Below are 55,705 nucleotides of genomic sequence, written 5' to 3' on the forward strand. Positions count from 1 at the left end.
ATCAGGTTGATAGGTCTGAGGTGGAAGCGTGGTGACACGTGGAGCTGACAGATACTAATAGATCGAGGACTTAACCTATATTCTAATGTGAAGCTTGAACATTGTTATCTAGTTTTGAGAGAACATTCTCTCCATCAGGTTTGGTGGCGATAGCGAAGAGGTCACACCCGTTCCCATACCGAACACGGAAGTTAAGCTCTTCAGCGCCGATGGTAGTTGGGGGTTTCCCCCTGTGAGAGTAGGACGCCGCCAAGCTTTTCTAAGGATCAGTTCCATACGGAACTGGTCTTTTTTGTGTTTTTGAGAGGTTTGACACCATATAAATGTGGAAATAATATTCTTAGTTGAGCGATTATCTTGAAAAATCGATCGAAAAAATTTATAGTAAGGTTAAAGTCAAATATAGTCAAAGTCAATGGAGGAGGAGGCGGAGTGGCACAAAATATTTCTGATATCATCGAGCAGTATTTGAAGGAAGTCTTGGATCAGAATGGTCGAGAAATATTAGAAATTAAGCGCAATGAAATTGCAGATAAGTTTCAATGCGTACCTTCACAAATTAACTATGTTATCAATACACGCTTTACGAGCGAGAGAGGCTATATCGTTGAAAGTAAGCGTGGCGGCGGTGGCTATATCCGCATCATTAAAGTCAAAATGAATGATGAAGTCGACTTATTGAACAACATTATTTCCCAAATATATCATCGTTTATCACAGGCTGCCTCTGATCATATCATCATGCGTCTTGTAGAAAATAACATTTTATCTGAAAGAGAAGCTAAGATGATGATCAGTGTCATGGACCGTTCTGTTTTGCACATTGATTTACCTGAACGAGATGAATTGCGGGCTCGGATGATGAAAGCGATGTTAAATGCTTTGAAATTAAAGTAAAGCGGGTGAAAAGATTGATTTGTCAAGAATGCAATGAGAGACCAGCCACTTTTCACTTTACGAAAGTTATAAATGGAGAAAAACAAGAAATGCACATATGTGAACAATGTGCAAAAGAAAACAGTGATTCATATGCTATGAGTGGAAACCAGGGTTTCTCGATTCACAACTTATTATCAGGCTTATTGAATATTGATCCTAGCTTCACCACAAGTGCTAATAAGGGATCATCCATTTTTCAAGAAGCGAGAGAAGTGGATCAATGTCCTAAGTGTGGCTTAACCTTTCAACAATTCAGAAAAACAGGCCGTTTTGGCTGTGCAGAATGCTATCGTTCATTTGATCAGTATCTGAACCCTGTTTTACGGAAAGTCCATAGTGGAAATACAGTCCATAATGGAAAAGTGCCTAAACGGATTGCCGGCAGTCTTCATGTCCGCCGGAAACTTGAGATGATGCAGCAAGAGCTGAAACAGTTAATTGAACAAGAAGAGTTCGAAAAGGCAGCGGAAGTTCGAGATCAAATTCGTGCATTAGAGCATGAACAATCTCAGCAGAGGGAGGGAGATTAACAACATGTCGCTCCAGCATTTTATTCAAGACGCTTTAAGTCAATGGATGAAACAAAAAGGACCAGAAAGTGACATTGTTCTAAGCAGTCGAATCCGGCTAGCACGCAACCTAGAGCATGTTCGTTTCCCAACTCAGTTTTCTCAAGAAGAGGCTGAAGCTGTCCTCCAGCAATTCGAGCAAAAGTTTGCTAGCCAGGAAGTGAAGGACATCGGAAACTTTGTTCTGATTCGTATGAATGAAACGCAGCCTTTAGCCAAGAGAGTACTTGTTGAAAAGCATTTGATCAGCCCAAACTTAGCAGAATCAAGATTTGGCGGTTGTTTGCTTTCTGAAAATGAGGAAATCAGTGTGATGCTGAATGAAGAAGACCATATTCGAATCCAATGCTTATTCCCAGGTTTCCAACTAGCCAATGCATTAAAAGCGGCTAATCAGATAGATGACTGGATTGAAGAGCAAGTGGATTATGCGTTTTCGGAAAAGCGGGGATACTTAACAAGCTGTCCAACGAATGTAGGTACAGGTATTAGGGCATCGGTTATGATGCATTTACCAGCTTTAGCCCTCACAAGACAAATGAATCGGATTATTCCGGCCATTAATCAATTAGGTCTTGTAGTCAGAGGAATTTATGGTGAAGGTAGCGAAGCAATAGGGAACATCTTTCAAATTTCAAATCAAATGACACTTGGTCAATCAGAAGAAGATATTGTAGACGACTTAAATAGTGTGACCGCTCAGCTCATTGAACAAGAGCGATCTGCACGAAAGGCGTTATATCAAACATCTCAAATTGAACTTGAGGACAGAGTGTACCGTTCCTTAGGGATATTGTCCAATTGTCGTATGATTGAATCAAAGGAAACAGCAAAGTGTTTGTCAGATGTGCGGCTTGGAATTGATTTAGGTATCATTAAGGGGCTTTCAAGTAATATACTGAATGAACTCATGATTTTGACTCAGCCAGGCTTTCTTCAACAGTACTCAGGAGGAGCTTTGGAGCCAAATGAACGAGATATAAAACGAGCAGCGATTATTAGAGAAAGGCTGCGTTTAGAAATGCATAGGAATGGACAGGAGGATGAAACGATATGATGTTTGGAAGATTCACTGAAAGAGCTCAAAAGGTATTAGCACTTGCACAAGAAGAAGCCATTCGCCTAGGCCATAAGAACATTGGTACTGAGCACATTTTACTTGGTCTAGTACGTGAGGGTGAGGGCATCGCCGCAAAAGCGTTAGAAGCACTGGGCCTTGTTTCAGATAAAATCCAAAAAGAAGTCGAAAGCTTGATTGGAAGAGGGCAAGAGGTGTCTCAAGCTATTCCTCATTATACGCCTAGAGCGAAGAAGGTCACTGAGCTTTCAATGGATGAAGCAAGAAAGCTAGGTCATTCCTATGTAGGGACAGAACATATTCTATTAGGTCTTATTCGCGAGGGAGAGGGTGTAGCTGCCCGCGTTTTAAATAACCTCGGAGTGAGCTTAAATAAAGCACGTCAGCAAGTTCTGCAGCTGCTTGGCAGCAATGAAACAGGTGCATCTGCCGCTGGCTCTAACAGCAATGCAAATACACCAACATTAGATAGCTTGGCAAGGGATTTAACAGCTATTGCGAAAGAAGACAGTTTGGACCCTGTCATTGGACGAAGCAAAGAAATTCAGCGTGTCATTGAGGTCCTAAGCAGAAGAACAAAAAATAACCCTGTGCTGATTGGTGAGCCTGGTGTTGGTAAAACAGCCATCGCTGAAGGTCTTGCGCAGCAAATTATTCATAATGAAGTGCCTGAAATCCTGCGCGATAAACGAGTGATGACACTTGATATGGGAACCGTTGTAGCGGGAACGAAATATCGTGGTGAATTTGAGGATCGTTTGAAAAAAGTCATGGACGAAATTCGTCAGGCAGGAAATATCATTCTCTTCATTGATGAGCTTCATACACTCATTGGTGCTGGTGGAGCAGAGGGTGCGATTGACGCATCTAATATTCTCAAACCATCCTTAGCACGTGGAGAGCTTCAATGTATCGGGGCGACAACGTTAGATGAGTACCGTAAATATATTGAAAAGGATGCTGCGCTTGAACGACGTTTCCAGCCAATTCAAGTGGATCAGCCATCTGTTGATGAAAGTATTCAAATCTTAAGAGGACTTAGAGATCGTTATGAGGCACATCACCGTGTGTCCATTACGGATGAAGCGATTGAGGCGGCGGTGAAGCTGTCTGACCGTTATATTTCTGATCGTTTCCTTCCAGATAAGGCGATTGATTTAATTGATGAGGCAGGTTCGAAAGTCCGCTTACGTTCTTTCACAACACCGCCTAACCTAAAAGAACTAGAGCAAAAGCTCGATGAAGTACGCAAGGAAAAGGATGCTGCTGTTCAAAGTCAGGAATTTGAAAAAGCAGCTTCTCTTCGCGATACGGAACAGCGTTTGCGTGAAAAAGTAGAAGTCACAAAGAAATCTTGGAAAGAAAAGCAAGGACAGGAGAATTCAGAGGTATCAGTGGATGATATCGCAATGGTTGTCTCTAGCTGGACGGGAGTGCCTGTTTCAAAAATTGCACAAACAGAAACAGATAAGCTTCTCAATATGGAACAATTGCTCCACTCTCGTGTGATCGGGCAGGATGAAGCGGTTGTCGCTGTAGCAAAAGCTGTGAGACGTGCGCGTGCTGGCCTAAAAGATCCAAAACGTCCAATCGGCTCCTTTATCTTCTTAGGCCCAACAGGGGTTGGTAAAACGGAGCTTGCAAGAGCACTCGCAGAGTCTATTTTCGGTGATGAAGAAGCGATGATCCGTATTGATATGTCTGAATACATGGAAAAACACTCTACATCTAGACTTGTTGGGTCACCTCCAGGCTATGTTGGCTATGAAGAAGGCGGTCAACTGACTGAAAAAGTGAGAAGAAAACCTTATTCTGTTGTGCTTTTAGACGAGATTGAAAAGGCACATCCAGATGTATTCAACATTTTGCTACAAGTGTTAGAAGATGGCCGTCTGACTGATTCTAAAGGGCGTACCGTTGACTTTAGAAATACGATTTTGATCATGACATCCAACGTTGGAGCTAGTGAATTGAAGCGAAATAAATATGTTGGCTTTAATGTGCAGGATGAAGGACAAAATTACAAGGATATGAAAGGCAAAGTGATGGGCGAGTTGAAGCGTGCATTTAGACCAGAATTCATCAACCGTATTGATGAAATCATTGTCTTCCATTCACTTGAAAAGAAACATCTAAAAGAGATCGTGTCTCTCATGTCTGATCAATTGACGAAACGATTAAAAGAACAAGACCTTTCAATCGAATTGACGGAAGCAGCAAAAGCGAAGATTGCCGACGAAGGTGTAGATCTTGAGTACGGTGCGCGCCCGTTAAGAAGAGCGATTCAAAAGCATGTGGAGGATCGACTTTCTGAGGAGCTTCTGAAGGGTAATATTGAAAAAGGTCAACATATCGTATTAGATGTGGAAGATGGAGAAATTGTCGTAAAAACGACGGCTGCTACGAACTAATATAGTAAGAAAAAAGTGTGAGGCATACCAGTAAAGTGTATGCCTCCCTTTACTTATTTTCTGATCAGTATAAGGAGTTGTATTCTTCAATCTATGGCTAAGACAAAATCAAAATTTATATGCCAATCGTGCGGTTATGAGTCAGCCAAATGGATGGGGAAATGTCCAGGCTGCGGCACGTGGAACAGTATGACAGAAGAGGTCGTTCGCAAAGAGCCGGCAAACCGTCGAAGCGCTTTTAATCATTCTGTTCAAACCATTCAAAAACCTTCACCTATATCTGCAATTGAAACATCAGATGAACCCCGAATCAAAACGAATTTAGAAGAATTTAACCGAGTATTAGGAAGTGGAATTGTCAAAGGCTCTCTTGTTCTCATTGGCGGAGATCCTGGGATTGGGAAGTCCACATTATTATTACAAGTATCAGCACAGCTCTCAGACAAAAATCAGAATGTATTATACATATCTGGTGAGGAGTCCATTAAACAAACGAAGCTAAGAGCGGACCGCCTCGGCATAAAAAGCACCTCTTTACATGTTTTGGCTGAAACCGATATGGAGTATATAACGTCTGCTATACAAGAGATGAAACCCGCTTTTGTCGTGGTGGATTCGATTCAAACCGTTTATCAAAGCGATATTACGTCAGCTCCTGGGTCTGTATCTCAAGTGAGAGAATGTACAGCACAGCTGATGAAAATTGCCAAGACAAATGGTATTCCAATATTTATCGTTGGTCACGTGACCAAAGAAGGCTCGATCGCAGGTCCACGCCTTTTAGAGCATATGGTGGACACGGTTCTTTATTTTGAAGGCGAGCGTCATCATACGTTTCGTATCTTACGTGCGGTGAAAAACCGATTTGGCTCGACGAATGAACTAGGGATTTTTGAAATGAGAGAGGAAGGACTCACGGAAGTATTAAACCCATCCGAAATTTTCTTAGAAGAACGTTCGGCAGGTGTATCTGGATCGTGTGTTGTTGCCTCAATGGAAGGAACAAGACCTGTTCTTGTCGAGATACAAGCATTAATTTCACCGACAAGCTTTGGAAATCCACGGAGAATGGCTACAGGCCTTGATCATAATCGTGTGTCATTGCTCATGGCGGTTTTAGAAAAACGTGTCGGACTGCTGCTGCAAAACCAAGATGCGTATTTAAAGGTCGCAGGCGGTGTGAAGCTTGACGAACCAGCGATTGACTTGGCCATTGCCGTCAGTATTGCTTCAAGCTTTAAAGACGCAGCGCCGCATCAAGCGGATTGCTTTATAGGAGAGGTCGGTCTGACGGGAGAAGTCAGAAGAGTATCAAGAATTGAACAGCGTGTGCAGGAAGCTGCGAAACTAGGATTTAAGCGAATGTTTATTCCTCAGGCGAATATAGATGGATGGAAAAAGCCGAGAGGGATTGAGTTAGTCGGTGTAGAAAATGTAGCGGAGGCACTTCGAATTTCACTAGGGGGATCATAGAAATGGAAAAAGAGAAAAAAGGAGCGAGAGAACTCGATCTCTTAGATATCGTACAGTTTGTGGCACCAGGGACACCTCTTCGGGCTGGGATCGAAAATGTCCTGAGGGCCAATACTGGCGGGCTCATTGTTGTTGGTTATAACGACAAAGTCAAGAGTGTTGTAGATGGAGGGTTTCATATTAACTCTGCCTTCTCCCCAGCACACTTATATGAATTGGCTAAGATGGATGGAGCCATTATTTTAAGCGATTCTGGTCAAAAGATCTTGTATGCGAATACACAGCTGATGCCAGATGCAACCATCCATTCATCGGAAACGGGCATGAGGCACCGTACTGCTGAACGTGTAGCGAAGCAGACAGGCTGCTTAATCATTGCGATTTCTGAACGGAGGAACGTCATTACCTTATACCAAGGGAATCGTCGTTATACGCTGAAAGATATTGGCTTTATTTTAACGAAGGCCAACCAAGCCATACAAACACTTGAGAAATATAAAACCATTTTAGATCACGCCATTTCTGCGCTAAGCGCCCTAGAATTTGAAGAGCTTGTGACCTTTGGTGATGTATTATCCGTGCTGCATCGTTACGAGATGGTGCTTAGAATCAAAAATGAAATCAATATGTATATCAAAGAGCTCGGAACAGAAGGACATTTGATCCGTCTGCAAGTCAATGAACTGATTACAGATATGGAGCAGGAAGCGGCTTTATTTATTAAAGATTACGTGAAAGAAAAGATTAAAGATCCATATGTTCTGCTTAAACAGCTCCAAGATATGTCTAGCTTTGAGCTTTTAGATGACTCCATTCTGTACAAGTTACTTGGCTATCCAGCTTCTACAAATATTGACGAATATGTGTACACAAGAGGCTACAGATTGCTTCACAAAATCCCTAGACTGCCTATGCCAATCGTCGAAAACGTGGTTGAAGCGTTCGGTGTGTTAGATCGAATTATGGAAGCGGATGTACAAGATTTGGATGAAGTAGAAGGAATTGGAGAAGTAAGAGCGAAAAAGATAAAAAAAGGATTAAAAAGACTGCAAGAAAAACATTATATCGACCGCCAGCTATAAGGAGAGAAATTTTTCTTAAACACGGTTAAAAATGGATGAATATGGGTATATTAATGATGCTTTTGTTTTCTGTTGATTATGATAGGAAACTTAAACATATATCAATGTCAGGTGAGGGTGGATTGACAGATGAAAAATAAAGGAGGTGAAGGTATGTTAAAAAGAATCGTTCAGGCGTTTTTTATCATTTTTGGTGCAGTTGTAGGGATTTTTATCATTCCAGAGTTATTTCTGCTGTTAAATGTAAAGGACATACCTTTCATAACAAATGCTTACTCTTCAGCACTAATAGGAGCCGCTGTGTTCTTTATCATCGGCAAATGGTGCACAGGCTATGTGGTTAATTGGGTGAAATGGATCGAGGATTCTCTATTAAAGGCGCCTCTTCCTGATCTTATATCTGGAAGTTTCGGATTAGTATTTGGACTTATTCTAGCATATCTTATTGTAAACGTGATCCCGCTAAACAATATCCCATATCATATTTTTGGTACCATTATTCCGATTTTCCTGGCTTTCTTTTTAGGATACCTTGGATTTCAGGTAGGGTTTAAGAAGAAGGATGAAATGATGGGGCTGTTCTCCCGATCTGCAAAGGTCACCAAGAAAAAAGGAGCAGCTGATGATGAACCTGAAATAGAAGATAAAAAGCTGAAAATTTTAGACACAAGTGTTATCATTGATGGAAGAATCGCAGATATTTGTCAAACTGGATTCTTAGAAGGTGTCATGGTCATTCCTCAATTTGTGCTCGAGGAATTACAGCATATTGCAGACTCTTCTGATGTATTAAAGAGAAATAGAGGCCGAAGAGGTCTTGATATTTTAAATCGTATTCAAAAAGAATTAGATATCAAAGTTGAAATTTACGAAGGTGACTTTGAAGACATTCAAGAGGTTGATAGCAAGCTTGTGAAGCTCGCTAAATTAACTTCAGGTGTTGTTGTGACAAATGATTTTAATTTAAATAAAGTATGCGAACTTCAAAAAGTAGCAGTGTTAAACATCAATGATCTAGCCAATGCGGTGAAACCGGTTGTGCTACCTGGGGAAGAAATGAAGGTACAGGTCATTAAAGATGGGAAAGAGCATAACCAAGGTGTTGCTTACTTAGATGACGGTACGATGATTGTGGTCGAAGAAGGACGCAATTACATTGGAAAAGACATCGATGTGCTCGTCACAAGTGTGCTGCAGACTGCTGCTGGAAGAATGATTTTTGCGAAGCCAAAACTTCTGGAGAAGGCGCTCTAAAGGGAGAACGAACATGTATTATGAAGTAGTTATTCCGGCTGCGGGGCAGGGGAAACGAATGAAGGCCGGCCGCAATAAGCTTTTTATTGAGCTGAAAAGAATGCCGGTCATTATTCATACACTAAAGGTGTTTGACGCTCATTCGCAATGCAAACGCATGATCCTAGCGATCAATGAAGAGGAGCGTCAAGACTTTGAAAGGCTACTCAAGGTACACGCTTTTCAAACGCCTGTTTCACTTGTCACTGGCGGTGAAGAACGTCAGCAAAGTGTATACGAAGGATTAAAGGCTGTGAAAGATGCAGACATCGTGCTTGTTCATGATGGGGCAAGGCCTTTTATTAAGCATACACAGATTGACTTGCTCGTTAAAGCGGCGATTGAAAAAGGCTCCGCAGTTGTAGCGGTACCAGTGAAAGACACAATCAAGCGCGTTCAAGAAGGCAAAGTGGAACAAACCATTGAACGTCAGAGCTTGTGGGCAGTCCAGACCCCACAAGCTTTTCGTCATTCTATTTTAAAAGAGGCGCATGAATATGCGGAGCGGACCGGCTTTCTTGGAACAGACGACGCCAGTCTTGTGGAACAATTACATGGTGAAAACGTGTATATTGTCCAAGGAGATTACACCAATATTAAGCTGACGACACCGGATGATTTATTGGTTGCCAAGGCAATTATGGATGCGGAAAGAGGGTACTAGATCATGTTGAGAATAGGACAAGGCTTTGATGTACATCAATTAACAGAGGGAAGACCTTTGATTATCGGCGGGGTCACCATCCCATATGAAAAGGGGCTGCTTGGGCATTCAGACGCTGATGTACTGCTTCACACAGTGGCAGATGCCTGCCTAGGTGCGATTGCTGAAGGAGATATCGGCAGACATTTCCCAGACACAGATCCTGAGTTTAAGGATGCGGATTCTTTTAAATTACTGCAGCATGTGTGGGCACTAGTAAAGGAAAAAGGCTACACACTTGTGAATATTGATTGCACCATCATGGCGCAAAAGCCCAAAATGGCACCTTACATTCAACCAATGTGTGAGAAGATTGCAGAAGCGCTTGAGGCAGATGTCACACAGGTGAATGTGAAAGCAACAACGACAGAGAAACTTGGATTTACAGGAAGAGGCGAAGGAATTGCCTCTCAGGCAACAGTGCTTCTTCAGAAAAAGTGAAATCCATTTTGATGAGAATGGGATTTGATGATAAAATACGTTTATAAAAAATTGGTGTCAGACAACATGATGCAGATGAAAGGAAGTTAAACTCATGGGAAATGAAGTGCGTGTTCGTTATGCACCGAGTCCAACTGGTCATTTACATATTGGGAATGCTAGAACGGCTCTTTTCAACTATTTGTTCGCACGCAGCCAAGGCGGCAAATTTATTATTCGAATCGAAGATACGGATCAAAAGCGTAATGTAGAAGGCGGAGAAGAAAGCCAGCTTCGCCACCTGCAATGGCTCGGTATTGATTGGGATGAGAGCATTGATAAAGATGGCGGCTATGGTCCTTACAGACAATCAGAGCGTAATGAGATTTACAAAAAATATTATGATGAGCTGCTAGAGAAAGACTTGGCGTATAAGTGCTATTGTACGGCTGAAGAGCTAGAGGAAGAGCGTGAAGCACAAATCGCCCGCAGTGAAATGCCTCGATATTCTGGTAAATGCAGCCATTTATCAAAAGAAGAAGAGGACAAGCTGATCGCTGAAGGAAGAGAGCCAAGTATCCGCTTCCGAGTGCCAAAAGGAGAAATCATCAAATTTGACGACATGGTCAAAGGCGATATTTCATTTGAGACAGACGGCATCGGTGATTTTGTCATTGTGAAGAAAGACGGCACGCCAACTTATAACTTCGCTGTAGCAGTGGATGATCATTTGATGAAAATGACTCACATTCTCCGCGGAGAGGATCACATTTCGAATACGCCTAAACAAATCATGATCTTCAACGCATTTGGCTGGGATGTTCCGCTATTCGGACATATGACGCTGATTGTGAACGAGAACCGCAAAAAATTAAGTAAGCGTGATGAATCCATTATTCAATTCATCGAGCAATATAAAAACTTGGGCTATTTACCAGAAGCCCTGTTCAACTTCATTGCACTACTTGGATGGTCTCCGGTGGGCGAAGAAGAACTGTTTACAAAAGAGCAATTCATCGACATTTTCGATGTAAACCGACTTTCTAAGTCACCAGCTCTATTCGATATGCATAAACTAAAATGGGTAAATAACCAATACGTGAAGGCACTTGATCTTGATCAGGTTGTTGCGTTAACACTTCCGCATCTTCAAAAGGCAGGCAAGGTAAGCGAGCAGCTGACAGAAGAAGAAAACACGTGGGTGCGCAAGCTTATTTCTCTGTATCACGAACAATTAAGCTATGGAGCAGAAATTGTTGAGTTAACAGAGTTGTTCTTTAAGGAGCAAATTGAGTATAATCAAGAGGCAAAGGAAGTTTTAGCAGAGGAGCAAGTACCAGAAGTCATGGCATCTTTTGCTGGTCAGCTTGAACGGCTTGAGTCTTTCACACCTGATGAAATCAAGGCTGCTATTAAAGCGGTACAAAAAGAAACAGGGCATAAAGGCAAGAAACTATTCATGCCAATTCGTGTGGCTGTCACAGGACAAACGCATGGCCCAGAACTTCCGCAAAGTATTGAACTACTAGGTAAAGAAACGGTATTAAACCGCATTAAACAAATATAAGGAAATCGTTGCGAGGGAGAAGTACAATGTTTTCGTCCATCACAGAAAGAGTCTTCACCGGCTGAAAGAGACTTATGGGCAGACGTTGGAAATGCACCCTCAAGACCCTTGAGGAACACGAGTACGTTAGTATGCAAGGGCGGTACCCTCCGTTATGGGATTAAGTTGAGAAGGCTGCAAAATGAGGGCTTTCTAAACAGAGTGGAACCGCGTTTTCAAAACGTCTCTGTCATTTGGCAGAGGCGTTTTTTATTTGTCCAAAAAAGAGAGCAAGTCCTAAGAGAGATTGATGGGGAAGAACGGGGGGAGCATGTGTTTTTCAAAATGCTGAAAGAAGATATTGATACTGTGTTTGATCAAGATCCTGCTGCTAGAAGCTATATTGAAGTAGTGCTAACCTATTCAGGGCTTCATGCGATTTGGGCTCATCGTATCGCGCACGCATTTTATAAGCGTAAGCTGTACTTTCTTGCGCGGATCATTTCTCAGGTCAGCCGGTTTTTCACAGGGGTGGAAATTCACCCTGCGGCAACCATTGGCAGGCGCTTCTTCATTGACCACGGCATGGGAGTGGTGATTGGGGAAACATGTGAAATTGGAGACAACGTCACTGTTTTCCAAGGCGTGACACTAGGGGGAACAGGGAAAGAAAAGGGAAAGCGGCACCCGACCATTTTAGACGATGCCCTCATTGCGACAGGTGCAAAGGTGCTTGGTTCCATTACAGTCGGAAAAGGGGCCAAGATTGGTGCGGGGTCAGTCGTGTTAAAGGACGTACCAGACCATTCCACCGTTGTCGGTATACCTGGGCGAGTCGTCGTTCAAAATGGAAAGAAAATCAATCGTGATCTCAATCATCAAGATTTGCCAGATCCAATTTCCGATCGTTTCAAAGAATTGGAACGAGAAATGGAAAAGCTAAAAGGTGAGCTGGCTTCATTGAGCAGAAAGGAAGAACAATCATGACAATCAATATTTATAATACATTGACACGTAAGAAAGAAGAATTTGTCCCGCTTGAACCAGGAAAGGTCAAGATGTATGTGTGCGGACCAACCGTTTATAACTACATTCATATCGGGAATGCCAGACCTGCTATTGTTTATGACACTGTACGTAAGTATTTAGAATACAGCGGCTATGATGTGAACTTTGTATCAAACTTTACAGATGTGGATGATAAACTCATCAAAGCAGCCAATGAACTCGGAGAAGATGTTCCGACGATTGCTGACCGCTTTATCCAAGCCTACTTTGAAGACGTCAGTGCACTAGGCTGCAAAAAAGCTGACCTTCACCCGCGAGTGACGGAAAATATGGATGATATCATTGCATTTATTGCGACATTGATTGAAAAAGGCTACGCCTATGAAGCGGATGGCGACGTGTATTACAGCACACGCTCATTTGAAGGCTACGGAAAGCTTTCTCACCAGTCGATTGATGAACTGAAGACAGGTGCTCGTATTCGTGTAGGTGAGAAGAAACGAGATGCACTGGACTTTGCTTTATGGAAGGCTGCAAAGGATCAAGAAATCTCATGGGATAGCCCGTGGGGCGAAGGACGCCCAGGCTGGCACATCGAATGCTCGGCCATGGTTAAAAAATATTTAGGTGATACGATCGACATTCATGCTGGCGGACAGGATTTAACCTTCCCTCACCATGAAAATGAAATCGCTCAATCCGAGGCTTTGACAGGGAAACCTTTTGCGAAGTATTGGATGCATAACGGATATATTAATATTGAGAATGAAAAAATGTCAAAATCACTTGGCAACTTTGTGCTCGTGCATGACATTGTGAAAGAACAAGATCCTGATGTGCTACGCTTCTTTATGTTGTCGGTTCACTACCGTCATCCAATTAACTACTCAATGGATTTACTAGAGAGTACAAAGAGTGCGTTTAACCGACTCAAAACGTCGTATGCTAATTTACATCATCGCCTTGAGAGCAGCACGAATATCACAGAAGACAATGCTGAATGGCTGGCGAAGATTGAAGAGCAGCGTGCGACATTTATTTCTGAAATGAATGATGACTTTAATACGGCAAATGCAATTTCTGTTTTATTCGAACTTGCGAAACAGGCGAATTATTATATGGAAAATGATCATACTTCGGAGGAAGTGATCAAGGCATTTATCGGCTTATTCCAAGAAATCACGTCTGTTCTTGGCTTCTCATTAGAAGAAAAGCACACGCTTGACGAAGAAGTAGAAGCGTTAATTGAAAAACGCAATGAGGCTAGAAGAAATCGTGACTTTGCGCTATCTGATCAAATTCGTGACCAGTTAAAGAGCATGAATATTGTATTGGAGGACACTCCTCAAGGTACTCGCTGGAAAAGAGGAGAATAGGTCATGTTGAATTTTGAAAAGCTGAAAGACGGTAAACAGTTGAACGGACTTGCGCTTGCTTATATGGGTGATGCCATTTTTGAAGTCTATGTGAGGCATCACCTCCTCCAAACGGGGGCGACAAAACCAAATGAGCTGCACAAACGAGCAAGCAAGATTGTTTCAGCTAAATCTCAGGCAGCTATTTTATTTACGCTTCAGCAGCAAGGCTTTTTCACTGAAGCAGAAGAAGCAGTGCTGAAAAGAGGAAGAAATGCAAAATCAGGCACAGTGCCTAAAAACACAGACGTTCAAACGTATCGTTATAGTACGGCGCTTGAAGCGCTCATGGGTTATTTATTTATTGAAAAGCAGGACGAACGCTTAGAAGAGCTGATTAGTCAGGCGATTGAAATCGGAACGTCAGGGAGGAAGACAAATGAGTCAGCAACATGATTATGTGATTGGGAAAAATGCAGTGATTGAAACACTGAAGTCAGATCGGGAGTTATACAAGCTCTGGATGGCAGAAAACACTGTAAAAGGACAAGCCCAGCAGGTCATTGAACTCGCTAAAAAACAAAATATCACCATTCAGTATGTTCCGAGGAAAAAGCTTGATCAAATGGTAACAGGTCAGCACCAGGGAATCGTTGCACAAGTAGCAGCATATGAATATGCGGAATTGGACGACCTGTATCAAATCGCCGAAAAGCGGAATGAACAGCCGTTTTTTCTTATTTTAGATGAAATTGAAGATCCTCATAATTTAGGATCCATTATGCGTACAGCAGATGCTGTAGGTGCACACGGGATTGTCATTCCGAAAAGGAGAGCGGTCGGCTTAACGACAACCGTTGCCAAAGCATCTACTGGGGCAATTGAACATATTCCTGTTGCCAAGGTCACCAATCTTTCAAGAGCTCTTGATGAGATGAAAGAAAGAGGAATCTGGGTCGCGGGAACAGATGCGTCTGCCAAACAGGATTATAGACAATTTGATGGCACGATGCCGCTTGCTCTTGTGATTGGCAGTGAAGGAAAAGGGATTGGCCGATTGATCAAGGAAAAGTGTGATTTTCTGATTAAGCTGCCTATGGCCGGGAAGGTCACTTCGTTAAACGCATCAGTTGCCGCTAGTCTATTGATGTATGAAGTGTATCGAAAACGTTATCCGTTAGGAGAATAGAGATGGAGATCCTCTTAGTCGATGGATACAACATGATAGGTGCATGGCCTCGGCTGCAGCACTTAAAGGAAAACAGCTTTGAAGAAGCCAGAGACGTGCTGATTCAAAATTTAGCAGAATATCAAGCATACACAGGGTATCGAGTCATTGTCGTATTCGATGCCCATATGGTCAAAGGGATCGAAAAAAAGCGGATCAACCACCGAGTAGAGGTCATCTTTACGAGAGAGAATGAAACAGCTGATGAGCGGATTGAAAAGCTGGCCCAGGATTTGAATAATGTTCGGACGCAAATTCATGTGGCGACCTCAGACTTCACAGAACAATGGGCAATTTTTGGACAAGGAGCTCTTCGGAAGTCGGCTCGAGAGCTTTTGAGAGAGATTGAAGTGATCGAACGAAAGATAGAGACGAGAGTCAAAAAGATTACTTCTGATAAACCAGTATCCAAGATTGAATTGTCAGAAGATGTATTGAAAACGTTTGAAAAATGGCGGCGTGGGAATCTGGAATAGCTTGACGATATTTCAACCATTAATGTATAATATTTCTATCTAGGTGCGGTCGGGGGGATCGAAGTGAATCTAAACAACAGCAAGGATAAATCCATCAGAGAGCAATTTTGCCAGTTGGAAGATGAACAAGTCATTGAAAGGGTTCATGTCGGAGATAGTGATGCGCTAGATTACTTAATAACGAAATACCGCAATTTTGTACGTGCAAAAGCAAGATCTTATTTCTTGATTGGAGCGGATCGAGAGGACATTGTCCAAGAGGGGATGATCGGACTTTATAAGTCTATCCGCGATTTCAGAGAGGACAAGCTTACTTCATTTAAGGCTTTTGCAGAATTATGTATTACCCGCCAAATTATCACCGCAATTAAAACAGCTACTCGCCAAAAACATATCCCGTTAAATTCCTATGTATCATTAGACAAGCCAATATATGATGAAGAATCAGACAGAACATTGTTGGACGTCATTTCCGGTGCTAAAGCGCTTAACCCAGAAGATTTAATCATTAGCAAAGAAGAATTTGATGATATTGAAATGAAAATGGGGGAACTACTAAGTGAGCTGGAAAGAAAGGTACTTGTGCTTTACCTTGATGGCAGATCCTATCAAGAGATTTCTGAAGATTTAAACCGTCATGTGAAATCAATTGATAACGCACTCCAAAGAGTAAAGAGAAAATTAGAGAAATATTTAGAGCTTCGCGAGATTAGTCTCTAATCAAACCTATATTGACAGCTTTTTCGACACTGTGATAAGGTACTAAGGAAATGATGTCGAGAAAATAGGTGTAAATATGAGGAAAAAGATTACTCTAGCCTGTAAAGACTGCGGAAGCCGCAATTATACGACAATGAAAAGTGATGCTTCAGCAGCTGAAAGATTAGAAGTTAAGAAATATTGCAAGACTTGTAATTCACATAAAACACATTTAGAAACGAAGTAAGATTTGCGTTCTTTAATCTGTGGAGGTCTTTTACATGCGTATTATCAGTTTCTTAAAAAGTGTCGGGAAAGAAATGAAAAAGGTCAGCTGGCCAAAGAAAAACGAAATGATTCGCTACACAATCACGGTTATTTTAACAGTCGTATTCTTTGCAATCTTTTTCTCTTTTCTTGATATAGGAATCTCACAATTAATCGAATTAATTCATTAATACTTGAATAATGGTCTGCTGAACGTGCTATAATAGATCATAATATGACTTGCCAAAAAACCCGTTTTACGGGTTTTTTCAATTGCTTGAAAATATTTACCGGTACTCGAGATTCGTCAAATAGACATTACGAAATGTGGGGAGGGAAGGACTGAATAGTCCTGAACGAAATGGAAAAGAATTGGTATGTTGTGCATACGTACTCTGGCTATGAAAACAAAGTAAAAGCGAATTTGGAAAAGCGTGTTGAATCAATGGGCATGCAGGATAAAATCTTCCGCGTTGTCGTACCAGAAGAAGAAGAAACAGATATTAAAAATGGTAAGAAAAAAGTCGTCAAAAAGAAAGTATTCCCTGGCTATGTCCTAGTGGAAATCGTGATGACTGACGACTCTTGGTATGTTGTTCGTAATACACCAGGTGTCACAGGATTCGTTGGATCAGCTGGATCAGGCTCAAAGCCGACAGCGCTGCTGCCAGGCGAAGCCGAAACCATTCTGAAGAGAATGGGTCTTGAAGAACGCAAAACAGAAATCGACTTTGAATTAAAAGAAACAGTCAAGGTAATCGACGGACCATTTGCTAACTTCACAGGCTCTATCGAAGAGATTGATTACGATAAAAGCAAAGTCAAAGTATTCGTTAATATGTTTGGTAGAGAAACACCCGTGGAACTTGAGTTCACGCAGATCGATAAATTGTAATTCAAAAGAGCTTGAAATGAGTGTATAGAAGTGGTAATATAGCAAAGGTACGTCTTGAGTTCGCTCAAGATCGCTAGCTAGTTATTTCGTCATTCATATAAAGAATGAAGTTGTTGAGTGGGAGGGGGATTCCCCTATTACCACATCACGGACTTTAAGGAGGTGTGTCTCGTGGCTAAAAAAGTAGTTAAAGTTGTTAAATTGCAAATTCCTGCTGGAAAAGCTAACCCAGCTCCACCAGTTGGACCTGCACTAGGTCAAGCCGGTGTTAATATCATGGGATTCTGTAAGGAGTTTAATGCTCGTACAGCTGACCAAGCTGGTCTTATCATTCCTGTTGAAATTTCGGTTTTTGAAGACCGTTCATTTACATTTATTACTAAAACTCCACCTGCTGCAGTTTTACTTAAAAAAGCAGCTGGTATTGAGTCTGGTTCTGGTGAACCTAACCGTAATAAAGTGGCAACTGTTAAGCGTGATAAAGTACGCGAAATCGCGGAAACAAAAATGCCTGACTTAAACGCTGCTAGCGTTGAATCAGCTATGCGCATGGTTGAAGGTACTGCACGCAGTATGGGTATTGTCATCGAAGATTAATTTATTGTCTTGTTGGGTTGCGAGTTTGGTTTTGACAAGTTCGCAACCCTTATTCGTGGGAGGTTATTCCGCTAAAACCACATAAGGAGGATTTTTATAATGGCTAAAAAAGGTAAAAAGTATGTAGAAGCTGCTAAGCTGATCGAACGTACTAAAGCGTATGATGTAGCTGAAGCTGTTTCTCTTACAAAAAAAGCAAATACAGCGAAATTTGATGCGACTGTAGAAGTTGCTTTTCGTTTGGGCGTAGACCCTCGTAAAAACGATCAACAAATCCGCGGTGCAGTTGTACTTCCTAACGGAACTGGTAAAACTCAACGCGTTCTTGTGTTCGCTAAAGGCGAAAAAGCAAAAGAAGCAGAAGCTGCTGGAGCAGACTACGTTGGAGATTCTGATTACATCACTAAAATCCAACAAGGCTGGTTCGAATTCGATGTAATCGTTGCAACACCTGACATGATGGGTGAAGTTGGTAAGATCGGTCGTGTACTTGGACCAAAAGGTCTTATGCCAAACCCTAAAACAGGAACTGTTACATTCGAAGTAGAAAAAGCAATCAATGAAATCAAAGCTGGTAAAGTAGAATACCGCGTTGATAAAGCTGGTAACATCCACGCGCCAATCGGAAAGGTTTCTTTCGAGGACGAAAAGCTTGTTGAGAACTTTGCAACAATCTATGATACAATCCTTAAAGCAAAACCTGCAGCGGCTAAAGGTGTATACGTGAAAAACGTTTCTGTTACAACTACTATGGGCCCTGGCGTGAAAGTGGATCCATCTTCTTTCTCTGCAAAATAAATCTTGACTTATCACAATCGTTTTGATAATATCAAAATGTTGTAAAATAGAATATGTCCATTTATACCGTAGACAGCAGGGGCCTTATGGCTTAATTAACCCGCCGAGGTGTATATGTCACAGTCTTACGTTAACGTATGCTTGTATATACAGCCTCCATGTCTTAATGGAGGCTTTTTATATGGAGAACCGTTCGTTAGGAACGTGATGGCCTGATCGGTATAAGTGTTACACAAAGAATGTACAGGAGGTGTAACCATGAGCAATGCAATCGATACTAAAAAAGTTGTCGTTGATGAAATTACTTCTAAATTTAAAGACAGTATGTCTACTGTAATTGTAGATTACCGTGGTCTTTCAGTTTCTGAAGTGACTGAACTTCGTAAACAGCTTCGTGATGCTGGCGTAGAATTCAAAGTTTACAAAAATACTTTGACTCGCCGTGCAGTTGAACAAGTTGAACTAACGGGTTTAAACGATTTCTTAACAGGTCCAAACGCTATCGCATTCAGTAACGAAGATGTTATCGCACCTGCGAAAATCATCAACGAATTTGCGAAAAGCCACGAAGCTTTAGAAATCAAAGCTGGTGTCATCGAAGGAAACGTAGCGACTGTAGAAGAAGTGAAGGCTCTTGCGGAACTTCCGTCTCGCGAAGGCTTACTTTCTATGTTGCTTAGCGTTCTTCAAGCTCCAGTTCGTAACCTTGCTCTTGCTACTAAAGCAGTTGCAGAACAAAAAGAAGAACAAGGCGCTTAATGCGTACTTAACGTAAAAAACTTAAAATGGAGGAATTACAAATGGCTTTAAATATCGAAGAAATCATTGCTTCAGTTAAAGAAGCAACTGTACTTGAGTTAAACGACTTAGTAAAAGCAATCGAAGAAGAATTTGGCGTAACTGCTGCTGCTCCTGTAGCTGTAGCTGCAGCTGGTGGTGCCGCTGCTGAAGAGAAAACTGATTTTGATCTAGTACTTGCTGGTGCTGGAGACCAAAAAATCAAAGTTATCAAAGTGGTTCGTGAAATCACTGGTCTTGGCTTGAAAGAAGCTAAAGAACTTGTTGACAACACTCCAAAACCACTTAAAGAAGGTATTGCTAAAGAAGAAGCTGAAGAACTTAAAGCTAAGCTTGAAGAAGTTGGCGCTTCTGTAGAAGTTAAGTAATCTTCGCCTAATCTTTTGGGAAAGCTCGCTTTTACTGGCGGGCTTTTTCTTTTCTATTCTCCTGAAACGATTGAATCCAGAGGAGGTCCATTCATCATGAGTGACCACTATTATACGGAAAAGCCATCAGTGAAAAGCAATAAACAGACATGGGACTTCACCTTGAGAAACCGTACCTTTACTTTTACAAGTGACAGTGGAGTGTTTTCTAAGAAAGAAGTCGACTTTGGTTCAAGGCTTTTAATTGAAGCTTTTGAAGAACCTGACGTGGATGGCGATGTCTTAGATGTCGGTTGCGGTTATGGACCGATTGGCTTATCGTTAGCAAACGAAATGACGAGCCGCACCATTCATATGATTGATGTGAACGAAAGAGCAGTCGAACTTTCAAAGGAAAACGCTAAACATAATCGCATTGATAATGTCCGCATCTATCAAAGCGATTTGTTCTCGAATGTTCATTCATCAGCTGCTTTTGCCTCTATACTGACCAATCCCCCAATACGGGCAGGGAAGAAAGTTGTACATGCGATCTTTGAAAAAAGTGCTGATCATTTATTGCCGGAAGGTGAGTTGTGGGTGGTTATTCAGAAAAAGCAGGGCGGACCATCTGCGATTGAAAAATTAGAACAGCTCTTTGGAGAAGTCGAGGTTGTATTGAAAAAAAAGGGCTACTATATTATCAAAGCTAAAAAAGTTTGACGCAGTTTCCTAGCTGTGTTAACATTATAAAATGCCAATGTGTATATTTTGCTTGATAGGCTTAAAAAACAACTATTTTGTATAAATTATGCATACTTGGGAAAACTAATAAAATCGGTATTTGTTTTTGGATGTGGTTTTCTTATTTTAGAAACCCTTTTTTCTTTTGTCTTGTAAAAGTATTTCTTTACTGACATTTGAAAGGCTGAAATACTTTTTACACATATAATACGCATGATTTGAGGGGTGAATCAGTTGACAGGTCAACTAGTTCAGTATGGACGACACCGCCAGCGCAGAAGCTACGCACGCATAAGCGAAGTGTTAGAATTACCAAATCTCATTGAAATTCAAACCTCTTCTTATCAGTGGTTTCTTGATGAGGGTCTTAGAGAGATGTTTCAAGATATATCCCCAATTGAGGATTTTACTGGTAACCTTTCTCTTGAATTCATTGATTACAGCCTAGGGGATCCTAAGTATCCTGTAGCAGAATCAAAAGAACGTGATGTAACTTACTCTGCTCCACTAAGAGTAAAAGTTCGTTTAATTAACAAAGAAACTGGAGAAGTAAAAGACCAAGATGTGTTCATGGGTGATTTCCCAATCATGACAGACACAGGTACTTTTATCATTAACGGTGCGGAACGTGTAATCGTTTCTCAGTTAGTGCGTTCTCCAAGTGTATATTTCAGTGGTAAAGTAGACAAAAACGGTAAAAAAGGTTTTACTGCGACTGTCATTCCAAACCGTGGCGCATGGTTAGAATACGAAACTGATGCGAAGGATGTAGTCTATGTACGCATCGATCGCACACGTAAGTTGCCGGTTACGGTTCTTTTGCGTGCTCTCGGCTTCAGCTCTGATCAAGAGATTCTTGACCTCATTGGCGAGAATGAATACTTACGCAACACGCTGGAAAAAGACAATACAGAGAATGCGGATAAAGCACTTCTCGAAATCTACGAGCGCCTCCGTCCTGGAGAGCCGCCAACTGTTGAAAATGCGAAAAGCCTGCTAGACTCTCGCTTCTTCGATCCGAAGAGATATGACCTAGCTAATGTTGGACGCTACAAGATTAATAAAAAGCTTCATATTAAAAATAGACTGTTCAATCAAAAATTGGCTGAAACGTTAGTTGACCCTGAAACAGGTGAAATTCTAGCAGAAAAAGGTCAAATTTTAGACAGAAGAGTTCTTGATAAAGTTCTTCCATACTTAGAAAACGGCATCGGATTTAGAAAGCTTTATCCAAATGGTGGCGTAGTAGAAGATGAAGTAGAACTTCAATCTATTAAGATTTATGCACCGTCTGATCAAGAAGGCGAGCAAGTGATCAACGTGATCGGGAATGCATACGTAGAGGAAGCTGTGAAAAACATCACGCCTTCTGACATCATTGCATCGATCAGTTACTTCTTCAACCTTCTTCATGGTGTAGGTGACACAGATGATATCGATCACCTTGGTAACCGTCGCCTGCGTTCTGTAGGTGAGCTTCTGCAAAACCAATTCCGTATTGGTTTAAGCAGAATGGAGCGTGTTGTTCGTGAAAGAATGTCGATCCAAGACACAAACACGATCACACCTCAGCAACTGATCAACATCCGTCCTGTGATCGCTTCTATCAAAGAGTTCTTTGGTAGCTCTCAGCTTTCTCAGTTCATGGATCAAACAAACCCGCTTGCTGAATTGACGCACAAACGTCGTCTGTCGGCGCTTGGACCGGGTGGTTTGACACGTGAGCGTGCAGGAATGGAAGTTCGTGACGTTCACTACTCTCACTATGGCCGTATGTGTCCGATTGAAACACCAGAGGGTCCAAACATCGGTTTGATCAACTCTCTATCTTCATTTGCAAAAGTGAATCGCTTCGGCTTTATTGAAACACCTTACCGCCGGGTTGACCCTGAAACAGGTAAAGTGACACCGAGAATCGATTACTTAACTGCTGATGAAGAGGATAACTACGTTGTAGCACAAGCGAATGCTATATTAGGTGAAGATGGTTCGTTTATCGATGATAATATCATTGCTCGTTTCAGAGGGGAAAACACAGTTGTTCCTCGAAACCGCGTTGACTACATGGACGTTTCGCCAAAGCAGGTTGTTTCTGCAGCGACAGCATGTATCCCATTCTTAGAAAACGATGACTCTAACCGTGCTCTAATGGGAGCGAACATGCAACGTCAGGCTGTGCCTTTGATGCAGCCGGAATCACCGATTGTTGGTACAGGTATGGAGTATGTATCAGGGAAAGACTCTGGTGCTGCTGTTATCTGCCGCTACCCTGGTGTTGTAGAACGTGTTGAAGCGAAAAATATTTGGGTTCGTCGCTATGAAGACGTTGATGGACAACAAGTCAAAGGGAATCTAGACAAATACAGCTTGCTGAAATTTGTCCGCTCTAACCAAGGGACTTGCTACAACCAGCGTCCAATCGTAAGTGTTGGAGATGAAGTCGTAAAAGGAGAAATCCTTGCAGACGGTCCTTCAATGGAAAAAGGTGAATTGGCTCTAGGACGTAACGTCATGGTCGGCTTCATGACTTGGGACGGTTATAACTACGAGGATGCGATCATCATGAGTGAGCGCCTTGTAAAAGATGACGTCTACACGTCTATTCATATTGAAGAATATGAATCAGAAGCTCGTGATACAAAGCTTGGACCGGAAGAAATCACTCGTGATATTCCAAACGTTGGGGAAGATGCTTTACGCAACCTTGACGAGCGCGGAATCATCCGTATTGGTGCAGAAGTAAAAGACGGAGACCTTCTTGTAGGGAAAGTAACGCCTAAAGGTGTAACAGAACTAACAGCTGAAGAACGTCTATTACATGCAATCTTCGGTGAAAAGGCTCGTGAAGTGCGTGATACGTCTCTACGTGTTCCACACGGCGGCGGCGGAATTATCCACGACGTCAAAGTCTTTAACCGTGAAGATGGAGATGAATTACCTCCAGGTGTAAACCAGTTAGTCCGCGTATACATCGTTCAGAAGCGTAAAATTTCTGAAGGTGACAAAATGGCCGGACGACATGGTAACAAAGGGGTTATCTCTAAAATCCTTCCAGAAGAAGATATGCCGTATCTTCCAGATGGAACACCGATTGATATCATGTTAAACCCTCTAGGGGTACCATCTCGTATGAACATCGGTCAGGTACTTGAGCTTCATATGGGTATGGCTGCACGTTACCTTGGCATCCACATTGCGTCACCAGTATTTGATGGTGCGCGCGAGGAAGATGTTTGGGAAACGCTTGAAGAAGCAGGTATGTCCCGTGATGCGAAAACAGTCCTTTATGACGGTCGAACTGGTGAACCATTCGATAACCGTGTATCAGTCGGAATCATGTACATGATCAAACTGGCTCACATGGTTGACGATAAACTTCACGCTCGTTCAACTGGACCATACTCACTTGTTACGCAGCAGCCACTTGGCGGTAAAGCACAGTTTGGTGGTCAGCGTTTCGGAGAGATGGAAGTATGGGCGCTTGAAGCTTACGGTGCAGCATACACACTTCAAGAGATCTTAACAGTTAAATCGGATGACGTTGTAGGTCGTGTGAAAACATACGAGGCCATCGTCAAAGGGGATAACGTCCCTGAACCAGGTGTCCCTGAATCATTCAAAGTGTTAATTAAAGAACTTCAAAGTTTAGGTATGGATGTCAAAATCCTATCTGGCGATGAAGAAGAGATAGAAATGAGAGATTTAGAAGACGATGAGGAAACGAAGAAAGCAGACGGATTAGCGTTATCTAATGACGAAGATGCTGCAGACCTCGCACCTGTCGATCTTGAACGTGACGCAGTCACAAAAGAATAGCAGAAACGATTAGAGCAAGTGACTAGGGTATAACCCGAAGATTAAAAGGGAGGTAGGCCCCTTGCTAGATGTGAACAATTTTGAGTATATGAACATCGGTCTCGCATCACCTGATAAAATCCGTTCTTGGTCTTTTGGTGAAGTGAAAAAGCCTGAAACGATTAACTATCGTACACTGAAACCTGAAAAAGATGGTCTCTTTTGTGAACGTATCTTCGGACCGCAAAAAGACTGGGAATGTCATTGTGGAAAGTATAAACGCGTTCGTTATAAGGGTGTTGTATGTGACCGTTGTGGTGTAGAAGTAACACGGGCAAAAGTCCGTCGTGAGAGAATGGGGCATATCGAACTGGCTGCCCCAGTTTCCCACATTTGGTATTTCAAAGGTATCCCAAGCCGTATGGGTCTTGTTCTTGATATGTCACCACGTGCGTTAGAAGAAGTGATTTACTTCGCTTCTTACGTTGTGACAGATCCGGGCAACACACCGCTTGAGAAGAAACAACTTCTTTCTGAGAAGGAATTCCGTGCGTATTTAGATAAATACGGTAATACGTTCCAAGCAGCTATGGGTGCAGAAGCAATCAATAAACTTCTTCAAGATATCGATCTTGTAAAAGAAGTAGATACACTGAAAGAAGAGCTGAAAACTGCTCAAGGACAGCGTCGTACACGTGCGATTAAACGCCTTGAAGTGCTAGAAGCATTCCGTAACTCAGGAAACAAACCATCATGGATGATTCTTGATGTACTTCCGGTTATTCCGCCAGAATTACGTCCAATGGTTCAGCTTGATGGTGGACGTTTTGCTACTTCTGACTTAAACGACCTTTATCGTCGTGTCATCAACCGTAACAATCGTCTGAAACGTTTATTAGATCTTGGCGCGCCAAGCATCATCGTTCAGAACGAGAAGCGTATGCTTCAAGAAGCTGTCGATGCGTTGATTGATAATGGACGTAGAGGCCGACCGGTAACAGGACCAGGAAATAGACCATTGAAATCTCTTTCTCATATGCTGAAAGGGAAACAAGGACGTTTCCGTCAAAACTTGCTTGGTAAACGTGTTGACTATTCTGGACGTTCCGTTATCGTCGTAGGACCACATTTGAAAATGTATCAGTGTGGACTTCCAAAAGAAATGGCTCTTGAATTATTCAAACCATTCGTGATGAAGGAGCTTGTTGAAAAAGGTTTAGCTCACAACATCAAGAGTGCGAAGCGTAAAATTGAGCGCGTGCAGCCGGAAGTATGGGATGTTTTAGAATCAGTTATTCGTGAGCACCCAGTCTTACTAAACCGTGCACCGACTCTTCACAGACTTGGTATTCAAGCGTTTGAACCTACACTTGTGGAAGGACGCGCAATTCGTCTGCATCCACTTGTATGTACAGCCTACAACGCTGACTTTGACGGTGACCAAATGGCGGTTCACGTACCATTATCTGCTGAGGCTCAAGCTGAAGCTCGTATCTTAATGCTTGCTGCTCAAAACATTTTGAACCCGAAAGATGGAAAACCTGTTGTTACGCCATCTCAGGATATGGTGCTTGGTAACTACTACCTTACACTTGAGCGTAAAGGTGCTATCGGAGAAGGTATGGTCTTCAAAGATACTGACGAAGCCCTTCTAGCTTATCAAAATGGGTATGTGCATCTTCATACACGTGTAGCTGTTGCAGCTAGCTCGTTGAAGAATGTGACATTCACTGATGAACAGCGTTCTAAATTGTTGATTACAACAGTCGGAAAACTGATCTTTAACGAAATCTTACCGGAATCATTCCCTTACATGAATGAGCCGACAAAGAGCAATATTGAAGAAAAAACGCCTGACCGCTTCTTCCTTGAAAAAGGTGAGGATGTCAAAGCTGCGATCGAGAAACAAGAAATCAATGCGCCGTTCAAAAAAGGTATTTTAGGTAAAATCATTGCGGAAATCTTTAAGAGATTCCATATCACTGAGACATCTAAAATGCTTGATCGCATGAAAAATCTTGGTTTCAAATACTCTACTAAAGCGGGTATTACGGTTGGTGTGTCTGACATCGTCGTATTAGATGATAAGCAGAAGATCCTCGAAGAAGCACAAGCAAAAGTAGATAACGTCTTGAAGCAATTCAGACGTGGTTTGATTACTGAAGAAGAGCGTTACGAGAGAGTCATTTCGATCTGGAGTTCTTCTAAAGATGTCATCCAAGGTAAACTGATGAAGTCCCTTGATGAAGTCAACCCAATCTACATGATGAGTGACTCTGGAGCGCGTGGTAACGCATCTAACTTCACTCAGCTGGCTGGGATGCGTGGTCTGATGGCCAACCCGGCTGGACGTATCATTGAACTTCCGATTAAATCTAGTTTCCGTGAAGGTTTAACCGTATTGGAATACTTTATTTCCACTCACGGAGCGCGTAAAGGTCTTGCCGATACAGCCCTTAAAACAGCTGACTCAGGTTACCTCACGCGTCGTCTCGTCGATGTTGCACAGGATGTTATCATCCGTGAAACAGATTGCGGTACAGACCGTGGTATCTTGGCGAAGTCCATTAGAGAAGGAAATGAAATTATTGAGAAGCTTGAAGAACGTCTGATCGGACGTTTTGCAAGAAAACCAATTGTTCATCCTGAAACGGGCGAAGTCATTGTGGACGAAAACGAACTAATTGATGAAGATAAAGCACTTGAAGTAGTTGAAGCAGGAATTGAGGAAGTATGGATCCGTTCTGCATTTACATGTAACACGCCTCATGGTGTATGTAAACGATGCTACGGCCGTAACCTTGCAACTGGTACTGACGTTGAAGTCGGTGAAGCAGTTGGAATCATCGCTGCTCAATCAATCGGTGAGCCAGGAACACAGCTTACAATGCGTACGTTCCACACCGGTGGGGTAGCAGGAGACGATATCACACAAGGTTTACCTCGTATCCAAGAGCTATTTGAAGCGCGTAATCCGAAAGGGCAAGCGACCATTTCTGAAATTGATGGTGTCGTTGCTGAAATTAACGATGTTCGTGACAAGCAGCAGGAAATTGTGGTTCAAGGCGACGTTGAAACTCGTTCTTACACAGCTCCTTACAATGCGCGTCTGAAAGTTGTTGAAGGTGACAAAGTCACTCGTGGTCAAGTACTGACAGAAGGTTCGATCGATCCGAAAGAACTTCTTAAAGTGACTGACATGACAGCTGTTCAAGAATATCTGCTTCATGAAGTACAAAAAGTATACCGTATGCAAGGGGTAGAAATCGGAGATAAGCACGTTGAGGTAATGGTTCGCCAAATGCTTCGTAAAGTGCGTGTCGCTGATGCAGGGGATACAGATGTATTACCAGGCACACTTCTTGATGTACATCAATTCACTGAAGCGAACAAAAAAGTACTATTCGAAGGCAAACGTCCTGCAACAGGCCGTCCAGTTCTTCTTGGTATTACAAAAGCATCGCTTGAAACAGACTCATTCTTGTCTGCGGCATCCTTCCAAGAAACGACTCGTGTCCTAACAGATGCGGCGATCAAAGGAAAACGTGATGAACTGCTTGGCTTGAAAGAGAATGTTATCATCGGTAAACTTGTTCCAGCTGGAACAGGAATGCCAAACTACCGTAAAGTTAAGCCGGTTTCACAAGTGCAGCCGTCTGACGATATGGTTCCTGTAGAGTAATCTTTCTCGTGAGATTCCTATAAAATCATCAAAAAATGGTGAAGGATGTCAAGATAATCTGTCATATGATATTGACATCCTTCTGCCATGATGATAATATAACCAAGGTGCTCAAAATAAAACCTGTTACTTTGGAGGATATTCGATGTCTTATGATAAAGTATCACAGGCTCAATCCATTATTATTGGTACGAAGCAAACAGTAAAAGCTCTGAAACGAGATTCAGTAAAGGAAATCGTCGTAGCGAAAGATGCTGATCCTGCTTTAACAGCTAGTGTAATAAAACTAGCGCAAGAGAAGGGTGTAGACATTTTAGTGGTAGATTCCATGAAAAAGCTCGGCAAAGCCTGCGGAATTGAAGTTGGGGCAGCAGCTGTTGCCATTATGTTATAGCGTACTTGTTTTGTTTTTGCATGTGTAAATGCAAAAGCATTGTTTTTTGCCTTTTGATGAACCACCTGGGTATGTGGGTTATAAAAAAAGCAACGAAGGGAGGAATAACAACATGCCTACAATTAATCAGCTAATACGCAAAGGACGCGTGAGTAAAGTTGAAAACTCAAAGTCTCCTGCACTTAACAAAGGATACAACAGTTTCAAAAAAGAGCACACTAACGTAACATCTCCACAGAAGCGCGGGGTTTGTACTCGTGTCGGTACAATGACACCGAAAAAACCAAACTCAGCACTACGTAAATATGCTCGTGTACGTTTGTCTAACCTGATTGAGGTAACAGCTTACATTCCTGGTATCGGACATAATCTACAAGAGCACAGTGTAGTACTTATCCGTGGCGGACGTGTAAAAGACTTACCGGGTGTACGTTACCACATCGTTCGTGGTGCGCTTGATACTGCCGGAGTTGACGGTCGTATGCAAGGACGTTCTAAATACGGAACAAAACGCCCTAAACAAAGCAAATAATACAAACAAACATAAGGGTTTTTAGAAGTTGATATCAGATCAGTGGAGTCAGGCAACTGACAATGATATTGAGATGAGAGACAGATAGAAATCCTTTTAAATGAGAAGGGAGGCTATCAGATGCCACGTAAAGGTCCTGTAGCAAAAAGAGACGTATTGCCAGATCCAATTTACAATTCTAAACTTGTATCTCGTTTGATCAACAAAATGATGATCGACGGTAAAAGAGGAAAGTCACAAACAATTCTCTACAAGTCATTTGATATCATCAAAGAACGTACTGGTAATGAAGCGATGGAGGTTTTCGAACAAGCCTTGAAAAACATCATGCCAGTTCTTGAAGTTAAAGCACGTCGTGTAGGTGGAGCCAACTACCAAGTTCCTGTAGAAGTTCGCCCAGACCGTCGTACTACTTTAGGTCTTCGCTGGTTAGTAAACTACGCTCGTCTTCGTGGAGAAAAAACGATGGAAGAGCGTCTTGCTAACGAAATCCTTGACGCAGCTAACAACACTGGTGCTGCTGTTAAGAAACGTGAAGATACACACAAAATGGCAGAAGCGAACAAAGCATTCGCTCACTACCGCTGGTAGGATTTATACCAAACTAAAAAACTATTCCCTAATAAGGAAGGAGAAATTACCCAATGGCAAGAGAGTTCTCCTTAGACAAAACTCGTAATATTGGTATCATGGCTCACATCGATGCCGGTAAAACGACAACGACTGAGCGTATCTTATACTACACTGGTCGTATCCATAAAATTGGCGAAACTCACGAAGGAGCTTCCCAAATGGACTGGATGGAGCAGGAGCAAGAACGTGGTATTACAATCACTTCTGCTGCTACTACAGCACAATGGAAAGGTTACCGTGTAAACATCATCGATACACCAGGACACGTAGACTTCACAGTTGAAGTTGAACGTTCTTTACGTGTACTTGATGGTGCGGTTACTGTTCTAGATGCACAATCAGGTGTAGAGCCACAAACTGAAACGGTTTGGCGCCAAGCAACAACTTACGGAGTACCTCGTATCGTATTCATTAACAAAATGGATAAAACAGGTGCGGACTTCCTTTACTCTGTAGGCACATTAAGAGATCGTCTTCAAGCGAACGCTCATGCAATTCAATTGCCGATCGGCGCTGAAGATCAATTCGAAGGAATCATCGACCTTGTAGAAAACGTAGCATACTTCTACGAAGATGACCTTGGAACTCGCTCTGATGCACAAGAAATCCCTGCTGAGTATAAAGACAAAGCTGAAGAGCTTCGCAACAGCCTAATTGAAGCTGTCGCTGAGCTTGACGAAGAGCTTATGGAAAAATACCTTGAGGGTGAAGAAATTACAATTCCTGAATTGAAAGCTGCAATCCGTAAAGGAACGTTGAATGTTGAATTCTATCCAGTTCTTGTTGGATCTGCTTTCAAAAACAAAGGTGTTCAGCTTGTACTTGACGCTGTGCTTGATTACCTTCCTGCACCAACTGATGTTGCTGCAATCAAAGGTACCTTGCCAGATTCAAATGAAGAGGTTGTGCGTGAGTCTACTGATGACGCACCATTCGCAGCCCTTGCTTTTAAAGTAATGACTGACCCTTATGTTGGGAAACTAACTTTCTTCCGTGTATACTCTGGAACACTTGATTCTGGTTCTTACGTGAAGAACTCTTCTAAGAACAAGCGTGAACGTGTTGGACGTATCCTTCAAATGCACGCAAACAGCCGTGAAGAAATCTCTACTGTATATGCAGGGGATATCGCAGCAGCTGTAGGTCTTAAAGATACATCAACTGGTGACACTCTTTGTGACGAGAAAAGTCTTGTTATCCTTGAGTCTATGGAATTCCCAGAGCCAGTTATCGATGTAGCAATCGAGCCTAAGTCTAAGGCTGACCAAGATAAAATGGGTATCGCTTTAGCTAAACTAGCTGAAGAGGATCCAACATTCCGTACACAAACAAACACTGAAACTGGTCAAACGATCATCTCTGGTATGGGTGAGCTTCACCTTGATATCATTGTTGACCGTATGAAGCGTGAGTTCAAGGTTGAAGCTAACGTAGGAGCTCCTCAAGTTGCGTACCGTGAAACATTCCGTTCTGGTGCAAAAGTTGAAGGTAAATTCGTACGTCAGTCTGGTGGACGTGGTCAGTTCGGACACGTTTGGATCGAATTCGAACCAAACGAAGAAGGCGCAGGCTTCGAATTCCAAAATGCAATCGTCGGTGGGGTTGTTCCTCGTGAATACATTCCAGCTATTCAAGCAGGTCTTGAAGATTCACTTGAAAATGGTGTATTAGCTGGATTCCCATTAATCGACATCAAAGCAAAATTATTTGATGGATCTTACCACGATGTTGACTCTAACGAAATGGCGTTTAAAATTGCTGCATCTATGGCATTGAAAAATGCTGTCAGCAAATGTAACCCAGTTCTACTTGAGCCAATGATGAAAGTGGAAGTCGTTATCCCTGAAGAATACATGGGAGACATCATGGGTGATATCACATCTCGTCGTGGACGTGTAGAAGGTATGGAAGCTCGCGGTAACGCTCAAGTTGTTCGCGCAATGGTTCCACTTTCTGAAATGTTCGGATATGCAACTGCACTCCGTTCTAATACACAAGGACGCGGTACTTTCACTATGCACATGGATCACTACGAAGAAGTGCCTAAGAGCATCAGTGAAGAAATCATCAAAAAAAATAAAGGTGAATAATTGATTTTGCCTTTAAACTAAAGTATAACTACTATTGAAGATCAGAAAGTGAGAGGTAACTCTTCACTTTCTATCACTCTATACCAAATACAATGAACCTTTAAGGAGGATTTTTAGAATGGCTAAAGAAAAATTCGACCGTTCCAAATCGCATGCTAACATTGGTACAATTGGACACGTTGACCATGGTAAAACAACTCTAACTGCTGCTATCTCAACAGTTCTTCATAAGAAATCTGGTAAAGGTACGGCTATGGCTTATGACCAAATCGATGGTGCTCCAGAAGAGCGCGAGCGTGGAATCACAATCTCAACAGCACACGTTGAGTATGAAACTGAAACTCGTCACTATGCACACGTAGACTGCCCAGGACACGCTGACTATGTTAAAAACATGATCACTGGTGCTGCTCAAATGGACGGCGCGATCTTAGTAGTATCTGCTGCTGATGGTCCAATGCCACAAACACGTGAGCACATCCTACTTTCTCGTAACGTAGGTGTACCATACATCGTAGTATTCCTTAACAAATGTGACATGGTTGACGATGAAGAGTTACTTGAACTTGTTGAAATGGAAGTTCGTGACCTTCTTTCTGACTATGACTTCCCTGGTGACGATGTACCTGTTATCAAAGGTTCTGCTCTTAAAGCTCTTGAAGGTGATGCTGATTACGAAGCAAAAATCTTCGAACTTATGGATGCGGTTGATGAGTACATCCCAACTCCAGAGCGTGACACTGAGAAGCCATTCATGATGCCAGTTGAGGACGTATTCTCAATCACTGGTCGTGGAACAGTTGCTACTGGTCGTGTTGAGCGTGGACAAGTTAAAGTCGGTGACGAAGTTGAAATCATCGGTCTTCAAGAAGAAAACGGTAAAACAACTGTTACAGGTGTTGAAATGTTCCGTAAGCTTCTTGACTATGCTGAAGCTGGTGACAACATCGGTGCACTACTTCGTGGTGTATCTCGTGAAGATATCCAACGTGGTCAAGTACTTGCTAAACCAGGTACAATCACTCCACATAGCCGTTTCAAAGCTGAAGTTTATGTACTTTCTAAAGAAGAGGGTGGACGTCATACTCCATTCTTCGCTAACTACCGTCCGCAGTTCTACTTCCGTACAACTGACGTAACTGGTATCGTACATCTTCCAGAAGGTACTGAAATGGTAATGCCTGGCGATAACACTGAGATGGAAGTTGAACTTATCTCTACTATCGCTATCGAAGAAGGAACTCGTTTCTCTATCCGTGAGGGTGGACGTACTGTAGGTTCTGGCGTCGTTTCAACTATCATTAAGTAATAAAACATATAAAAGAGACTCCTTGCAAAAGGGTCTCTTTTTTTGCTTTTCCAGATCAGAACGGCTACTATAAGCTATAGAATCTAATTGGAACCGAGAGGATCACTGGAATGGCGAAGATATATTTGAAGAAATGGTTAATCGGCGGGGTTGACCAATGGATTATGATCAAAGAAGATCACACAAATGAAGCGAAACCTGTTCTTTTATTTTTACACGGTGGGCCCGGCTCCGCTCAAATCAGCTATATCGACTCGTTTCATGAGGAACTTAATCAAGATTTTACAGTAGTTCATTGGGATCAGCGAGGCGCGGGACTTTCCTATCAAAAGAATCTCCCCGATACTTCCATGACCATTCAGCAATTTATTGAAGATACGATTGAACTGACAGAGAAAGTCCTTTCATATCTAGGTCAATCAAAATTGTACATCGCAGGATATTCATGGGGATCACTAATCGCCATACAAGCAGTACATAAGCGTCCAGATCTATATCATGCTTATTATGGAATTAGTCAGGTAGTAGATGTATTAAAAGAAGATATTATGTCGTACGAGCTCCTTTTGGAGAAATACCATCGGAATCGGTTGTTTACTTGGTGCCTGCGATTACTGACGCCTCCTCCGTGGAAACGAATATCAGCTCATGCTCTGTTCTCTCTATATAAAGAGCTCGGCAGCGTAGGTCTCACACATAGGTGGAGGCCGCTTATTCAAATGCTGCGCGGATTTCTTTTTAGTAAGGAATATCAGCTGAAAGATAAGTGGAAGTTCCTTAAAGGACAGAAGTTTAGTCAGGACATGCTATGGGATGAATTGATGAATGAGAGCATTGAATACCGAGTTTCTACTATATTAATACCTTGCTACTTTATCATTGGCGCATATGACATGATTACACCAGCTGCTGTATCAAAACCATATGTTGACCAATTAACAGCACCAATCAAAGAATGGTTCACCTTTAAAGAATCTGCACATTCCCCGCATCTAGAAGAACCAGAAGAATTTATCCGTACCATAAAAAAGACTGCTGTACATCATCTTCAGGGAAAGCTTGATTTATAGGCTGAACCCCTGTATAATATGAAAAGTGTGCAAATCATAAATTTATCCGATTTATTATTGCAACACGCAGGCCAATTTGGTACAATAGTGCATGTTGGTCTTTGACTGCGATGAAGTGAGAGGTTGCTGACACACCCGGCCGCTTTGCCATGGCAAGGTGATCAGGTTTTTCTCACGGAGAACTGTCTAACGTAAGTAGGCGAAAAGGAGGGAAAATAATGGCAAAACAAAAAATTCGTATTCGTTTAAAAGCATATGATCATAGAATTCTTGATCAATCTGCTGAGAAGATTGTTGAAACGGCTAAGCGTTCTGGTGCTAGTGTATCTGGTCCAATCCCGCTTCCAACTGAAAAATCAGTTTACACAATCCTTCGTGCGGTGCATAAGTACAAAGATTCTCGTGAGCAATTTGAGATGCGTACTCACAAACGTCTAATCGACATCGTGAATCCAACTCCACAAACAGTTGATGCACTTATGCGTTTAGATTTACCATCTGGTGTAGATATCGAAATCAAACTTTAATTCAAATAGAAAACACATATTATAGGAGGTGTGACTAATGACCAAAGGAATCTTAGGTAGAAAAATTGGTATGACGCAAGTATTCGCAGAAAACGGTGATCTTATCCCTGTAACTGTTGTTGAGGCTGCTGCTAACGTTGTTCTTCAAAAGAAGACTACTGACACGGATGGCTATGAAGCAATCCAAATCGGTTTTGACGACAAACGTGAAAAGCTTTCTAACAAACCAGAGAAGGGCCACGTTGCTAAAGCGGAAACTGCTCCTAAGCGCTTCGTAAAAGAATTACGCGGTGCGGAGTTAGATGCGTATGAAGTTGGTCAGGAAGTCAAAGTTGATATTTTCGCAAATGGAGATATCGTAGATGTAACAGGAACATCAAAAGGTAAAGGATTCCAAGGGGCTATCAAGCGCCACGGACAATCACGCGGACCAATGACTCACGGTTCACGTTACCACCGTCGTCCTGGTTCAATGGGACCTGTTGATCCAAACCGAGTGTTCAAAGGTAAACTTCTTCCAGGTCGTATGGGCGGAGAGCAAATCACTGTCCAAAACCTTGAGATCGTTAAAGTTGATGCAGAACGCAATCTACTATTGATCAAAGGAAATGTACCAGGAGCTAAAAAATCTCTAGTAACTGTAAAGAGTGCAGTTAAATCTAAATAACTCTCTTAGGAAAGGAGGAAACAAGTCATGCCAAAAGTAGCATTATTTAACCAAAACGGTTCTACTAACGGTGAAATCGAATTAAACGCTTCTGTGTTTGGAATCGAGCCAAACGAAAGCGTAGTATTCGATGCTATTCTTATGCAAAGAGCTTCCTTACGTCAAGGAACTCATAAAGTAAAAACTCGTTCTGAAGTACGTGGCGGAGGTCGTAAGCCTTGGAGACAGAAGGGTACAGGTCGTGCTCGTCAAGGTTCTATTCGTTCACCACAATGGCGCGGAGGCGGTATCGTATTCGGTCCAACACCACGCAGTTATTCATATAAATTACCTAAAAAAGTTCGCCGCTTGGCTATCAAGTCAGTATTGTCTTCTAAAGTAATCGACAACAACATCATCGTTCTTGAAGATTTGACTCTTGATGCAGTGAAAACGAAAGAATTCGCAGGCATCCTTAAAGGATTATCTGTTGAGAAGAAAGCGTTGATCGTCACTGCGGATGCAAACGAAACAGTTGCTTTATCTGCTCGTAACATCCCTGGAGTAACAGTTGTTGAAGCTAACGGTATCAACGTTCTTGACGTTGTCAACCACGACAAACTTCTGATCACTAAAGCAGCGGTTGAAAAAGTAGAGGAGGGACTTGCATAATGAAAGATCCTCGTGATGTTCTAAAGCGCCCTATCATTACTGAACGTTCTGCTGATCTAATGACAGAGAAGAAGTACACGTTCGAAGTTGATGTCAGAGCTAACAAAACAGAAGTGAAAGACGCTGTTGAAGAAATCTTTGGAGTGAAAGTTGAGAAAGTCAACGTTCAAAACTACAAAGGGAAATCTAAACGCGTTGGACGCTACACTGGTATGACTAGCCGTCGCAGAAAAGCGATCGTGAAATTAACTGCTGACAGCAAAGAAATCGAAATTTTTGAAGCGTAAATCTTAAAAAGAAGGAGGGAAATTCAAAATGGCGATTAAAAAGTATAAACCAACCAGTAATGGTCGTCGTGGCATGACTACTTCAGATTTTGCTGAAATCACGACTGACAAACCAGAAAAATCGTTGCTTGCACCGCTTCACAGAAAAGGCGGACGTAACAACCAAGGTAGATTGACTGTTCGTCATCAAGGTGGCGGTCATAAACGTCAATACCGTATCATCGACTTTAAGCGTGATAAAGACGGTATACCTGGACGCGTTGCTACAATCGAGTATGATCCAAACCGTTCAGCGAACATCGCTCTTGTAAACTATGCAGATGGTGAGAAACGTTACATTCTTGCTCCGAAAGGAATCCAAGTTGGTACTGAAGTTACTTCTGGACCAGAAGCTGACATCAAACCAGGTAATGCTCTTCCACTTATCAACATCCCAGTTGGTACAGTTGTGCATAACATTGAATTAAAACCAGGTAAAGGTGGACAATTAGTTCGTTCTGCTGGTACTTCTGCTCAAGTTCTTGGTAAAGAAGGTAAATACGTTCTTGTACGTTTGAACTCAGGAGAAGTTCGCATGATTCTTTCTGCTTGCCGTGCGACTATCGGTCAAGTTGGAAACGAGCAACACGAATTAATTAACATCGGTAAAGCTGGACGTTCTCGCTGGAAAGGCGTACGCCCAACAGTTCGTGGTTCTGTAATGAACCCTAACGATCACCCACACGGTGGTGGTGAAGGACGCGCTCCAATCGGACGTAAATCACCAATGTCTCCATGGGGTAAACCGACTCTTGGATTCAAGACTCGTAAGAAAACCAACAAGTCTGATAAATTCATTGTACGTCGTCGTAAAAACAAGTAACGGGGTTGTCTACGGTTCATTTAGGACCGTAGTTCAATCACGAAGGGAGGTTCCACAATGGCTCGCAGCTTAAAAAAAGGACCATTTGTTGATGATCATTTGATGGCTAAAGTCGAGAAATTGAATGAAACTGACAAAAAGCAAGTCGTAAAAACTTGGTCTCGTCGTTCTACAATTTTCCCACAATTCATCGGTCACACAATCGCTGTCTATGACGGACGCAAACATGTACCTGTTTTCATTTCTGAAGATATGGTAGGTCACAAATTGGGCGAATTCGCACCAAGCCGTACTTACAAAGGTCATGCTAGTGACGATAAAAAAACAAGACGCTAATGAGAGGAGGCTTTTAAATGCAAGCTAAAGCTGTCGCAAGAACAGTCCGTATTGCTCCTCGTAAAGCACGTCTAGTAATGGACCTGATCCGAGGTAAGCAAGTAGGAGAAGCAGTTTCTATCTTAAACCTTACACCTAAGGCTGCTTCACCAATTATTGAAAAAGTATTAAAATCTGCTATCGCAAACGCTGAGCACAACTACGAGTTGGACGCTAACAGCCTAGTGATTACTCAAGCATTCGTTGACGAAGGTCCAACACTTAAGAGATTCCGTCCACGTGCTATGGGTCGTGCGAGCGCAATTAACAAACGTACTAGCCACATTACAATCGTTGTATCAGAAAAGAAGGAGGGATAATCCGTGGGTCAAAAGGTAAATCCAGTAGGTCTTCGTATTGGCGTCATTCGTGATTGGGAATCTAAATGGTTCGCAGGAAAAGATTACGCTGACTTCTTACATGAAGACTTGAAAATCCGTGAATTCATCAGCAAGCGTTTGTCTGACGCGTCTGTTTCTAAAGTAGAAATCGAACGTGCTGCAAACCGCGTAAATATCACAATCCACACGGCTAAACCAGGTATGGTAATTGGTAAAGGCGGATCTGAAGTTGAAGCACTTCGTAAAGCTCTTAACAGCCTAACTGGCAAACGTGTACACATCAACATTCTTGAAATCAAGAGAGCAGATCTTGATGCTCAGCTAGTTGCTGAAAACATCGCTCGTCAACTTGAAAATCGTATTTCATTCCGTCGTGCACAAAAACAAACAATCCAACGCACAATGCGTGCTGGAGCACAAGGAATCAAAACAATGGTTTCTGGTCGTCTTGGCGGTGCAGATATTGCTCGTTCTGAATATTACAGTGAAGGTACTGTTCCGTTGCACACACTTCGTGCTGACATCGACTATGCTACTGCTGAAGCTGACACTACTTATGGTAAGCTTGGCGTAAAAGTATGGATCTATCGTGGAGAAGTCCTTCCAACTAAGAAGAATACTGCGGAAGGAGGAAAATAATATGTTATTGCCAAAACGCGTGAAGTATCGCAGAGAACATCGTGGGAAAATGCGTGGTCGTGCAAAAGGTGGCACTGAAGTACATTTCGGTGAGTACGGTATCCAAGCTCTTGAAGCTTCTTGGATCACGAACCGTCAAATCGAAGCTGCTCGTATTGCTATGACTCGTTACATGAAACGTGGCGGTAAAGTTTGGATTAAAATTTTCCCTTCTAAGCCATACACAGCTAAACCTCTAGAAGTCCGCATGGGTTCCGGTAAAGGTGCTCCAGAAGGATGGGTAGCTGTAGTAAAACCGGGCAAAGTTTTATTTGAAATTTCTGGTGTGTCTGAAGAAGTTGCTCGTGAAGCTCTTCGTCTTGCATCTCACAAATTGCCAATTAAAACGAAGTTCGTAAAACGTGAAGAAATTGGTGGTGAATCAAATGAAAGCTAATGAAATTCGTGACCTTACCACTGCTGAAATTGAACAAAAAGTAAAGTCTCTTAAAGAAGAACTTTTCAATCTTCGTTTCCAATTAGCGACTGGGCAGCTTGAAAACACTGCTCGCATTCGTGAAGTGCGTAAATCAATCGCACGCATGAAAACTGTGATTCGTCAAAGAGAAATCGCTGCTAATAAATAATAATTAGAGGGGAGGCCCCGCAAACATGAGCGAACGTAACCAACGTAAAGTGTATCAAGGTCGTGTTGTTTCTGACAAAATGGATAAAACCATCACTGTTGTAGTTGAAACATACAAAAAGCATTCACTTTATGGCAAACGTGTAAGATACTCTAAGAAGTTCAAAGCACATGATGAAAACAACCAAGCAAAAATCGGAGACATCGTAAAGGTCATGGAAACTCGTCCTTTATCTGCGACTAAACGCTTTCGTCTAGTTGAAGTTGTCGAAGAAGCCGTTATTATCTAATAAAGTTCGGATTTCTTTTTCCGAAAGGAGGTAACATTAATGATTCAACAGGAGACTCGTTTAAAAGTAGCTGACAACTCTGGCGCACGCGAAGTACTAACGATTAAAGTTCTTGGTGGCTCTGGACGTAAGACGGCTAACATCGGTGATGTCATTGTTTGTACGGTTAAACAAGCAACACCAGGAGGCGTTGTCAAAAAAGGTGAAGTTGTGAAAGCAGTTATCGTTCGTACAAAGAGCGGAGCTCGCAGAAACGATGGATCTTACATCAGTTTCGATGAAAATGCATGTGTCATTATCCGTGACGACAAGAGCCCGCGTGGAACTCGTATCTTCGGACCAGTAGCACGTGAACTTCGTGAAAACAACTATATGAAAATTGTTTCTCTAGCACCAGAAGTACTTTAATGAATACAATCCGCGACTCAAGGAGGTGCGATTAAATGCATGTTAAAAAGGGCGATAAAGTAGTGGTTATCTCTGGTAAAGATAAAGGTAAACAAGGAGTCATCCTTGCTGCTTTCCCTAAGAATGACCGTGTTTTAGTAGAAGGTATTAACCTTGTGAAAAAACACTCTAAACCAACCCAAGCTAACCCTCAGGGCGGAATTTCTGAACAAGAAGCGCCGATCCACGTATCAAACGTAATGCCGCTTGATCCTAAAACGGGTGAAGTGACACGTGTTGGGTATAAAGTTGAGGACGGAAAGAAAGTCCGTGTAGCGAAAAAATCTGGGCAAGTTCTAGATAAATAGTAAATAAGGAAGGGAGGTCTTTCTCATGAACCGCCTTAAAGAAAAGTATGTAAAAGAAATTACACCTGCATTAGTTTCTAAGTTTGAATACAAATCAGTAATGCAAGTGCCAAAAATCGAAAAAATCGTGATCAACATGGGTGTTGGTGACGCTGTTCAAAACGCTAAAGCAATCGATACTGCTGTTGAAGAATTAACGTTTATCGCTGGTCAAAAACCTGTCGTTACTCGTGCGAAGAAGTCTATTGCTGGATTCCGTCTACGTGAAGGAATGCCAATCGGTGCGAAAGTAACACTTCGCGGAGAGCGCATGTACGATTTCCTTGATAAACTTATTTCTGTATCTTTACCACGTGTACGTGACTTCCGCGGGATTTCTAAGAAATCTTTCGACGGTCGTGGAAACTACACGCTTGGTATTAAAGAACAGTTAATCTTCCCAGAAATTGATTACGATAAAGTAACAAAAGTCCGCGGTATGGATATCGTTATCGTTACGACTGCCAATACGGACGAAGAAGCACGTGAGTTATTAACTCAAGTAGGTATGCCGTTCCAGAAATAATCAATGAAAGGGAGGCGAAATCGTGGCTAAAAAGTCTATGATTGCGAAACAACAACGCAAACAAAAGTTTAAAGTTCAAGAGTATACGCGCTGCGAACGTTGTGGACGTCCACATTCAGTAATTCGCAAGTTTAAACTTTGCCGTATTTGTTTCCGCGAACTTGCATATAAAGGACAAATTCCTGGCGTTAAAAAAGCCAGCTGGTAATCCCCATAAATGGGAAGGAGGTTATTAAATAATGGTTATGACAGATCCGATTGCAGATTTGCTGACTCGTATTCGCAATGCGAACATGGTACGTCATGAGAAGCTAGAAGTACCGGCTTCAAAAATCAAAAGAGAAATTGCTGAAATCTTAAAGCGTGAAGGTTTTATCCGTGACGTTGAATATGTTGAAGACAGCAAACAAGGAATTATCCGTATGTTCCTTAAATATGGCCAAAACAACGAGCGTGTTATCACTGGTCTAAAAAGAATCAGTAAACCTGGTTTACGTGTATATGCGAAATCAAATGAAGTACCACGTGTACTTAACGGACTTGGAATCGCAATTATTTCTACATCACAAGGTGTTTTATCGGACAAAGAAGCCCGTGCTAAACAAGCTGGTGGAGAAGTACTTGCTTACGTATGGTAAAAAAAGTTTAAGATGAATGGAGGTGCTTGGTATGTCTCGTATAGGTAAAAAACTAATCGAGATCCCTTCAGGAGTTACTGTGACAAACAACGATAACACAGTGACAGTAAAGGGACCAAAAGGTGAACTAACTCGTACATTTCACCCTGATATGGAAATTAAAATTGAGGACAGCGTCTTAACTGTAAGCCGTCCGTCTGATCATAAAGAACACCGTGCTTTACATGGTACAACACGTAGCTTAATTGCAAACATGGTTGAAGGTGTATCTAAAGGTTTCGAAAGAGGTTTAGAACTTATCGGTGTCGGTTACCGTGCAGCTAAATCTGGAAACAAACTTGTTCTTAACGTTGGATACTCTCATCCAGTTGAAATCGTTCCGGAGGCTGGAGTTGAAGTCGAAGTTCCATCTCAAACGAAAGTAGTCATTAAAGGTATTGATAAAGAGCGTGTGGGAGCTCTAGCTTCTAACATCCGCGCTGTCCGTTCTCCAGAGCCTTACAAAGGTAAAGGAATTCGTTACGAAGGTGAATTCGTTCGCCGTAAAGAAGGAAAAACTGGTAAGTAAGATCGCTTAATGTGAAGAAAGGAGTGACTCGGATGATTACGAAAACTAGCAAAAACGCTACTCGTCTTAAAAGACACGCTCGTGTTCGTGCGAAACTTTCAGGTACTGCTGAAAGACCTCGCCTTAACGTTTTCCGTTCTAACAAGAACATCTACGCTCAAGTAATTGATGATGTTAACGGTGTAACACTTGTAAGTGCTTCTACTCTTGATAAAGAGTTAAAGATCGAGAATAGTTCTGACGCTGCAGCTGCTACTAAAGTTGGCGAACTTGTTGCAAAACGTGCTGTTGAAAAAGGAATCTCTAACGTGGTATTTGACCGCGGAGGATACTTATATCATGGACGTGTAAAAGCTCTAGCTGAAGCTGCTCGTGAGGCTGGACTTAAATTTTAATAAAAGAAGGAGGGACACATCCGAATGAGTCGTATTGACCAAAGCAAATTAGAGTTAGAAGAACGCTTAGTTACGGTTAACCGCGTAGCGAAAGTTGTTAAAGGTGGACGTCGTTTCCGTTTTGCAGCTTTAGTTGTTGTCGGTGACAAAAACGGTCATGTAGGTTTCGGTACTGGTAAAGCACAAGAAGTACCAGAAGCGATCCGCAAAGCTGTTGAAGATGCGAAAAAGAATTTAATTGAAGTACCAATGGTTGGAACTACAATTCCACATGAAATCATCGGTCGATTCGGTGCAGGAAACGTTCTATTGAAGCCTGCTTCAGAAGGTACAGGAGTTATCGCTGGAGGCCCAGTGCGTGCGGTTCTTGAGCTTGCTGGTCTAGCTGATATCCTTTCTAAATCTCTAGGTTCTAATACACCGATCAACATGATCCGCGCAACACTTCAGGGTTTAAGTGAACTTAAACGTGCTGAAGACGTTGCGAAGCTTCGTGGAAAATCTGTAGAAGACCTGTTAGGATAAGGAGGGAACATTAATGGCAAATAAATTAGAAATTACCCTCAAACGCAGTGTAATCGGTCGCCCAGAAGATCAGCGTGTCACTGTTCGTACTCTTGGTCTTAAGAAAACAAACCAAACAGTCGTACATGAAGACAATGCAGCGATCCGCGGCATGATTAACAAGGTGTCTCATTTAGTTTCTGTTAAAGAACAATAAAACATTTTTAATCGATAAGGAGGTGCCCAAATGAAACTTCATGAATTGAAGCCTTCAGAAGGTTCACGTAAAGTACGCAACCGTGTTGGTCGTGGTATTGGATCAGGTAACGGTAAAACTTCTGGTAAAGGTCATAAAGGTCAAAACGCTCGTTCTGGCGGCGGTGTACGCCCTGGTTTCGAAGGTGGTCAAATGCCTTTATTCCAACGTCTTCCAAAACGTGGTTTTACAAACATCAACCGTAAAGATTACGCGGTTATCAACTTAGACAGATTAAACAGTTTTGACGAAGGAACGGAAGTAACTCCTGAACTTCTTCTAGAGACTGGTGCAATAAGCAAGTTAAAAGCAGGAGTAAAAATTCTTGGCAACGGTAAATTAGAAAAAAAATTAACTGTAAAAGCCAATAAATTCTCTGCTTCTGCTAAAGAAGCGATTGAAGCTGCTGGCGGTACAGCCGAGGTGATCTAACTTGTTTAAGACAATCTCCAATTTTATGCGCGTGAAAGATATACGGAATAAGATTATATTCACTCTTTTAATGTTAATCGTCTTTCGTATAGGTGCTTTCATCCCTGTGCCTAATGTGAACGCCGAAGTTCTCCAGGCACAGGATCAAATGAGTGTTTTCGGGATCCTCAACACGTTTGGGGGCGGGGCACTTTTCCAATTCTCCATTCTTGCAATGGGGATTATGCCGTATATCACTGCTTCGATCATCATTCAGCTCTTGCAGATGGATGTTGTTCCGAAGTTCACTGAGTGGTCAAAGCAAGGAGAGGTTGGCCGCCGAAAATTAGCACAATTCACAAGGTATTTTACAATTGTTCTAGGTTTTATCCAGGCGTTAGGAATGTCATATGGATTCAACAATATGGCAGGAGGCATGCTGATTGAAAACCCAGGTGTTTCAACGTACCTCTTAATTGCGGTCGTACTCACTGCGGGAACAGCATTTTTAATGTGGCTAGGAGAGCAGATTACTGCTCACGGTGTTGGTAACGGTATTTCGATTATTATCTTTGCCGGTATCATCGCAGGTATCCCTCAAACATTAAAACAAGTGTACGCTCAGCAATTTGTGGGTGGAGATGGACAGCTGTTCATGCAAATCCTGAAAATAGCCCTTATTGTTATTGCTATCCTTGTCATTGTTATCGGTGTTATTTACATTCAAATGGCAGTGAGAAAGATTGCGATTCAATATTCAAAAGGAACTGGCCGTGCACAAATGTCTGCTAGTCAAGCAACGCACCTTCCATTGAAAGTGAATCCAGCAGGGGTGATTCCAGTCATCTTTGCCGTTTCTTTCATTATTACTCCGCAGACGGTTGCATCGTTCTTCGGAACCAATAATGTGACAACTTGGATAACCAACAACTTTGACTATACTAAGCCAATCGGTATGACGATTTATGTAGCACTGATTGTTGCTTTCACATATTTTTATGCCTTTGTCCAAGTGAATCCTGAACAAATGGCTGAAAATCTGCAAAAGCAGGGTGGCTATATCCCGGGAGTTCGTCCAGGGAAAATGACTCAAGATAGAATTACGAGCATTTTGTACCGACTCACGTTTGTGGGCGCCATTTTCTTAGCCGTGATTTCAATACTTCCTATCTTTTTCATTCAATTCGCTGGATTACCTTCCGCTGCACAAATTGGCGGCACAAGTCTTCTCATTGTTGTAGGTGTTGCACTTGAAACAATGAAACAACTTGAAAGCCAATTAGTGAAACGAAACTACCGTGGATTTATGAAATAAAATAGAGGGCTGGGCTCCTGCCCAACCTCTCTAAGTAAGGAAGGGGAAATCCGAAATGAACTTAGTCTTAATGGGGCTTCCGGGTGCCGGTAAAGGCACTCAGGCAGAACGAATTGTTGATGATTATGGGATACCTCATATATCAACAGGAGATATGTTCCGCGCTGCTATGAAAGAGGAGACACAACTTGGGCTCGAAGCAAAATCCTTTATCGATAAAGGAGAGCTTGTTCCTGATGAGGTCACAATCGGTATTGTTAGAGAAAGACTTGGCAAAAATGATTGTGAACAAGGTTTTCTTCTGGACGGATTTCCGCGAACAGTCGCTCAGGCTGAAGCTTTAGAAGACATTCTAAAGGATCTTGGCAGAACGATTGATTATGTCATTAATATTAAAGTCGATAAAGATGCTTTGATGGAGCGTCTGACTGGCCGAAGAATTTGCAAAAATTGCGGAGCAACATATCATTTAGTATTCAATCCACCTGCGAAAGAAAATGTTTGCGATAAGTGTGGAGGCGAGCTTTATCAACGTGCAGATGATAATGCAGAAACCGTTTCGACTAGACTTGAAGTAAACTTAAAGCAGACTGAACCTTTACTGAACTTCTATTCAGAAAAAGGATATCTTGCAAATATTGATGGTGCAAAACACATTAACGATGTATATGCAGATATCAAGGACCTGCTTGGGGGATTAAATAAATGATTATCTGTAAAACTCCTCGCGAGCTTGAGATTATGAGAGAAGCTGGACGCATTGTCGCACTGACTCATGAAGAGCTGAAGAAACATATAAAACCAGGTATTTCGACAAAAGAATTGGATCAAATTGCCGAACGTTTTATTACAAAGCAGGGTGCAATCCCATCTTTTAAAGGGTATAATGGTTTTCGCGGGAGCATTTGCGTTTCGGTGAATGAAGAACTCGTTCACGGTATTCCTGGTAAACGGGTTTTACGTGATGGTGACATCATTAGTATCGATATTGGCGCAAAGTTAAATGGCTATCATGGTGACTCTGCTTGGACTTATCCAGTTGGGGTAATCAGTGATGAAGACCGCAAACTACTGGAAGTCACAGAGGAATCTCTATATAAAGGCTTACAGGAAGCAAAGCCAGGCGAACGTCTGTCGAACATTTCCCATGCTATACAAACGTATGTAGAAAACGAGAATTTCTCAGTTGTTAGAGAATATGTTGGACATGGGGTCGGACAGGATCTTCATGAGGACCCTCAAATTCCTCATTATGGTCCGCCCAACAAAGGCCCGCGGCTAAAACCTGGAATGGTGTTGGCCATCGAACCGATGGTGAACGCAGGCAGCCGATATGTGAAAACATTGGTTGATAACTGGACGGTTGTAACGGTTGATGGGAAAAAGTGTGCTCACTTTGAGCATACGATTGCGATTACAGATACAGGTTTTGATATACTGACTAAGATTTAGGTCTTCACTGAAGCCTTTCAGGCCCAAATCGGGCAGGTTGTCTGTATAGTCCAAAGGAAAGAACAAGATCAGTATACAGGTGTCATCGGCATGTTCGGTGGCTGCCATCTACTAATCGCAGACGGAGAAAAGCGTAAATTTCATTCTCCTAAGAAAAAATATCAATCATATAACCTTTTATGGTTGCGTATCTCCGGAAGTTCAGAACAGTATATTCAAAACAGGTCGGGTGATGGATGGACAATTGAGATGAACTCATTTGGACATTTGTCAGAGAGCAAGTTACTGATTTGAAGAAGGGAGAACACTTGAATGGCGAAAGACGATGTAATTGAAGTGGAAGGTACTGTAGCAGAAACTTTGCCAAATGCAATGTTCAAAGTTGAACTAGAGAATGGTCATACAGTTTTGGCTCATGTATCAGGAAAAATCCGTATGCACTTCATTCGCATTTTACCTGGAGACAAAGTTACGGTAGAATTATCTCCATATGACTTAACTCGTGGTAGAATTACGTACCGTTACAAATAAAGCAACTCCGGAAGAAGGAGGTTGGAAACACATGAAAGTGAGACCATCTGTTAAACCTATCTGTGAAAAATGTAAAGTTATTCGCAGAAAAGGAAAAGTAATGGTGATCTGTGAAAACCCAAAACATAAACAAAAACAAGGCTAATAACAAGGAGGTGCCCAAATCATGGCTCGTATTGCTGGTGTAGATATTCCACGTGATAAACGTGTTGTCATTTCTTTAACATATGTTTTTGGAATTGGTCGTACGACTGCGCAACAAGTCCTTAAAGAAGCAGGTGTTTCTGAAGACACTCGCGTTCGCGATCTAACTGAAGACGAACTTGGTAAAATCCGTGATATCATTGACAAACTTAAAGTAGAAGGTGACCTTCGTCGTGAAGTTTCACTTAACATTAAGCGTCTAATTGAAATCGGAAGCTACCGCGGAATCCGTCATCGTAGAGGACTTCCTGTTCGTGGACAAAACACAAAAAACAACGCGCGTACTCGTAAAGGTCCGCGTCGTACTGTAGCTAACAAGAAAAAATAAGTAAAGGAGGTAGTTAAAGAATGGCTGCTGCTCGTAAACAAAATACGCGTAAACGTCGCGTGAAAAAGAATATTGAAGCTGGAATCGCTCATATCCGTTCCACTTTCAACAACACGATTGTAACGATTACTGATGTTCATGGAAACGCAATTTCTTGGTCAAGTGCTGGTGCATTAGGATTCAGAGGTTCTCGTAAATCTACTCCTTTCGCTGCACAAATGGCTGCTGAAACTGCTGCTAAAGGTTCTATCGAACATGGTCTTAAAACACTTGAAGTAACTGTTAAAGGTCCTGGTTCTGGTCGTGAAGCTGCAATTCGTGCGCTTCAAGCTGCAGGTCTTGAAGTTACTGCAATCAGAGACGTAACTCCAGTTCCTCATAACGGATGCCGTCCACCAAAACGTCGCCGCGTGTAATTTGTTTGTATAGATTTTGTGTCCCTGTCAATAATGGGTTATGATACAGTTATTTATGAGACGAATACACGACTCGTTGCCTGAGCACATACGGGACTAAACAATGAGGAATTTCGGATGGAATCTCATATGATTCTATTCGAGGTTTCGACGTTTTGAAGGAGGGTTTTATTAGATGATCGAAATTGAAAAACCAAAAATCGAAACGGTTGAAATCAGCGACGATGCCAAGTATGGCAAGTTTGTCGTAGAGCCACTTGAGCGTGGATATGGTACCACTTTAGGGAACTCCCTTCGTCGTATCCTTTTATCCTCACTTCCTGGTGCAGCTGTAACATCGATCCAGATAGATGGTGTCTTACACGAATTCTCAACGATCGAAGGCGTGGTTGAAGATGTTACAACGATTATCTTAAACATTAAAAAGCTTGCACTCAAAATCTACTCTGAAGAAGAGAAGACGCTTGAAATTGATGTACAAGATGAAGGTACTGTAACAGCTGCTGATATTACACACGACAGCGATATTGAAATCTTAAATCCAGATCTTCACATCGCAACTCTTGGCAAGAATGCGAGCTTCCGTGTTCGCTTAACTGCACAAAGAGGTCGCGGGTATAATCCTGCTGATGCAAACAAAAGAGACGATCAGCCAATCGGTGTGATTCCGATCGACTCAATCTATACACCTGTATCTCGTGTGACTTATCAAGTGGAGAACACCCGTGTCGGGCAAATCACAAACTATGATAAATTAACACTAGATGTATGGACTGATGGAAGCACAGGACCGAAAGAAGCGATCGCTCTAGGTTCTAAGATTTTAACTGAACACCTGAATATTTTCGTTGGGTTAACTGACGAAGCTCAGCATGCTGAAATCATGGTTGAGAAAGAAGAAGACCAAAAAGAAAAAGTGCTTGAAATGACAATTGAAGAGCTTGATCTTTCTGTTCGTTCTTACAACTGTTTGAAGCGTGCGGGTATTAACACTGTTCAAGAGCTTGCTAACAAGACAGAAGAGGATATGATGAAAGTTCGTAACCTTGGACGTAAATCTCTTGAAGAAGTGAAAGCGAAACTAGAAGAACTTGGACTGGGTCTTCGTAAAGACGATTGACTAGTTTCATTGTGAACTAGGATTTTCGTGTGTTTTTTATTCATACAGCATTCTCTAACTAAGGAGGGGACATCACATGGCATACAGAAAGCTAGGACGCACTAGTGCACAACGTAAAGCAATGCTTCGTGACCTAACGACTGATTTGATCATCAACGAACGCATCGAAACAACTGAAACACGTGCGAAAGAACTTCGCTCTGTAGTTGAAAAAATGATCACTCTTGGCAAACGCGGAGATCTTCATGCTCGCCGTCAAGCTGCAGCTTACATTCGTAATGAAGTAGCTAACGCTGAAACAAACCAAGATGCACTTCAAAAATTATTCGCTGACGTTGCAACTCGCTACGAAGATCGCCAAGGTGGATACACTCGTATCATGAAGCTTGGACCTCGTCGCGGCGATGGCGCACCAATGGCTGTCATTGAATTAGTTTAATCACATAGCGTGTATCTAAGAAAGGGCGGGACAGTTCATAACTGGATCTATGCCCTTTTTTAGATACTACGGCTTTTTAACAATAAGCAAAGAAGAGGTTGAGCTGAGAGGAGGTCCGGTAGAGATGGGGAAGACATTAGTTGACGTAAAGGACATTGTATTTCGTTATCACAAGGATGCGGACAAGCCCGCTTTAGATCAAGTGTCATTGCATGTGAATCAAAATGAATGGCTCGCCATTGTTGGTCATAACGGTTCAGGTAAATCCACACTTGCCCGTGTACTGAATGGGCTCATTTTACCGGATGCTGGAACGGTCAAGGTTGGAGAGATTGAGCTGAAAGAAGAGAGTGTCTGGGATATTCGCAAAAAGGTCGGAATGGTCTTTCAAAACCCAGATAACCAATTCGTTGGCTCAACGGTTCGTGATGATGTGGCTTTTGGTTTAGAAAATAACGGGGTTGAGCGGGAATTGATGATAGAACGTGTAGATTGGGCTGTCAAACAGGTCAATATGCAGGAGTTTCTTGATCAAGAGCCGCACCATCTATCAGGCGGGCAAAAGCAGAGAGTCGCCATTGCAGGTGTACTTGCCGCAAGCCCTGACATCATGATCTTAGATGAAGCAACATCGATGCTTGATCCGATTGGCCGTGAAGAAGTGTTAGAGACTGTTAGACTATTGAAGGAACAAGGAACGGTCACAGTCATTTCCATCACACATGATTTAGACGAGGCCGCCAAGGCAGACCGGGTCATTGTCATGAATGGCGGGAAAAAATTTGCCGAGGGAACCCCAGAGGAAGTATTTGAACTAGACGAACAGCTGGTTCAAATTGGACTTGATCTGCCATTCTCCTATCGGTTGAGCAAACAATTGAAGCAGCAAGGTGTACCGCTTGCAAATGCCCATTTGACACAAGAAGGATTGGTGAAAGAGCTATGGACATTACGATCAAAGAACTAGAGCATCGTTATCAAATGAAAACGCCGTTTGAGCGTCTCGCTTTGTATGATGTCAATGCTTCCATCCAAGAGGGCAGCTATGTCGCTGTCATTGGTCATACGGGCTCTGGCAAGTCTACATTGCTGCAGCATTTAAATGGCTTGCTCAAACCAACGAAGGGGAGCATTGCGCTTGGAGATACCGTCTTACAAGCCAATAAAAAGCAGAAGGATTTAAAGTCCCTCCGGAAAAAAGTAGGCATCGTGTTTCAGTTTCCTGAGCATCAGCTCTTTGAAGAAACGATCCTTAAGGATATCTGCTTTGGTCCGATGAATTTCGGTGTTCCTCAGGAAAAGGCAGAAGCAAAGGCGAAGGAAATGCTGAAGCTAGTCGGTCTTCCTGAATCCCTATTATCTCGATCTCCCTTTGAACTAAGCGGCGGTCAAATGAGACGTGTGGCGATTGCAGGTGTTCTAGCGATGGAGCCAGAAGTGCTTGTGCTGGATGAGCCGACTGCAGGGTTAGATCCACGCGGACGGAAGGAAATCATGGACATGTTCTATGAGCTTCATCAAAAGGCAAACCTTACCACGATTCTGGTTACACACAGTATGGAGGACGCCGCTCATTATGCGGATCAAATGATTGTGATGCATAAAGGAACGGTAAAGGCGACAGGTACGCCGAGAGAATTGTTTGCCAATCGTACAGACATGTCTTCGTTTGGTCTCGACCTCCCAGAAACGATTAAATTCCAGCAGACTGTAGAAGAAAAGCTGGGTATTACGTTTCCAAGGCCGCTTCTGACCATGGATGAAATGGCAGAAGCCTTAACAGCTCTTTATCAGGAGGACACGACATCATGATGGATAGTATGATTATCGGCAAATATGTGCCAGGTTCATCCTTTGTCCATCGTCTTGATCCAAGGACAAAGCTGTTATCAATTTTCTTTTTTGTCTTTATTGTCTTTTTTGCTAATAATTACATCACTTACGGGCTTTTAGGTGTCTTTACCCTCCTTGTGGTGATGGTTTCTCAGGTGCCGCTATACTTTATTCTCAAGGGAATGAAGCCGATCCTATGGATTGTCCTGTTTACCTTCATTCTGCATATATTCATGACAAAGGATGGCGCCTTGCTATTTCACTTTGGTTTTTTAAATATTTATGAAGAAGGTCTAAAGCAGGGGATTTTCATTTCACTCCGTTTTGTCTATCTCATCATGATGACGACACTTCTGACGTTAACCACAACGCCTATAGAAGTGACAGACGGTATGGAAAAGCTGCTTCATCCATTCCGTAAAATCAAACTGCCTGTTCACGAGCTTGCTCTCATGATGTCCATCTCTCTTCGGTTTATTCCAACTTTACTAGAAGAGACGGACAAAATCATGAAGGCACAAATGGCAAGAGGTGTTGATTTTACAAGCGGACCTCTAAAGGACCGCATGAAAGCAATTGTTCCTTTGCTTGTTCCGCTTTTCGTCAGTGCGTTTAAGCGTGCAGAGGAACTGGCGACCGCTATGGAAGCGAGAGGCTACCGCGGGGGAGAAGGGCGGACGAAATACCGTCAGCTTGTCTGGGGCATGAAAGACACGTTCACGCTGCTCCTATTCATCCTGTTAACAGCACTCCTTGTGCTTCTGAGAAATTAGGTGATTCCTAGATGAAGGTCAAATGTACCGTCTCCTACGATGGGACACATTTTAAAGGCTATCAGGTGCAGCCTGGGCAGCGGACTGTTCAGACGGAGATCGAGTCGGCTCTTGCAAGAATGCATAAACAGGATGAACTGATTCCGATTGTGGCTTCTGGTCGGACGGACAGCGGCGTCCATGCGAAGGGGCAGATCATCCATTTCGACACGCCGCTCTCGATTCCGATGGAAAGATGGCCTTTTGCCCTCAATAGTCTCCTGCCGGATGACATCAGGGTTCTAAAGGCTGAGGAAGTGGATGAGTCGTTTCATGCACGTTTTAGTGTCGTTTCGAAGGAGTACCGTTATAAGGTCTCAACGGAAACGCACCAAAATGTGTTCACGAGACAGTATGCCTGCCACTTTCCTTACCGGCTGGATGCAGACAAAATGAGAGAAGCTGCTGGACACCTCATTGGCACACACGACTTCACAAGCTTTTGTGCGGCCAATACAGAGGTTCAGGACAAGGTAAGGGAGATTTACACCCTCGAGTGGAAAAACGTCTCAGACGGGCTTGAAATGCGTGTGAGAGGAAATGGCTTTTTATACAACATGGTGCGAATTATCGCTGGAACGTTACTTGAAATCGGATCTGGTAAATTTCACCCTGATGAGATAAAAGCCATGCTTGCCGCCCGAAATCGCGAAGCGGCAGGCAAGACTGCGCCTAGTCACGGACTGTATTTATGGGAAGTTTTCTATGACAACTAAACCAGGTGTAACATGTTCTTGACACAGGAAGCAGAAAGTTATAAGATATCATATGGTATGTATTTCAACCCCACAAATAAGCCCCGGAAGACTTATCTTGTGTTTTGAAATAGAACGTAGCATTTGATTCAAGGAAAAATCATTGATTTATTTAGGAGGGAAACTCATGCGTACAACACCAATGGCGAACGCAAGCACAATTGAGCGCAAATGGCTAGTTGTTGATGCGGCAGGCAAGACTCTAGGTCGTCTTTCTACTGAAGTAGCATCACTTTTGCGCGGTAAGCACAAACCAACTTATACACCACACGTTGATACAGGTGATCACGTCATCATCATCAATGCTGAGAAAATCGAATTAACAGGTAAGAAATTGACGGACAAAATTTACTACCGTCACACGATGCACCCAGGTGGTTTGAAACAAAGAACTGCTCTTGAGATGCGTACAAACTACCCTGAAAAAATGTTGGAGCTTGCTATCAAAGGTATGCTTCCAAAGGGTCCATTAGGCCGTCAAATGTTCAAAAAATTAAATGTGTACCGTGGTTCTGAGCATCCACATCAAGCACAACAACCTGAAGTTTACGAACTTCGCGGTTAATTATAAGGGAGGTTAACAATTTGGCACAGGTTCAATATTACGGTACAGGTCGTCGTAAAAGTTCTGTAGCGCGCGTTCGCTTAGTTCCAGGTGAAGGCCGTATCGTCGTTAATAATCGTGAAATTACTGAATACATTCCATTCGCTGCTTTAATCGAAGACGTGAAACAGCCTTTGAACATCACAGAAACAGCTAACAGCTACGATGTTCTTGTAACTGTTCACGGTGGTGGATTCTCTGGTCAAGCTGGAGCAATTCGTCACGGTATCTCTCGTGCTCTTCTAGAAGTAGATCCTGAGTACCGTACATCACTTAAACGTGCTGGACTTCTTACTCGTGACCCTCGTATGAAAGAGCGTAAGAAATACGGTCTTAAAGGCGCACGTAGAGCTCCTCAGTTCTCAAAACGTTAATCAATTTTATATTGTATGGACGTTTTACAAAGGTTTGTTACAGACAAACCATATATTAAAAGCATCAGCATCCTGCTGGTGCTTTTTTTTGTGCTTTTTATTTAATAAATAATGACTGGTCACTTCCTTTTGGATACGTATAAAATATGAGTATAGAAAGTTTTCTGTTTAAAAGAAGATTATTTATGGAGGTTGTCCTATGAATCTAACGACAGAAAGGTGTCTCATTCGACCATTTACTGATGATGATTGGCAGGATGTTTATGCATATACATCTGATCCGACAGTGATGAAGTATATTCCGGAAGATGTATTTTCTAAAGAAGATGCGAAGGAATTTATCAAAAATAATCGTCATGAAAATGCTAAGTATGTCGCTGTCCTATTAAAAGAAGATCATACATGCATTGGGCATATCGCGTTTCATCCGTACTTTGGTGAGCACACATATGAAATTGGGTGGGTCTTCAATCCTGCATATCAAAACAAAGGCTATGCATCAGAAGCTGCTTATGCTGTACTACATTATGGCTTTCACACAATGAATTTACATCGAATCATTGCCACTTGTCAGCCTGAAAATGTGCCATCGTGGAGAGTGATGGAGAAAATGGGGATGAGAAGAGAAGGGTATTTTAAAAAGTGTATACCTCAAGGAAATGAGTGGTGGGATGAATTTTACTATGCCATCTTACGAGAGGAATGGAAAACTTGATAAGTTTTCATGATATGAAGTGATTCGTCATTTCAAATATCTCTTGGCTTTCGCTATTGATATAATCAGATCAAATAAGCAGAAGAGGGGCGCGCGCATGAGGATCTTTGATGCACATTTTCATATCATTGATTTTGATTTTCCCATTCAAGAAAACCAAGGATATACACCGCATAGTTATGTGGTGAATGACTATAGGAGAGAGACGGCTGATTTTGGGATTTTAGGTGGAGCAATCGTGTCAGGGTCATTTCAAGGCTTTGACCAAGGCTATTTGTTGAAGGCGCTGGATGAAATGGGGCCGTCTTTTTGCGGTGTGACTCAATTACCTTTTACAGCAACTGATGATGAGATTGTTCATTTGGATCAACACGGGGTAAAAGCTTTACGTTTTAACGTGAAGCGGGGTGGTTCGGAGAATATTTCGAAGCTCGATTATTTTGCGAAAAGGGTGTATGAGCTGGCGGGATGGCATAGTGAGATTTACATAGACGCTAAGCATCTCCCTGACATCTCATCAACACTTGAAAAGCTGCCGGCCGTTTCAATTGATCATTTAGGCTTATCGGAAGAAGGCTTGCCGCATTTGCTAAAGCTGGTTGAAAAAGGGGTTCGTGTGAAAGCAACAGGTTTTGGACGTGTTGATTTAAACGTCGAACATGCGTTGACGTCTATTTATCAAACGAATCCTAATGCACTAATGTTTGGTACAGACCTTCCATCCACAAGGGCAAAGCGTCCGTTTGAATACGGTGATGTTGAATTAATTCAACAGATTTTTGATGAAAAAGCTGCTGATCACATCTTATATGAGAACGCACGTCATTGGTATTTTGGTCAATGATGAAATTGTTCCACTTCATTTCATAGGAGGTGTTTTCTTTGGATTTAAGTCAACTGACGTGCAGAGAAGCCACGCTGGAAGATCTCGACAAGATCGTCTTCATGCTCGCTGATGATATGTTAGGTCAAAAAAGAGAGCGCTACACTCAACCATTATTAGAAAGCTATATCAAAGCCTTTCACTCAATAGATGCTGATCCAAATATTGAACTCATGGTTGCGTGTGATCAGGAAGAAGCTGTAGGTGTTCTCCAATTGACCATGACGCCTTTTCTTACACATCAAGGAGGATGGAGAGCTTCAATAGAAGGAGTTCGTACAGCCTCGACTCATAGAGGAAAAGGAATTGGCACGATGTTGATAAAAAGGGCTATTCA

Annotated in this window: 71 protein-coding genes, 1 rRNA gene, 1 pseudogene and 2 other annotated features (1 of these 75 cut by a window edge); all 73 genes and pseudogenes read left to right on the forward strand. The window is 42.3% G+C overall.

Annotated features, from left to right (window positions below; genetic code table 11):
* The first annotated feature begins 139 nt into the window (after positions 1-139).
* Positions 140-255, forward strand: a 5S ribosomal RNA gene (gene rrf / locus C6347_RS18190).
* 177 nt (positions 256-432) lie between these two features.
* Positions 433-897 (forward strand): CtsR family transcriptional regulator, encoded by a 465-nt coding sequence (locus C6347_RS18195; protein ID WP_003217184.1) that lies wholly within the window; start codon positions 433-435, stop codon positions 895-897.
* A gap of 14 nt (positions 898-911) precedes the next feature.
* Positions 912-1,469: a protein-arginine kinase activator protein McsA gene (mcsA, locus tag C6347_RS18200; RefSeq protein ID WP_066031441.1), complete on the forward strand. Its 558-nt coding sequence runs from the start codon at positions 912-914 to the stop codon at positions 1,467-1,469.
* 4 nt (positions 1,470-1,473) lie between these two features.
* Positions 1,474-2,565: a protein-arginine kinase McsB gene (gene mcsB / locus C6347_RS18205; RefSeq protein ID WP_034665652.1), complete on the forward strand. Its 1,092-nt coding sequence runs from the start codon at positions 1,474-1,476 to the stop codon at positions 2,563-2,565.
* Complete coding sequence (gene clpC, locus C6347_RS18210; RefSeq protein ID WP_034665649.1) at positions 2,562-4,997, forward strand: ATP-dependent protease ATP-binding subunit ClpC; 2,436 nt, start codon at positions 2,562-2,564, stop codon at positions 4,995-4,997. Before mcsB ends, clpC begins: the two co-directional genes overlap by 4 nt.
* Positions 4,998-5,090: 93 nt before the next feature.
* Complete coding sequence (gene radA / locus C6347_RS18215; protein ID WP_034620767.1) at positions 5,091-6,470, forward strand: DNA repair protein RadA; 1,380 nt, start codon at positions 5,091-5,093, stop codon at positions 6,468-6,470.
* 2 nt (positions 6,471-6,472) lie between these two features.
* The gene (gene disA / locus C6347_RS18220) at positions 6,473-7,552 is read left to right on the forward strand and encodes a DNA integrity scanning diadenylate cyclase DisA (RefSeq protein ID WP_012008686.1); all 1,080 of its coding nucleotides are present in this window, start codon (positions 6,473-6,475) and stop codon (positions 7,550-7,552) included.
* A gap of 153 nt (positions 7,553-7,705) precedes the next feature.
* Positions 7,706-8,806: a PIN/TRAM domain-containing protein gene (locus C6347_RS18225; protein ID WP_003217214.1), complete on the forward strand. Its 1,101-nt coding sequence runs from the start codon at positions 7,706-7,708 to the stop codon at positions 8,804-8,806.
* A gap of 13 nt (positions 8,807-8,819) precedes the next feature.
* Positions 8,820-9,509: a 2-C-methyl-D-erythritol 4-phosphate cytidylyltransferase gene (ispD, locus tag C6347_RS18230; RefSeq protein WP_034665643.1), complete on the forward strand. Its 690-nt coding sequence runs from the start codon at positions 8,820-8,822 to the stop codon at positions 9,507-9,509.
* 3 nt (positions 9,510-9,512) lie between these two features.
* On the forward strand, positions 9,513-9,989 hold the full coding sequence (gene ispF / locus C6347_RS18235) for a 2-C-methyl-D-erythritol 2,4-cyclodiphosphate synthase (RefSeq protein WP_003216928.1): 477 nt from the start codon (positions 9,513-9,515) through the stop codon (positions 9,987-9,989).
* A 94-nt stretch (positions 9,990-10,083) separates the two neighbouring features.
* Positions 10,084-11,535, forward strand: a complete 1,452-nt coding sequence (gene gltX / locus C6347_RS18240) for a glutamate--tRNA ligase (protein ID WP_060595375.1) — start codon at positions 10,084-10,086, stop codon at positions 11,533-11,535.
* Positions 11,535-11,766: a binding site (T-box leader), on the forward strand. Its footprint overlaps the gene before it by 1 nt.
* A gap of 81 nt (positions 11,767-11,847) precedes the next feature.
* Positions 11,848-12,501 carry a serine O-acetyltransferase gene (cysE, locus tag C6347_RS18245; RefSeq protein ID WP_012008691.1) on the forward strand — a complete coding sequence of 218 codons (654 nt, stop codon included), beginning with the start codon at positions 11,848-11,850 and terminating at the stop codon, positions 12,499-12,501.
* Entirely contained in the window at positions 12,498-13,898 is a 1,401-nt protein-coding gene (gene cysS, locus C6347_RS18250) for a cysteine--tRNA ligase (RefSeq protein WP_060595376.1), read from the forward strand. Before cysE ends, cysS begins: the two co-directional genes overlap by 4 nt.
* Positions 13,899-13,901: 3 nt before the next feature.
* A complete protein-coding gene (locus C6347_RS18255; protein ID WP_034665636.1) occupies positions 13,902-14,333 on the forward strand; it encodes a Mini-ribonuclease 3 in 432 nt (143 codons plus the stop codon).
* Positions 14,317-15,066: a 23S rRNA (guanosine(2251)-2'-O)-methyltransferase RlmB gene (gene rlmB, locus C6347_RS18260; RefSeq protein WP_034665632.1), complete on the forward strand. Its 750-nt coding sequence runs from the start codon at positions 14,317-14,319 to the stop codon at positions 15,064-15,066. Before C6347_RS18255 ends, rlmB begins: the two co-directional genes overlap by 17 nt.
* 2 nt (positions 15,067-15,068) lie before the next feature.
* Positions 15,069-15,581 carry a ribosome-dependent mRNA decay endonuclease Rae1/YacP gene (rae1, locus tag C6347_RS18265; protein ID WP_060595377.1) on the forward strand — a complete coding sequence of 171 codons (513 nt, stop codon included), beginning with the start codon at positions 15,069-15,071 and terminating at the stop codon, positions 15,579-15,581.
* Positions 15,582-15,644: 63 nt separating this feature from the next.
* On the forward strand, positions 15,645-16,301 hold the full coding sequence (sigH, locus tag C6347_RS18270) for an RNA polymerase sporulation sigma factor SigH (RefSeq protein WP_003217132.1): 657 nt from the start codon (positions 15,645-15,647) through the stop codon (positions 16,299-16,301).
* A 76-nt stretch (positions 16,302-16,377) separates the two neighbouring features.
* The gene (gene rpmG / locus C6347_RS18275) at positions 16,378-16,527 is read left to right on the forward strand and encodes a 50S ribosomal protein L33 (protein ID WP_012008694.1); all 150 of its coding nucleotides are present in this window, start codon (positions 16,378-16,380) and stop codon (positions 16,525-16,527) included.
* 34 nt (positions 16,528-16,561) lie between these two features.
* On the forward strand, positions 16,562-16,738 hold the full coding sequence (gene secE / locus C6347_RS18280; protein ID WP_003216942.1) for a preprotein translocase subunit SecE: 177 nt from the start codon (positions 16,562-16,564) through the stop codon (positions 16,736-16,738).
* Between the two features lie 170 nt (positions 16,739-16,908).
* On the forward strand, positions 16,909-17,442 hold the full coding sequence (gene nusG / locus C6347_RS18285) for a transcription termination/antitermination protein NusG (protein ID WP_003217197.1): 534 nt from the start codon (positions 16,909-16,911) through the stop codon (positions 17,440-17,442).
* Between the two features lie 171 nt (positions 17,443-17,613).
* Positions 17,614-18,039 carry a 50S ribosomal protein L11 gene (rplK, locus tag C6347_RS18290; protein WP_003216956.1) on the forward strand — a complete coding sequence of 142 codons (426 nt, stop codon included), beginning with the start codon at positions 17,614-17,616 and terminating at the stop codon, positions 18,037-18,039.
* A gap of 99 nt (positions 18,040-18,138) precedes the next feature.
* Positions 18,139-18,837: a 50S ribosomal protein L1 gene (gene rplA, locus C6347_RS18295; RefSeq protein WP_034665623.1), complete on the forward strand. Its 699-nt coding sequence runs from the start codon at positions 18,139-18,141 to the stop codon at positions 18,835-18,837.
* Between the two features lie 48 nt (positions 18,838-18,885).
* Positions 18,886-19,026 (forward strand) — a sequence feature (ribosomal protein L10 leader region).
* Positions 19,027-19,095: 69 nt separating this feature from the next.
* Complete coding sequence (gene rplJ, locus C6347_RS18300; protein ID WP_034665618.1) at positions 19,096-19,596, forward strand: 50S ribosomal protein L10; 501 nt, start codon at positions 19,096-19,098, stop codon at positions 19,594-19,596.
* Between the two features lie 41 nt (positions 19,597-19,637).
* Complete coding sequence (gene rplL, locus C6347_RS18305) at positions 19,638-20,003, forward strand: 50S ribosomal protein L7/L12 (RefSeq protein ID WP_003216952.1); 366 nt, start codon at positions 19,638-19,640, stop codon at positions 20,001-20,003.
* Between the two features lie 96 nt (positions 20,004-20,099).
* Positions 20,100-20,705, forward strand: coding sequence for a class I SAM-dependent methyltransferase (locus C6347_RS18310; RefSeq protein ID WP_044139657.1), 606 nt, complete (start codon positions 20,100-20,102; stop codon positions 20,703-20,705).
* A 255-nt stretch (positions 20,706-20,960) separates the two neighbouring features.
* Positions 20,961-24,542, forward strand: coding sequence for a DNA-directed RNA polymerase subunit beta (rpoB, locus tag C6347_RS18315; RefSeq protein WP_003217223.1), 3,582 nt, complete (start codon positions 20,961-20,963; stop codon positions 24,540-24,542).
* A gap of 61 nt (positions 24,543-24,603) precedes the next feature.
* Positions 24,604-28,203, forward strand: a complete 3,600-nt coding sequence (gene rpoC / locus C6347_RS18320; RefSeq protein ID WP_034665614.1) for a DNA-directed RNA polymerase subunit beta' — start codon at positions 24,604-24,606, stop codon at positions 28,201-28,203.
* 145 nt (positions 28,204-28,348) lie between these two features.
* Positions 28,349-28,597: a 50S ribosomal protein L7ae-like protein gene (locus tag C6347_RS18325; RefSeq protein ID WP_034665612.1), complete on the forward strand. Its 249-nt coding sequence runs from the start codon at positions 28,349-28,351 to the stop codon at positions 28,595-28,597.
* Positions 28,598-28,709: 112 nt separating this feature from the next.
* Complete coding sequence (gene rpsL / locus C6347_RS18330; protein WP_003216962.1) at positions 28,710-29,129, forward strand: 30S ribosomal protein S12; 420 nt, start codon at positions 28,710-28,712, stop codon at positions 29,127-29,129.
* 120 nt (positions 29,130-29,249) lie between these two features.
* A complete protein-coding gene (rpsG, locus tag C6347_RS18335; protein ID WP_003216884.1) occupies positions 29,250-29,720 on the forward strand; it encodes a 30S ribosomal protein S7 in 471 nt (156 codons plus the stop codon).
* Between the two features lie 53 nt (positions 29,721-29,773).
* The gene (gene fusA, locus C6347_RS18340; RefSeq protein WP_034665610.1) at positions 29,774-31,852 is read left to right on the forward strand and encodes an elongation factor G; all 2,079 of its coding nucleotides are present in this window, start codon (positions 29,774-29,776) and stop codon (positions 31,850-31,852) included.
* 118 nt (positions 31,853-31,970) lie between these two features.
* Complete coding sequence (tuf, locus tag C6347_RS18345; protein WP_034283892.1) at positions 31,971-33,161, forward strand: elongation factor Tu; 1,191 nt, start codon at positions 31,971-31,973, stop codon at positions 33,159-33,161.
* A 110-nt stretch (positions 33,162-33,271) separates the two neighbouring features.
* A complete protein-coding gene (locus C6347_RS18350) occupies positions 33,272-34,231 on the forward strand; it encodes an alpha/beta fold hydrolase (protein ID WP_106039695.1) in 960 nt (319 codons plus the stop codon).
* 218 nt (positions 34,232-34,449) lie between these two features.
* Positions 34,450-34,758: a 30S ribosomal protein S10 gene (gene rpsJ / locus C6347_RS18355; RefSeq protein ID WP_003156464.1), complete on the forward strand. Its 309-nt coding sequence runs from the start codon at positions 34,450-34,452 to the stop codon at positions 34,756-34,758.
* 37 nt (positions 34,759-34,795) lie between these two features.
* Positions 34,796-35,425 carry a 50S ribosomal protein L3 gene (gene rplC / locus C6347_RS18360; RefSeq protein ID WP_012008703.1) on the forward strand — a complete coding sequence of 210 codons (630 nt, stop codon included), beginning with the start codon at positions 34,796-34,798 and terminating at the stop codon, positions 35,423-35,425.
* Between the two features lie 27 nt (positions 35,426-35,452).
* Positions 35,453-36,076, forward strand: a complete 624-nt coding sequence (gene rplD / locus C6347_RS18365) for a 50S ribosomal protein L4 (protein ID WP_007496312.1) — start codon at positions 35,453-35,455, stop codon at positions 36,074-36,076.
* Positions 36,076-36,363: a 50S ribosomal protein L23 gene (gene rplW, locus C6347_RS18370; RefSeq protein ID WP_003217016.1), complete on the forward strand. Its 288-nt coding sequence runs from the start codon at positions 36,076-36,078 to the stop codon at positions 36,361-36,363. The genes rplD and rplW overlap by 1 nt, the downstream gene beginning before the upstream one ends.
* Before the next feature lie 28 nt (positions 36,364-36,391).
* A complete protein-coding gene (gene rplB, locus C6347_RS18375; RefSeq protein WP_007496314.1) occupies positions 36,392-37,225 on the forward strand; it encodes a 50S ribosomal protein L2 in 834 nt (277 codons plus the stop codon).
* 57 nt (positions 37,226-37,282) lie between these two features.
* Positions 37,283-37,561 carry a 30S ribosomal protein S19 gene (gene rpsS / locus C6347_RS18380; RefSeq protein WP_003216920.1) on the forward strand — a complete coding sequence of 93 codons (279 nt, stop codon included), beginning with the start codon at positions 37,283-37,285 and terminating at the stop codon, positions 37,559-37,561.
* A gap of 17 nt (positions 37,562-37,578) precedes the next feature.
* Positions 37,579-37,920 (forward strand): 50S ribosomal protein L22, encoded by a 342-nt coding sequence (rplV, locus tag C6347_RS18385; protein ID WP_007496316.1) that lies wholly within the window; start codon positions 37,579-37,581, stop codon positions 37,918-37,920.
* A gap of 3 nt (positions 37,921-37,923) precedes the next feature.
* Entirely contained in the window at positions 37,924-38,580 is a 657-nt protein-coding gene (gene rpsC / locus C6347_RS18390) for a 30S ribosomal protein S3 (RefSeq protein ID WP_003217241.1), read from the forward strand.
* A gap of 1 nt (position 38,581) precedes the next feature.
* Positions 38,582-39,016 carry a 50S ribosomal protein L16 gene (gene rplP, locus C6347_RS18395; protein WP_003156478.1) on the forward strand — a complete coding sequence of 145 codons (435 nt, stop codon included), beginning with the start codon at positions 38,582-38,584 and terminating at the stop codon, positions 39,014-39,016.
* Positions 39,006-39,206, forward strand: coding sequence for a 50S ribosomal protein L29 (gene rpmC, locus C6347_RS18400; RefSeq protein WP_003217155.1), 201 nt, complete (start codon positions 39,006-39,008; stop codon positions 39,204-39,206). Before rplP ends, rpmC begins: the two co-directional genes overlap by 11 nt.
* A gap of 25 nt (positions 39,207-39,231) precedes the next feature.
* On the forward strand, positions 39,232-39,495 hold the full coding sequence (gene rpsQ / locus C6347_RS18405) for a 30S ribosomal protein S17 (protein ID WP_003216906.1): 264 nt from the start codon (positions 39,232-39,234) through the stop codon (positions 39,493-39,495).
* A gap of 39 nt (positions 39,496-39,534) precedes the next feature.
* Complete coding sequence (rplN, locus tag C6347_RS18410; protein WP_003216882.1) at positions 39,535-39,903, forward strand: 50S ribosomal protein L14; 369 nt, start codon at positions 39,535-39,537, stop codon at positions 39,901-39,903.
* 35 nt (positions 39,904-39,938) lie between these two features.
* The gene (gene rplX, locus C6347_RS18415) at positions 39,939-40,250 is read left to right on the forward strand and encodes a 50S ribosomal protein L24 (RefSeq protein WP_003217151.1); all 312 of its coding nucleotides are present in this window, start codon (positions 39,939-39,941) and stop codon (positions 40,248-40,250) included.
* A 25-nt stretch (positions 40,251-40,275) separates the two neighbouring features.
* Complete coding sequence (gene rplE, locus C6347_RS18420) at positions 40,276-40,815, forward strand: 50S ribosomal protein L5 (RefSeq protein WP_003217159.1); 540 nt, start codon at positions 40,276-40,278, stop codon at positions 40,813-40,815.
* Positions 40,816-40,837: 22 nt separating this feature from the next.
* Positions 40,838-41,023 carry a 30S ribosomal protein S14 gene (rpsN, locus tag C6347_RS18425; RefSeq protein ID WP_008356542.1) on the forward strand — a complete coding sequence of 62 codons (186 nt, stop codon included), beginning with the start codon at positions 40,838-40,840 and terminating at the stop codon, positions 41,021-41,023.
* A gap of 31 nt (positions 41,024-41,054) precedes the next feature.
* Positions 41,055-41,453 carry a 30S ribosomal protein S8 gene (rpsH, locus tag C6347_RS18430; RefSeq protein ID WP_003217040.1) on the forward strand — a complete coding sequence of 133 codons (399 nt, stop codon included), beginning with the start codon at positions 41,055-41,057 and terminating at the stop codon, positions 41,451-41,453.
* A 31-nt stretch (positions 41,454-41,484) separates the two neighbouring features.
* Positions 41,485-42,021, forward strand: a complete 537-nt coding sequence (gene rplF, locus C6347_RS18435; RefSeq protein WP_003217186.1) for a 50S ribosomal protein L6 — start codon at positions 41,485-41,487, stop codon at positions 42,019-42,021.
* 32 nt (positions 42,022-42,053) lie between these two features.
* A complete protein-coding gene (gene rplR / locus C6347_RS18440; protein WP_003216951.1) occupies positions 42,054-42,416 on the forward strand; it encodes a 50S ribosomal protein L18 in 363 nt (120 codons plus the stop codon).
* Between the two features lie 24 nt (positions 42,417-42,440).
* Positions 42,441-42,941, forward strand: a complete 501-nt coding sequence (gene rpsE / locus C6347_RS18445; RefSeq protein WP_003217179.1) for a 30S ribosomal protein S5 — start codon at positions 42,441-42,443, stop codon at positions 42,939-42,941.
* A 13-nt stretch (positions 42,942-42,954) separates the two neighbouring features.
* Positions 42,955-43,137 carry a 50S ribosomal protein L30 gene (rpmD, locus tag C6347_RS18450; protein WP_003217067.1) on the forward strand — a complete coding sequence of 61 codons (183 nt, stop codon included), beginning with the start codon at positions 42,955-42,957 and terminating at the stop codon, positions 43,135-43,137.
* A 30-nt stretch (positions 43,138-43,167) separates the two neighbouring features.
* Positions 43,168-43,608, forward strand: coding sequence for a 50S ribosomal protein L15 (rplO, locus tag C6347_RS18455; protein ID WP_003216888.1), 441 nt, complete (start codon positions 43,168-43,170; stop codon positions 43,606-43,608).
* Between the two features lies 1 nt (position 43,609).
* Positions 43,610-44,902 (forward strand): preprotein translocase subunit SecY, encoded by a 1,293-nt coding sequence (secY, locus tag C6347_RS18460; RefSeq protein ID WP_012008710.1) that lies wholly within the window; start codon positions 43,610-43,612, stop codon positions 44,900-44,902.
* Between the two features lie 55 nt (positions 44,903-44,957).
* A complete protein-coding gene (locus tag C6347_RS18465; RefSeq protein WP_012008711.1) occupies positions 44,958-45,611 on the forward strand; it encodes an adenylate kinase in 654 nt (217 codons plus the stop codon).
* Positions 45,608-46,354 carry a type I methionyl aminopeptidase gene (gene map / locus C6347_RS18470; RefSeq protein ID WP_106071952.1) on the forward strand — a complete coding sequence of 249 codons (747 nt, stop codon included), beginning with the start codon at positions 45,608-45,610 and terminating at the stop codon, positions 46,352-46,354. Before C6347_RS18465 ends, map begins: the two co-directional genes overlap by 4 nt.
* A gap of 27 nt (positions 46,355-46,381) precedes the next feature.
* Positions 46,382-46,689 (forward strand): annotated as a pseudogene (locus C6347_RS19535) (KOW domain-containing RNA-binding protein).
* Complete coding sequence (gene infA, locus C6347_RS18480) at positions 46,667-46,885, forward strand: translation initiation factor IF-1 (protein WP_003217190.1); 219 nt, start codon at positions 46,667-46,669, stop codon at positions 46,883-46,885. Before C6347_RS19535 ends, infA begins: the two are co-directional and overlap by 23 nt.
* Positions 46,886-46,916: 31 nt before the next feature.
* Positions 46,917-47,030 carry a 50S ribosomal protein L36 gene (gene rpmJ / locus C6347_RS18485; protein ID WP_003156543.1) on the forward strand — a complete coding sequence of 38 codons (114 nt, stop codon included), beginning with the start codon at positions 46,917-46,919 and terminating at the stop codon, positions 47,028-47,030.
* Between the two features lie 21 nt (positions 47,031-47,051).
* Positions 47,052-47,417 (forward strand): 30S ribosomal protein S13, encoded by a 366-nt coding sequence (gene rpsM, locus C6347_RS18490; protein ID WP_003217023.1) that lies wholly within the window; start codon positions 47,052-47,054, stop codon positions 47,415-47,417.
* A 20-nt stretch (positions 47,418-47,437) separates the two neighbouring features.
* Positions 47,438-47,833: a 30S ribosomal protein S11 gene (rpsK, locus tag C6347_RS18495; protein ID WP_003217231.1), complete on the forward strand. Its 396-nt coding sequence runs from the start codon at positions 47,438-47,440 to the stop codon at positions 47,831-47,833.
* Positions 47,834-48,008: 175 nt separating this feature from the next.
* Positions 48,009-48,953, forward strand: a complete 945-nt coding sequence (locus C6347_RS18500; RefSeq protein ID WP_003217009.1) for a DNA-directed RNA polymerase subunit alpha — start codon at positions 48,009-48,011, stop codon at positions 48,951-48,953.
* A 76-nt stretch (positions 48,954-49,029) separates the two neighbouring features.
* Entirely contained in the window at positions 49,030-49,392 is a 363-nt protein-coding gene (gene rplQ / locus C6347_RS18505) for a 50S ribosomal protein L17 (RefSeq protein ID WP_003216944.1), read from the forward strand.
* A gap of 124 nt (positions 49,393-49,516) precedes the next feature.
* A complete protein-coding gene (locus C6347_RS18510) occupies positions 49,517-50,359 on the forward strand; it encodes an energy-coupling factor ABC transporter ATP-binding protein (protein WP_106061950.1) in 843 nt (280 codons plus the stop codon).
* A complete protein-coding gene (locus tag C6347_RS18515) occupies positions 50,335-51,204 on the forward strand; it encodes an energy-coupling factor ABC transporter ATP-binding protein (protein ID WP_044139648.1) in 870 nt (289 codons plus the stop codon). Before C6347_RS18510 ends, C6347_RS18515 begins: the two co-directional genes overlap by 25 nt.
* Positions 51,201-51,998 (forward strand): energy-coupling factor transporter transmembrane component T family protein, encoded by a 798-nt coding sequence (locus C6347_RS18520; RefSeq protein WP_044139647.1) that lies wholly within the window; start codon positions 51,201-51,203, stop codon positions 51,996-51,998. The genes C6347_RS18515 and C6347_RS18520 overlap by 4 nt, the downstream gene beginning before the upstream one ends.
* An 11-nt stretch (positions 51,999-52,009) precedes the next feature.
* Complete coding sequence (gene truA / locus C6347_RS18525) at positions 52,010-52,753, forward strand: tRNA pseudouridine(38-40) synthase TruA (protein ID WP_106071953.1); 744 nt, start codon at positions 52,010-52,012, stop codon at positions 52,751-52,753.
* Between the two features lie 166 nt (positions 52,754-52,919).
* Positions 52,920-53,357 carry a 50S ribosomal protein L13 gene (rplM, locus tag C6347_RS18530; RefSeq protein WP_003217042.1) on the forward strand — a complete coding sequence of 146 codons (438 nt, stop codon included), beginning with the start codon at positions 52,920-52,922 and terminating at the stop codon, positions 53,355-53,357.
* A 20-nt stretch (positions 53,358-53,377) separates the two neighbouring features.
* On the forward strand, positions 53,378-53,770 hold the full coding sequence (gene rpsI, locus C6347_RS18535; protein ID WP_003217273.1) for a 30S ribosomal protein S9: 393 nt from the start codon (positions 53,378-53,380) through the stop codon (positions 53,768-53,770).
* A gap of 199 nt (positions 53,771-53,969) precedes the next feature.
* A complete protein-coding gene (locus tag C6347_RS18540) occupies positions 53,970-54,485 on the forward strand; it encodes a GNAT family N-acetyltransferase (RefSeq protein WP_060595381.1) in 516 nt (171 codons plus the stop codon).
* Between the two features lie 97 nt (positions 54,486-54,582).
* Positions 54,583-55,329, forward strand: coding sequence for an amidohydrolase family protein (locus tag C6347_RS18545; RefSeq protein ID WP_106071954.1), 747 nt, complete (start codon positions 54,583-54,585; stop codon positions 55,327-55,329).
* A 38-nt stretch (positions 55,330-55,367) separates the two neighbouring features.
* A protein-coding gene (locus C6347_RS18550; protein ID WP_106071955.1) for a GNAT family N-acetyltransferase crosses the window boundary here: on the forward strand, positions 55,368-55,705 show its 5' portion. It continues 136 nt past the right edge of the window; the window shows 338 of its 474 coding nt (coding positions 1-338); it begins with the start codon at positions 55,368-55,370; its stop codon lies beyond the right edge, outside the window.

It is taken from the genome of Bacillus sp. NMTD17, assembly GCF_002998735.1.
Lineage (GTDB): Bacteria > Bacillota > Bacilli > Bacillales > Bacillaceae > Bacillus.

Bases quoted from the DNA above. Each gene is read 5' to 3' on its own strand.
- mcsB (WP_034665652.1), top strand. From the start codon at position 1,474: ATGTCGCTCCAGCATTTTATTCAAGACGCTTTAAGTCAATGGATGAAA.
- clpC (WP_034665649.1), top strand. From the start codon at position 2,562: ATGATGTTTGGAAGATTCACTGAAAGAGCTCAAAAGGTATTAGCACTT.
- radA (WP_034620767.1), top strand. From the start codon at position 5,091: ATGGCTAAGACAAAATCAAAATTTATATGCCAATCGTGCGGTTATGAG.
- disA (WP_012008686.1), top strand. From the start codon at position 6,473: ATGGAAAAAGAGAAAAAAGGAGCGAGAGAACTCGATCTCTTAGATATC.
- C6347_RS18225 (WP_003217214.1), top strand. From the start codon at position 7,706: ATGTTAAAAAGAATCGTTCAGGCGTTTTTTATCATTTTTGGTGCAGTT.
- ispD (WP_034665643.1), top strand. From the start codon at position 8,820: ATGTATTATGAAGTAGTTATTCCGGCTGCGGGGCAGGGGAAACGAATG.
- ispF (WP_003216928.1), top strand. From the start codon at position 9,513: ATGTTGAGAATAGGACAAGGCTTTGATGTACATCAATTAACAGAGGGA.
- gltX (WP_060595375.1), top strand. From the start codon at position 10,084: ATGGGAAATGAAGTGCGTGTTCGTTATGCACCGAGTCCAACTGGTCAT.
- cysS (WP_060595376.1), top strand. From the start codon at position 12,498: ATGACAATCAATATTTATAATACATTGACACGTAAGAAAGAAGAATTT.
- C6347_RS18255 (WP_034665636.1), top strand. From the start codon at position 13,902: ATGTTGAATTTTGAAAAGCTGAAAGACGGTAAACAGTTGAACGGACTT.
- rlmB (WP_034665632.1), top strand. From the start codon at position 14,317: ATGAGTCAGCAACATGATTATGTGATTGGGAAAAATGCAGTGATTGAA.
- rae1 (WP_060595377.1), top strand. From the start codon at position 15,069: ATGGAGATCCTCTTAGTCGATGGATACAACATGATAGGTGCATGGCCT.
- rpmG (WP_012008694.1), top strand. From the start codon at position 16,378: ATGAGGAAAAAGATTACTCTAGCCTGTAAAGACTGCGGAAGCCGCAAT.
- secE (WP_003216942.1), top strand. From the start codon at position 16,562: ATGCGTATTATCAGTTTCTTAAAAAGTGTCGGGAAAGAAATGAAAAAG.
- nusG (WP_003217197.1), top strand. From the start codon at position 16,909: ATGGAAAAGAATTGGTATGTTGTGCATACGTACTCTGGCTATGAAAAC.
- rplA (WP_034665623.1), top strand. From the start codon at position 18,139: ATGGCTAAAAAAGGTAAAAAGTATGTAGAAGCTGCTAAGCTGATCGAA.
- rplJ (WP_034665618.1), top strand. From the start codon at position 19,096: ATGAGCAATGCAATCGATACTAAAAAAGTTGTCGTTGATGAAATTACT.
- rplL (WP_003216952.1), top strand. From the start codon at position 19,638: ATGGCTTTAAATATCGAAGAAATCATTGCTTCAGTTAAAGAAGCAACT.
- C6347_RS18310 (WP_044139657.1), top strand. From the start codon at position 20,100: ATGAGTGACCACTATTATACGGAAAAGCCATCAGTGAAAAGCAATAAA.
- C6347_RS18325 (WP_034665612.1), top strand. From the start codon at position 28,349: ATGTCTTATGATAAAGTATCACAGGCTCAATCCATTATTATTGGTACG.
- rpsL (WP_003216962.1), top strand. From the start codon at position 28,710: ATGCCTACAATTAATCAGCTAATACGCAAAGGACGCGTGAGTAAAGTT.
- rpsG (WP_003216884.1), top strand. From the start codon at position 29,250: ATGCCACGTAAAGGTCCTGTAGCAAAAAGAGACGTATTGCCAGATCCA.
- fusA (WP_034665610.1), top strand. From the start codon at position 29,774: ATGGCAAGAGAGTTCTCCTTAGACAAAACTCGTAATATTGGTATCATG.
- tuf (WP_034283892.1), top strand. From the start codon at position 31,971: ATGGCTAAAGAAAAATTCGACCGTTCCAAATCGCATGCTAACATTGGT.
- C6347_RS18350 (WP_106039695.1), top strand. From the start codon at position 33,272: ATGGCGAAGATATATTTGAAGAAATGGTTAATCGGCGGGGTTGACCAA.
- rpsJ (WP_003156464.1), top strand. From the start codon at position 34,450: ATGGCAAAACAAAAAATTCGTATTCGTTTAAAAGCATATGATCATAGA.
- rplC (WP_012008703.1), top strand. From the start codon at position 34,796: ATGACCAAAGGAATCTTAGGTAGAAAAATTGGTATGACGCAAGTATTC.
- rplD (WP_007496312.1), top strand. From the start codon at position 35,453: ATGCCAAAAGTAGCATTATTTAACCAAAACGGTTCTACTAACGGTGAA.
- rplW (WP_003217016.1), top strand. From the start codon at position 36,076: ATGAAAGATCCTCGTGATGTTCTAAAGCGCCCTATCATTACTGAACGT.
- rplB (WP_007496314.1), top strand. From the start codon at position 36,392: ATGGCGATTAAAAAGTATAAACCAACCAGTAATGGTCGTCGTGGCATG.
- rpsS (WP_003216920.1), top strand. From the start codon at position 37,283: ATGGCTCGCAGCTTAAAAAAAGGACCATTTGTTGATGATCATTTGATG.
- rplV (WP_007496316.1), top strand. From the start codon at position 37,579: ATGCAAGCTAAAGCTGTCGCAAGAACAGTCCGTATTGCTCCTCGTAAA.
- rplP (WP_003156478.1), top strand. From the start codon at position 38,582: ATGTTATTGCCAAAACGCGTGAAGTATCGCAGAGAACATCGTGGGAAA.
- rpmC (WP_003217155.1), top strand. From the start codon at position 39,006: ATGAAAGCTAATGAAATTCGTGACCTTACCACTGCTGAAATTGAACAA.
- rpsQ (WP_003216906.1), top strand. From the start codon at position 39,232: ATGAGCGAACGTAACCAACGTAAAGTGTATCAAGGTCGTGTTGTTTCT.
- rplN (WP_003216882.1), top strand. From the start codon at position 39,535: ATGATTCAACAGGAGACTCGTTTAAAAGTAGCTGACAACTCTGGCGCA.
- rplX (WP_003217151.1), top strand. From the start codon at position 39,939: ATGCATGTTAAAAAGGGCGATAAAGTAGTGGTTATCTCTGGTAAAGAT.
- rplE (WP_003217159.1), top strand. From the start codon at position 40,276: ATGAACCGCCTTAAAGAAAAGTATGTAAAAGAAATTACACCTGCATTA.
- rpsH (WP_003217040.1), top strand. From the start codon at position 41,055: ATGGTTATGACAGATCCGATTGCAGATTTGCTGACTCGTATTCGCAAT.
- rplF (WP_003217186.1), top strand. From the start codon at position 41,485: ATGTCTCGTATAGGTAAAAAACTAATCGAGATCCCTTCAGGAGTTACT.
- rplR (WP_003216951.1), top strand. From the start codon at position 42,054: ATGATTACGAAAACTAGCAAAAACGCTACTCGTCTTAAAAGACACGCT.
- rpsE (WP_003217179.1), top strand. From the start codon at position 42,441: ATGAGTCGTATTGACCAAAGCAAATTAGAGTTAGAAGAACGCTTAGTT.
- rpmD (WP_003217067.1), top strand. From the start codon at position 42,955: ATGGCAAATAAATTAGAAATTACCCTCAAACGCAGTGTAATCGGTCGC.
- rplO (WP_003216888.1), top strand. From the start codon at position 43,168: ATGAAACTTCATGAATTGAAGCCTTCAGAAGGTTCACGTAAAGTACGC.
- C6347_RS18465 (WP_012008711.1), top strand. From the start codon at position 44,958: ATGAACTTAGTCTTAATGGGGCTTCCGGGTGCCGGTAAAGGCACTCAG.
- map (WP_106071952.1), top strand. From the start codon at position 45,608: ATGATTATCTGTAAAACTCCTCGCGAGCTTGAGATTATGAGAGAAGCT.
- infA (WP_003217190.1), top strand. From the start codon at position 46,667: ATGGCGAAAGACGATGTAATTGAAGTGGAAGGTACTGTAGCAGAAACT.
- rpmJ (WP_003156543.1), top strand. From the start codon at position 46,917: ATGAAAGTGAGACCATCTGTTAAACCTATCTGTGAAAAATGTAAAGTT.
- rpsM (WP_003217023.1), top strand. From the start codon at position 47,052: ATGGCTCGTATTGCTGGTGTAGATATTCCACGTGATAAACGTGTTGTC.
- rpsK (WP_003217231.1), top strand. From the start codon at position 47,438: ATGGCTGCTGCTCGTAAACAAAATACGCGTAAACGTCGCGTGAAAAAG.
- C6347_RS18500 (WP_003217009.1), top strand. From the start codon at position 48,009: ATGATCGAAATTGAAAAACCAAAAATCGAAACGGTTGAAATCAGCGAC.
- rplQ (WP_003216944.1), top strand. From the start codon at position 49,030: ATGGCATACAGAAAGCTAGGACGCACTAGTGCACAACGTAAAGCAATG.
- C6347_RS18510 (WP_106061950.1), top strand. From the start codon at position 49,517: ATGGGGAAGACATTAGTTGACGTAAAGGACATTGTATTTCGTTATCAC.
- C6347_RS18515 (WP_044139648.1), top strand. From the start codon at position 50,335: ATGGACATTACGATCAAAGAACTAGAGCATCGTTATCAAATGAAAACG.
- C6347_RS18520 (WP_044139647.1), top strand. From the start codon at position 51,201: ATGATGGATAGTATGATTATCGGCAAATATGTGCCAGGTTCATCCTTT.
- truA (WP_106071953.1), top strand. From the start codon at position 52,010: ATGAAGGTCAAATGTACCGTCTCCTACGATGGGACACATTTTAAAGGC.
- rplM (WP_003217042.1), top strand. From the start codon at position 52,920: ATGCGTACAACACCAATGGCGAACGCAAGCACAATTGAGCGCAAATGG.
- C6347_RS18540 (WP_060595381.1), top strand. From the start codon at position 53,970: ATGAATCTAACGACAGAAAGGTGTCTCATTCGACCATTTACTGATGAT.
- C6347_RS18545 (WP_106071954.1), top strand. From the start codon at position 54,583: ATGAGGATCTTTGATGCACATTTTCATATCATTGATTTTGATTTTCCC.